At 68.5% G+C, this 54325-nt stretch carries 61 protein-coding genes, 1 tRNA gene and 2 pseudogenes (1 of these 64 cut by a window edge); 38 read left to right on the top strand and 26 right to left on the bottom strand.

Annotation, left to right across the window (positions count from 1 at the left end):
- Positions 1–274: 274 nt before the first annotated feature.
- A complete protein-coding gene (locus ASF52_RS21890) occupies positions 275–1147 on the bottom strand; it encodes a hypothetical protein (protein WP_162241018.1) in 873 nt (290 codons plus the stop codon).
- Between the two features lie 140 nt (positions 1148–1287).
- On the opposite strand from ASF52_RS21890, the gene ASF52_RS05995 reads away from it, so the two are divergent.
- Positions 1288–1875: a hypothetical protein gene (locus ASF52_RS05995; protein ID WP_056169219.1), complete on the top strand. Its 588-nt coding sequence runs from the start codon at positions 1288–1290 to the stop codon at positions 1873–1875.
- A 17-nt stretch (positions 1876–1892) separates the two neighbouring features.
- Here ASF52_RS05995 and ASF52_RS06000 read toward each other — a convergent pair whose 3' ends face one another.
- A complete protein-coding gene (locus tag ASF52_RS06000) occupies positions 1893–2657 on the bottom strand; it encodes a glycosyltransferase family 2 protein (RefSeq protein WP_056169222.1) in 765 nt (254 codons plus the stop codon).
- Between ASF52_RS06000 and ASF52_RS06005 the strand changes: the two genes are divergently transcribed.
- The 13 genes from ASF52_RS06005 (at position 2595) to ASF52_RS21895 (ending at position 12557) form a co-directional block, all read left to right on the top strand.
- Complete coding sequence (locus tag ASF52_RS06005; protein WP_162241019.1) at positions 2595–3275, top strand: hypothetical protein; 681 nt, start codon at positions 2595–2597, stop codon at positions 3273–3275. The two genes, ASF52_RS06000 and ASF52_RS06005, sit on opposite strands and share 63 nt — an antisense overlap.
- Positions 3266–3805: a hypothetical protein gene (locus ASF52_RS06010; protein ID WP_056169227.1), complete on the top strand. Its 540-nt coding sequence runs from the start codon at positions 3266–3268 to the stop codon at positions 3803–3805. Before ASF52_RS06005 ends, ASF52_RS06010 begins: the two co-directional genes overlap by 10 nt.
- A 2-nt stretch (positions 3806–3807) precedes the next feature.
- Positions 3808–4281 (top strand): hypothetical protein, encoded by a 474-nt coding sequence (locus ASF52_RS06015; protein WP_156629979.1) that lies wholly within the window; start codon positions 3808–3810, stop codon positions 4279–4281.
- Between the two features lie 9 nt (positions 4282–4290).
- The gene (locus ASF52_RS06020; protein WP_056169234.1) at positions 4291–4992 is read left to right on the top strand and encodes a hypothetical protein; all 702 of its coding nucleotides are present in this window, start codon (positions 4291–4293) and stop codon (positions 4990–4992) included.
- 4 nt (positions 4993–4996) lie between these two features.
- A complete protein-coding gene (locus ASF52_RS06025) occupies positions 4997–5326 on the top strand; it encodes a hypothetical protein (protein ID WP_056169237.1) in 330 nt (109 codons plus the stop codon).
- A 262-nt stretch (positions 5327–5588) separates the two neighbouring features.
- Complete coding sequence (locus ASF52_RS06030) at positions 5589–6287, top strand: NlpC/P60 family protein (RefSeq protein WP_056169239.1); 699 nt, start codon at positions 5589–5591, stop codon at positions 6285–6287.
- The gene (locus ASF52_RS22445) at positions 6287–6442 is read left to right on the top strand and encodes a hypothetical protein (RefSeq protein ID WP_156629980.1); all 156 of its coding nucleotides are present in this window, start codon (positions 6287–6289) and stop codon (positions 6440–6442) included. The genes ASF52_RS06030 and ASF52_RS22445 overlap by 1 nt, the downstream gene beginning before the upstream one ends.
- A gap of 109 nt (positions 6443–6551) precedes the next feature.
- Entirely contained in the window at positions 6552–6821 is a 270-nt protein-coding gene (locus ASF52_RS06035; RefSeq protein ID WP_056169242.1) for a Pam3-gp28 family putative phage holin, read from the top strand.
- Positions 6821–7042 (top strand): hypothetical protein, encoded by a 222-nt coding sequence (locus ASF52_RS06040; protein WP_056169246.1) that lies wholly within the window; start codon positions 6821–6823, stop codon positions 7040–7042. Before ASF52_RS06035 ends, ASF52_RS06040 begins: the two co-directional genes overlap by 1 nt.
- A complete protein-coding gene (locus tag ASF52_RS06045) occupies positions 7039–7230 on the top strand; it encodes a hypothetical protein (RefSeq protein ID WP_056169249.1) in 192 nt (63 codons plus the stop codon). Before ASF52_RS06040 ends, ASF52_RS06045 begins: the two co-directional genes overlap by 4 nt.
- A 57-nt stretch (positions 7231–7287) precedes the next feature.
- Complete coding sequence (locus ASF52_RS06050) at positions 7288–7626, top strand: hypothetical protein (RefSeq protein ID WP_156629981.1); 339 nt, start codon at positions 7288–7290, stop codon at positions 7624–7626.
- A gap of 26 nt (positions 7627–7652) precedes the next feature.
- A complete protein-coding gene (locus tag ASF52_RS06055) occupies positions 7653–8183 on the top strand; it encodes a hypothetical protein (RefSeq protein WP_056169255.1) in 531 nt (176 codons plus the stop codon).
- Positions 8184–8813: 630 nt separating this feature from the next.
- Positions 8814–12557 (top strand): beta strand repeat-containing protein, encoded by a 3744-nt coding sequence (locus ASF52_RS21895; RefSeq protein ID WP_082515214.1) that lies wholly within the window; start codon positions 8814–8816, stop codon positions 12555–12557.
- A 51-nt stretch (positions 12558–12608) separates the two neighbouring features.
- On the opposite strand, the gene ASF52_RS22450 is transcribed toward ASF52_RS21895, so the two are convergent.
- From ASF52_RS22450 to ASF52_RS06075, 4 genes are all read right to left on the bottom strand, one after another.
- Entirely contained in the window at positions 12609–12962 is a 354-nt protein-coding gene (locus ASF52_RS22450; protein WP_156629982.1) for a hypothetical protein, read from the bottom strand.
- 80 nt (positions 12963–13042) lie between these two features.
- Positions 13043–13804 carry a KilA-N domain-containing protein gene (locus tag ASF52_RS06065; protein WP_056169259.1) on the bottom strand — a complete coding sequence of 254 codons (762 nt, stop codon included), beginning with the start codon at positions 13802–13804 and terminating at the stop codon, positions 13043–13045.
- A 266-nt stretch (positions 13805–14070) separates the two neighbouring features.
- On the bottom strand, positions 14071–14280 hold the full coding sequence (locus ASF52_RS06070; protein ID WP_156629983.1) for a hypothetical protein: 210 nt from the start codon (positions 14278–14280) through the stop codon (positions 14071–14073).
- Positions 14277–14531 (bottom strand): hypothetical protein, encoded by a 255-nt coding sequence (locus ASF52_RS06075; RefSeq protein ID WP_056169393.1) that lies wholly within the window; start codon positions 14529–14531, stop codon positions 14277–14279. The genes ASF52_RS06070 and ASF52_RS06075 overlap by 4 nt, the downstream gene beginning before the upstream one ends.
- 128 nt (positions 14532–14659) lie before the next feature.
- On the opposite strand from ASF52_RS06075, the gene ASF52_RS06080 reads away from it, so the two are divergent.
- Together ASF52_RS06080 and ASF52_RS06085 are read left to right on the top strand one after the other, a co-directional pair.
- On the top strand, positions 14660–15115 hold the full coding sequence (locus tag ASF52_RS06080; RefSeq protein WP_056169396.1) for a LexA family protein: 456 nt from the start codon (positions 14660–14662) through the stop codon (positions 15113–15115).
- The gene (locus ASF52_RS06085) at positions 15112–16404 is read left to right on the top strand and encodes a Y-family DNA polymerase (RefSeq protein ID WP_056169265.1); all 1293 of its coding nucleotides are present in this window, start codon (positions 15112–15114) and stop codon (positions 16402–16404) included. The genes ASF52_RS06080 and ASF52_RS06085 overlap by 4 nt, the downstream gene beginning before the upstream one ends.
- Before the next feature lie 184 nt (positions 16405–16588).
- Here ASF52_RS06085 and ASF52_RS06090 read toward each other — a convergent pair whose 3' ends face one another.
- From ASF52_RS06090 to ASF52_RS06100, 3 genes are all read right to left on the bottom strand, one after another.
- Complete coding sequence (locus tag ASF52_RS06090; RefSeq protein ID WP_056169268.1) at positions 16589–16963, bottom strand: hypothetical protein; 375 nt, start codon at positions 16961–16963, stop codon at positions 16589–16591.
- Between the two features lie 51 nt (positions 16964–17014).
- Positions 17015–17242, bottom strand: coding sequence for a hypothetical protein (locus ASF52_RS06095; RefSeq protein WP_056169270.1), 228 nt, complete (start codon positions 17240–17242; stop codon positions 17015–17017).
- Between the two features lie 97 nt (positions 17243–17339).
- A tRNA-Gln gene (locus tag ASF52_RS06100) sits at positions 17340–17414 on the bottom strand.
- Between the two features lie 99 nt (positions 17415–17513).
- On the opposite strand from ASF52_RS06100, the gene ASF52_RS06105 reads away from it, so the two are divergent.
- Both ASF52_RS06105 and ASF52_RS06110 read left to right on the top strand, forming a co-directional pair.
- Positions 17514–18266, top strand: coding sequence for an SDR family oxidoreductase (locus ASF52_RS06105; RefSeq protein WP_056169273.1), 753 nt, complete (start codon positions 17514–17516; stop codon positions 18264–18266).
- A 116-nt stretch (positions 18267–18382) separates the two neighbouring features.
- Entirely contained in the window at positions 18383–20020 is a 1638-nt protein-coding gene (locus ASF52_RS06110; protein ID WP_056169275.1) for a peptide chain release factor 3, read from the top strand.
- A 34-nt stretch (positions 20021–20054) separates the two neighbouring features.
- On the opposite strand, the gene ASF52_RS23690 is transcribed toward ASF52_RS06110, so the two are convergent.
- From ASF52_RS23690 to ASF52_RS06150, 7 genes and pseudogenes are all read right to left on the bottom strand, one after another.
- Positions 20055–20672, bottom strand: coding sequence for a mechanosensitive ion channel family protein (locus ASF52_RS23690; protein WP_443136658.1), 618 nt, complete (start codon positions 20670–20672; stop codon positions 20055–20057).
- 1183 nt (positions 20673–21855) lie between these two features.
- Positions 21856–22398 (bottom strand): annotated as a pseudogene (locus ASF52_RS23695) (DUF3772 domain-containing protein); the annotation flags it as partial.
- Positions 22399–22431: 33 nt separating this feature from the next.
- The gene (locus ASF52_RS06130; protein WP_056169287.1) at positions 22432–22884 is read right to left on the bottom strand and encodes a response regulator; all 453 of its coding nucleotides are present in this window, start codon (positions 22882–22884) and stop codon (positions 22432–22434) included.
- 50 nt (positions 22885–22934) lie between these two features.
- Complete coding sequence (locus tag ASF52_RS06135) at positions 22935–23402, bottom strand: BLUF domain-containing protein (RefSeq protein WP_056169290.1); 468 nt, start codon at positions 23400–23402, stop codon at positions 22935–22937.
- Between the two features lie 80 nt (positions 23403–23482).
- The gene (locus ASF52_RS06140) at positions 23483–23968 is read right to left on the bottom strand and encodes a hypothetical protein (RefSeq protein ID WP_056169293.1); all 486 of its coding nucleotides are present in this window, start codon (positions 23966–23968) and stop codon (positions 23483–23485) included.
- Positions 23952–24377 carry a rod-binding protein gene (locus ASF52_RS06145; protein WP_056169295.1) on the bottom strand — a complete coding sequence of 142 codons (426 nt, stop codon included), beginning with the start codon at positions 24375–24377 and terminating at the stop codon, positions 23952–23954. Before ASF52_RS06145 ends, ASF52_RS06140 begins: the two co-directional genes overlap by 17 nt.
- Positions 24378–24414: 37 nt before the next feature.
- Positions 24415–25557 carry a flagellar basal body P-ring protein FlgI gene (locus ASF52_RS06150; protein WP_156398854.1) on the bottom strand — a complete coding sequence of 381 codons (1143 nt, stop codon included), beginning with the start codon at positions 25555–25557 and terminating at the stop codon, positions 24415–24417.
- 332 nt (positions 25558–25889) lie between these two features.
- Between ASF52_RS06150 and ASF52_RS06155 the strand changes: the two genes are divergently transcribed.
- The 4 genes from ASF52_RS06155 (at position 25890) to ASF52_RS22925 (ending at position 28870) form a co-directional block, all read left to right on the top strand.
- Positions 25890–26315: a flagellar assembly protein FliX gene (locus ASF52_RS06155; protein ID WP_056169302.1), complete on the top strand. Its 426-nt coding sequence runs from the start codon at positions 25890–25892 to the stop codon at positions 26313–26315.
- Between the two features lie 119 nt (positions 26316–26434).
- A complete protein-coding gene (locus tag ASF52_RS06160) occupies positions 26435–27799 on the top strand; it encodes an MBOAT family O-acyltransferase (protein ID WP_056169304.1) in 1365 nt (454 codons plus the stop codon).
- Between the two features lie 266 nt (positions 27800–28065).
- Positions 28066–28485 (top strand): RNA polymerase-binding protein DksA, encoded by a 420-nt coding sequence (dksA, locus tag ASF52_RS06165; RefSeq protein WP_056169307.1) that lies wholly within the window; start codon positions 28066–28068, stop codon positions 28483–28485.
- Positions 28486–28693: 208 nt separating this feature from the next.
- On the top strand, positions 28694–28870 hold the full coding sequence (locus tag ASF52_RS22925; RefSeq protein ID WP_200918727.1) for a hypothetical protein: 177 nt from the start codon (positions 28694–28696) through the stop codon (positions 28868–28870).
- Positions 28871–28927: 57 nt separating this feature from the next.
- Here the strand turns inward: ASF52_RS22925 and flgH are convergent, their stop codons facing one another.
- Genes flgH through flgF form a run of 4 tightly spaced genes read right to left on the bottom strand, consistent with a single transcriptional unit; the run spans position 28928 to position 32324 of the window.
- Positions 28928–29674: a flagellar basal body L-ring protein FlgH gene (gene flgH, locus ASF52_RS06170; RefSeq protein WP_056169311.1), complete on the bottom strand. Its 747-nt coding sequence runs from the start codon at positions 29672–29674 to the stop codon at positions 28928–28930.
- A gap of 35 nt (positions 29675–29709) precedes the next feature.
- Positions 29710–30762 carry a flagellar basal body P-ring formation chaperone FlgA gene (flgA, locus tag ASF52_RS06175; protein WP_056169400.1) on the bottom strand — a complete coding sequence of 351 codons (1053 nt, stop codon included), beginning with the start codon at positions 30760–30762 and terminating at the stop codon, positions 29710–29712.
- A 17-nt stretch (positions 30763–30779) separates the two neighbouring features.
- The gene (gene flgG / locus ASF52_RS06180; protein ID WP_056169314.1) at positions 30780–31571 is read right to left on the bottom strand and encodes a flagellar basal-body rod protein FlgG; all 792 of its coding nucleotides are present in this window, start codon (positions 31569–31571) and stop codon (positions 30780–30782) included.
- A 12-nt stretch (positions 31572–31583) separates the two neighbouring features.
- Positions 31584–32324 (bottom strand): flagellar basal-body rod protein FlgF, encoded by a 741-nt coding sequence (flgF, locus tag ASF52_RS06185; RefSeq protein WP_056169315.1) that lies wholly within the window; start codon positions 32322–32324, stop codon positions 31584–31586.
- A 273-nt stretch (positions 32325–32597) separates the two neighbouring features.
- Between flgF and fliL the strand changes: the two genes are divergently transcribed.
- The 7 genes from fliL to ASF52_RS06220 all read left to right on the top strand — a co-directional run bounded on the left by fliL (position 32598) and on the right by ASF52_RS06220 (position 40666).
- Complete coding sequence (fliL, locus tag ASF52_RS06190; RefSeq protein WP_056169319.1) at positions 32598–33092, top strand: flagellar basal body-associated protein FliL; 495 nt, start codon at positions 32598–32600, stop codon at positions 33090–33092.
- 36 nt (positions 33093–33128) lie between these two features.
- A complete protein-coding gene (fliM, locus tag ASF52_RS06195) occupies positions 33129–34334 on the top strand; it encodes a flagellar motor switch protein FliM (RefSeq protein ID WP_056169321.1) in 1206 nt (401 codons plus the stop codon).
- A gap of 7 nt (positions 34335–34341) precedes the next feature.
- Positions 34342–34890: a DUF6468 domain-containing protein gene (locus ASF52_RS06200; RefSeq protein ID WP_056169323.1), complete on the top strand. Its 549-nt coding sequence runs from the start codon at positions 34342–34344 to the stop codon at positions 34888–34890.
- The gene (locus ASF52_RS06205; RefSeq protein WP_244473718.1) at positions 34887–35792 is read left to right on the top strand and encodes a MotE family protein; all 906 of its coding nucleotides are present in this window, start codon (positions 34887–34889) and stop codon (positions 35790–35792) included. Before ASF52_RS06200 ends, ASF52_RS06205 begins: the two co-directional genes overlap by 4 nt.
- Before the next feature lie 161 nt (positions 35793–35953).
- Positions 35954–36652, top strand: coding sequence for an invasion associated locus B family protein (locus ASF52_RS06210; protein ID WP_244473719.1), 699 nt, complete (start codon positions 35954–35956; stop codon positions 36650–36652).
- A gap of 122 nt (positions 36653–36774) precedes the next feature.
- A complete protein-coding gene (locus ASF52_RS06215) occupies positions 36775–37185 on the top strand; it encodes a hypothetical protein (RefSeq protein ID WP_056169326.1) in 411 nt (136 codons plus the stop codon).
- Between the two features lie 121 nt (positions 37186–37306).
- Positions 37307–40666 carry a hypothetical protein gene (locus ASF52_RS06220; RefSeq protein ID WP_056169329.1) on the top strand — a complete coding sequence of 1120 codons (3360 nt, stop codon included), beginning with the start codon at positions 37307–37309 and terminating at the stop codon, positions 40664–40666.
- A gap of 63 nt (positions 40667–40729) precedes the next feature.
- Here ASF52_RS06220 and fliP read toward each other — a convergent pair whose 3' ends face one another.
- Both fliP and ASF52_RS06230 read right to left on the bottom strand, forming a co-directional pair.
- Positions 40730–41473: a flagellar type III secretion system pore protein FliP gene (gene fliP / locus ASF52_RS06225; RefSeq protein ID WP_056169332.1), complete on the bottom strand. Its 744-nt coding sequence runs from the start codon at positions 41471–41473 to the stop codon at positions 40730–40732.
- 106 nt (positions 41474–41579) lie between these two features.
- Positions 41580–43016, bottom strand: a complete 1437-nt coding sequence (locus ASF52_RS06230; protein WP_056169335.1) for a hypothetical protein — start codon at positions 43014–43016, stop codon at positions 41580–41582.
- A 233-nt stretch (positions 43017–43249) separates the two neighbouring features.
- Here ASF52_RS06230 and flgB point away from each other — a divergent pair, with 233 nt between their 5' ends.
- From flgB to recA, 8 genes are all read left to right on the top strand, one after another.
- Positions 43250–43681 carry a flagellar basal body rod protein FlgB gene (flgB, locus tag ASF52_RS06235; RefSeq protein WP_056169410.1) on the top strand — a complete coding sequence of 144 codons (432 nt, stop codon included), beginning with the start codon at positions 43250–43252 and terminating at the stop codon, positions 43679–43681.
- A gap of 53 nt (positions 43682–43734) precedes the next feature.
- Positions 43735–44145, top strand: coding sequence for a flagellar basal body rod protein FlgC (gene flgC / locus ASF52_RS06240; RefSeq protein WP_056169338.1), 411 nt, complete (start codon positions 43735–43737; stop codon positions 44143–44145).
- 29 nt (positions 44146–44174) lie between these two features.
- On the top strand, positions 44175–44492 hold the full coding sequence (gene fliE, locus ASF52_RS06245) for a flagellar hook-basal body complex protein FliE (protein WP_056169341.1): 318 nt from the start codon (positions 44175–44177) through the stop codon (positions 44490–44492).
- Between the two features lie 293 nt (positions 44493–44785).
- Positions 44786–45052: a flagellar biosynthesis protein FliQ gene (fliQ, locus tag ASF52_RS06250; RefSeq protein WP_056169344.1), complete on the top strand. Its 267-nt coding sequence runs from the start codon at positions 44786–44788 to the stop codon at positions 45050–45052.
- Between the two features lie 102 nt (positions 45053–45154).
- Positions 45155–45919 carry a flagellar biosynthetic protein FliR gene (gene fliR, locus ASF52_RS06255; protein WP_056169349.1) on the top strand — a complete coding sequence of 255 codons (765 nt, stop codon included), beginning with the start codon at positions 45155–45157 and terminating at the stop codon, positions 45917–45919.
- 32 nt (positions 45920–45951) lie between these two features.
- Positions 45952–47019: a flagellar biosynthesis protein FlhB gene (gene flhB / locus ASF52_RS06260; RefSeq protein ID WP_056169354.1), complete on the top strand. Its 1068-nt coding sequence runs from the start codon at positions 45952–45954 to the stop codon at positions 47017–47019.
- 148 nt (positions 47020–47167) lie between these two features.
- Positions 47168–49876: an ATP-binding protein gene (locus ASF52_RS06265; protein ID WP_056169357.1), complete on the top strand. Its 2709-nt coding sequence runs from the start codon at positions 47168–47170 to the stop codon at positions 49874–49876.
- Between the two features lie 372 nt (positions 49877–50248).
- Positions 50249–51340: a recombinase RecA gene (gene recA / locus ASF52_RS06270; RefSeq protein ID WP_056169360.1), complete on the top strand. Its 1092-nt coding sequence runs from the start codon at positions 50249–50251 to the stop codon at positions 51338–51340.
- Between the two features lie 147 nt (positions 51341–51487).
- Here recA and ASF52_RS23135 read toward each other — a convergent pair.
- The 4 genes and pseudogenes from ASF52_RS23135 to ASF52_RS06285 form a co-directional block, all read right to left on the bottom strand.
- Positions 51488–51717 (bottom strand): annotated as a pseudogene (locus ASF52_RS23135) (methyl-accepting chemotaxis protein); the annotation flags it as partial.
- Between the two features lie 40 nt (positions 51718–51757).
- A complete protein-coding gene (locus tag ASF52_RS06275; RefSeq protein ID WP_056169363.1) occupies positions 51758–52093 on the bottom strand; it encodes a c-type cytochrome in 336 nt (111 codons plus the stop codon).
- 130 nt (positions 52094–52223) lie between these two features.
- Entirely contained in the window at positions 52224–53513 is a 1290-nt protein-coding gene (locus tag ASF52_RS06280) for a PQQ-dependent sugar dehydrogenase (RefSeq protein WP_056169366.1), read from the bottom strand.
- A 121-nt stretch (positions 53514–53634) separates the two neighbouring features.
- Positions 53635–54045, bottom strand: coding sequence for an MAPEG family protein (locus ASF52_RS06285; RefSeq protein WP_056169369.1), 411 nt, complete (start codon positions 54043–54045; stop codon positions 53635–53637).
- Between the two features lie 196 nt (positions 54046–54241).
- On the opposite strand from ASF52_RS06285, the gene alaS reads away from it, so the two are divergent.
- Positions 54242–54325 carry the start of an alanine--tRNA ligase gene (alaS, locus tag ASF52_RS06290; protein WP_056169372.1) on the top strand. It continues 2565 nt past the right edge of the window, so 84 of the gene's 2649 nt are visible here — the first part of the coding sequence; it begins with the start codon at positions 54242–54244; its stop codon lies beyond the right edge, outside the window.

Here is a 54325-nt window from a genome sequence, read left to right on the forward strand (position 1 = left end):
GCGCCTGTCACCCTCCCGGATCTGGCCTTCCGGCTACCCATGGCCGCCACCATGCAGTAGCCTTCCAATTGGCTCGGTCCAAAATACCGGTCAGGTCACGGAGCACCCGACCTCATTATTCGCGGTGGGGACGGAAAGTCCGGCATCTTCGGAGCAGCATTCCCAGGCGGCGGAGGCGGATACTTCAGCGCTTCCGCCTCGCCTACCGGTTCGGGCGCTGGCGGCGTTGCGGTACTCGAGTTCTGGAGCGGCAAGCCATGATGCGCTGCGGACATCAAGTGATACCCATAGCATAGAATATGTCAGGAGACCATTGAACCGGAACGTTTGGCTTTAGAAGTTGATTGAAGTAGTCATCTAGACCCTGCTTAATTTTTGGGGAAACAATTGCTTCATCACCAATCCAATATCCTAAAATATTCAAAAACTTTACTTTTCGATCGGGACCTATCGTTCCCTCAAATTGGATGCGCGGCCTTCTTGGCATATGTTCGATTTCAAGACTCTCGAAAGACATTCCTTTTTCTAGTAATAATGACCACTGATTTATCAAGTGCACGCAGTGCCCTCGTATATCTTGCATCTTCAACAGATCGAAATGATCACGGGTCGATGCGTCGAAGCGATCTCGAATCTTTTTGGCAGGAACGCCGCCATATATTGATCGGGGCTCGCAATCCGAGGTTACCACTGCGCCAGCGGCCACAAGCGTGCCGTCTCCAATTATAGTCCCTCCCAGAACAACCGAAGAAGTCGACAGGATTACATTGTTTCCAATTTCTGATCCTGGGCCATTCGGAGCATATGCCTTACGCTCGTCTTCTGACAAAAACAGAGCATACACATCTCCCAAGCTGCCAAATGTAATGTTACTTGACCTATTATTCGAATGCTCTCCGGAAACCACAATCTGAGCATCGGTCGCAGCTTCGCAAAATGCACCGCACTTGAATATCTGCGCCGTGATCGGCCGTCCAATTACTGTAAGTCGATTTACAATCGGCGTCGAGAATCGGCCGATGTTGATCGTATGCATGTTATCTATCGTGATACTGATTTCATACTGCTTGAAAAGATCAGTAGATTTCAGAGGATCCTCTGGAAACTGCATTCTATACAATGCGTTTGGGTCGAGTTTATTTGCCATTTCACTTTTCCTAACGGCAGCTTCCAGCTCGAAGCGATGCGGCTTTGGCATAGATTCGAGCGTCAACAAATCGCACTGATCGACCGAGTCCGGGCGAGGACGAGGCTTAGCAGCCGTGCCGTTTCCGCTGAAAGGCAACCATGAACTACCGCCTCCTCACCCTCTCCACCCAGACACCCCTAGAGTCTGCCGGCCCGCTCCCGGCATGGCTTGTGGCCGCTAACCCGTCCGAGGATCAGATCGCCGACCTCGGCTGGTCCGGGCGCACGGGGCAGGGCTACTGGCCCGTCATCGTCGCGGACGATCCCCCGTTCGATCCCGACACCCACCGCCTCTCCGATCCCATCGAGGGCAAGCCCGACGCCAAGACCAAGACCATTCCGGCGGTGCGGGAGGTGGTGGCGCTGACGGCGGAGGAGATTGCGGCGCGTAATCCGATCCCCGACAACCCGACGCTCGGCGACTGGCGCGTGGCGCTGGTGCTCTGGGGCCGGCTCGGCGATGTGCTCACCCGGATCAAGGCCCTGGTGGACGCCGGCAACCCACTCGGCGTCGTGGCCCAGGAGCGCGTCGAGTACAGCAACAACGTCCTCCTGGCGCAGCTTCTCCAGCTGAAGGACGTGTTCGGTTTCACCGAGGCCGACGTGATCGAGAGCCTGTGGCGCGCCGACCGGGTGTCGAAGGGCGACCTGTCGGGCGTCTGGCCGCTGCCGGAGGCCGCCGCGTAGCGTTGCACCAGAGGCGGCTAGGGCACCGAAGCGTTCGCCACCTCGGATCGCAACAAAGTCTCCTCCTCAGAGGTGCGCCACGGCGCCCGGTAGAGGGTCAGGTCCTCCTTGATCTCCATGTAGGCGAATTCGTTGGCGGCAAGGCCTTCGGTGTCGCGCAGATCGCCCATGTGGGTCACCCGCAGGTCGCTCTTCAGCAGGAAGAACGCCGGACGCTCTGTCCCCCAATCCGGTCCGTCGTCCCCGCCGTAGCCCGCGCGGATCAGCCGGAAAGAATGCTCGGCATGCTCGAAGCCGTAGCGCTTGAACCGGGTGTCCATGTAGCCCACCGCGTCCATCGCCTCGCGCGAGAAGACGCTGCATTGGGCGGTGGCGGCCCGGCTGTAGAATGGATCGGCTGGCGTGCCGGTCCCTTTCTTGAACCAGAACGAGAACCAATCCCCGGCGAGGTTCGCGTGGCCGTACCGCGCGGCACCCTCGATCCAGTCCCGCTCCCATCCGGCCGAGAGCGGGAAGGTGTCGTCCTCGAGGATGATGATCGGATCGCAGCCGGCCACGGCGTGAAGCCAGTACAGGGCCCGGTTCTTGTTCCAGGCGACGCCCCGGTTCGCGCCCGCGATGTGGGGCACGCCCTCGGCGCGCAGCCATTCGACGGTGCCGTCGTTCGATCCGTCATCTGCAACGATCAGCCGGTAGGGCGCCTCGGTGAAGCGGCGGACATGCTCGACCGTCTCCGCGATCTGCTCGCGCCGATTGAACGTCGTGATCCCGATCCCGAGCATCCTGTCCCCCACCCCCAAGGCGAGGATCTGTATGATGAGCCGAAGCGCCATTGGCAAAGCCGCGCCGGCCGCCGGGGGGCGCGCATGAACGCCACCGCCGTCATCGACACCGCCGATATTCTCCTGGCTCAGCCCATCACGGTTGCGCCCGGGGAGACCATCGACTTCTCCGGCACGGCCCTGACCGTCGACTTCGCCTCAATACGGGGCGGGGCGGTGGTCATGTCGGCCTCAACGGCAGATGGCACGCTGGCTTTCGTCGGTGGGGCCGCACCGTACTTCCGCATCGACCTGCGCGTGGCGGACCGGACGTGGCGCATCGCCCGGCCGACATCGGTGCGTGGCGATATCTTGCGCCGGCCAGATCCGATGAACCCGGCGCAGGTCGAATGGCTCGGCCGCATCGAGTTGCGGGTGCTGCCCGGGTCGATCTCGGACGCGATCATCCTCCCGGCTCAATCACCCGTCCTCATCGACGCCCAGCCCTATGATGGCCGGATCGTCACCGCGCCGATGGTGATGGGTCCGCAGGGCGCGCCGGCCTATCCAGCGTACGATCCGATCCTCGACGAGGGAAAGACGCTGCGCATCGTCGCTGGCGTCCCGACATGGGTTTGACGGTGGTCACTCCGCTCGCCTTTCCCCCGCAGGGCCGGCCCGGCGCGCCTGGCGTCCAGACCGGTTTCGGCCAGGTCACCTACACCGACCGCACTATCGGGGTGGAGGACACGTTCCTGCCGGGCGTCCGCCAGCAGCTCATGTTCGCCCCCGGCGCGCTCCAGACCCAGGACCTGCTGAACCCGCCCTTCGCCGGTCACCACTTCTTCGTCGACAACCGCATCGTGCCCCGCGCCATGGGCGACCTCTACGACATGCGCGTGAACCTCTTGGTGACGGCGGATCAGGCCGGCGCGCAGCTGCGGCTGGACATCGACACGGGCTCCACCCTCGGGCCCCTCCAGTCCGACACCACCAGCCTGTTCGCCGGGGCCGGCATCACCGAGCGCGCCACGTTCTCGTTCAGCGTCCAGGTGCTGGCGACCTTCCTCGCCAACGGCGCGGTGTTCTTCCTCCAGGCCACCAAGCCCGTGACCGTCATCAGCGAGACGCTCTTGTTGATGCCGAAAAGCACCCAGCCGGGACCATGACCATGATCGCCGTCTGGTACGACCCCGACTGCGACGAGATCTGGATCACCGACGAGGACCGGTCCTACGCCCGTCGGTCGCTGGTGTCCTTCATCGATCCCGCCACGGGCAAGATCGGAATCCGCCTGAAGGAGTGGGTCGGCGCTGACATCGTCATGACGGCCTACACCAACCTGATGGATCGGGCCGGGATCGGCTTCCTGTCGGCCGTGGAGGCAAAGGCGTACCTTGATGGGGAGTTCGCCAAGCAGCGGACGGGCGGCGACGCCTACACCGTCGGCATCGATATCGCCGCGCGCGGTCAGACCGTCATCCCGCTCCAGGCACCGCCGGCCCGGCTGTCCAGTGTGCGCCTGGTCGTGAACGGCCTCGAGTACCGCGCGCCGCTGATCGCCGCCTCCGCCGTCGCGGTGACGTGGCTCAACCCCGATTTCCCCCTGGACCCCGCCGACTGGGTCACCGTCGTCTATTCCTGAGGAGCGCCCATGTCCGTCCAAGCCAAGCAGATCAACAAGCTCCTCCAGGGCTGGGTCGGCGTCCTCGGCCTGTCTTCCGCCGGCGGAACGTCGGACACCATCACCACGGCCCTGACCACGGCGCTCAACACGGCCGGCAACGGCGGCGTGTCGGTACCCCTGCAGGTCGGGTCCAACGCGCAGATGGGCGTGAACACGTCCGCTGGCTTCAACACCACGCCGATCTACCAGGGCGGGTCGAAGGACGTGTACCTCGATGCCGCCGGCCAGGAGGTCTACGGCAAGCTGACGAACAGCGGCTCGACGTGGACCCTGAGCTACTTCAGCATCGTGGGCACGACGGAGACCGCCTTCGCGATGCCGGCCTCGGCCTCCATCGACTTCGAGATCCCCTACGTCTTCACCTTCGACGCCCTGCCCATGACGGCGATCACCTCCCTGGTGAACCGCCACATGGCGCCGGACCCGTCCGCCAACGGCCAGCGCTTCCAGCCCGACGCCCTGACGGTGACGGCCACCAACACCCTGTCGGCGCTCAGCCGGGCCTATGCCGGCCCTTACGCGGCGCTCATCGTGAACGGGGTGACCTACACCAACTTCGGCGCTTCGCCGCCCTTCAGCGTGTCCGGCACGGCGGTGACGTGGAACGCAGCCAACGCCGGGTTCGCGCTCGCGACCACGGACGAGGTCAAGGCGATCTACGGGTACTGAGGCGATGCCCAAGCCGCAGAAGAAGCAGCTCGGCGGCCTCTGGGCCAAGGCCGCCGCCATCCCCACCGGCGGCACGGTCTCCGTCACCATCCCGGCCGGTATCTTCGCGGCTCTGCCGGTGATCGCCCATTCGATCCAGAGCGCGGGCACCCGAGACTACGTCCTGCGGATCTCCGGCCTCACCCTCAACGCCGACAAGACCATCACCCTCACGGGCGTCGTTCGGCAATCACGGATGCTCCCCGGAACGCTGCTGGTGTCCGGAGGGAATGAGACCTTCGAGACGCTGGCGAGCGCCGTGACGCTGCATCTGGTGGCGATGGAGAGCGATTGATGCCCTTCGCCATGACCGAAACCGAGCGCGCCTACTGCACCCTCTGCTGGACCGTCTGGATGGCGGGGGTGGAGCTTTGGTTCGAGCGGTGCGGGCTGGCCCCGAGGCCGTAGCCTCTCGCGGACCGAACACAACCGGCGTTGCGTATCAGAAACGGGACTTCGCTTAACACAAGCGCCCGGGCGCCCCCCTTCTTTGCACTTTCTGCACAGAACCCCGCGCCGGCCGGGCAACGCCGCGCGTCCCCCTGGAGACGACCACCATGACAATCGCTGAGATTCAGCGTGCTCTCTTGGCGCGCGGGTATGACCTCGGGCCGGCGGGCGCCGACGGCGATGCCGGGCCCCGCACCATCGCGGCGGTGCAGGCCTTCCAGCGCGCCGCCGGCCTCGTTGCGGACGGCATCGCTGGACCCCTGACGCTGAATGCGCTTGGCACGGTCGACACCTCCGAGAAGCGGGCCGAGCCGGATCAGCCCGGGTGGCTCGTCCTGGCGGCGGCCGAGATCGGCGTGAAGGAAGGGCCAGGCGCCGCGAACAATCCGCGCGTGGTGCAGCTGTTCGCCGATGCCGGGTTCGCCGGGATCAAGCAGGACTCGGTCGCATGGTGCGCGGCAGCTGTCGGCGCCATGCTGAAGCGGGCCGGGCACAAGCCGTCGGGCAGCCTCGCCGCGCGCTCCTACGAGGCGTGGGGCGTTGGCTTGAAGGATCCGGTCCTGGGCTGCGTCGCCACCAAGCGACGGGGCAACTCGACATGGCAGGGCCACGTCGGCTTCGTCGTCGGCGCCAGCAAGGATCAGATCTTCCTGCTGGGCGGCAACCAGGGCGACGCCTGGTCGGTGGCGGCCTTCAAGCGGTCCGAGTTCACGTCGTTCCGCTGGCCGTCCGACGTGCCGATCCCGACGGCCTCGAAGCTGCCGACCACCGTGGCGGGGGCGCGCTCCGGCGTGAGTGAAGCCTGATGCCCCAGGATCGCCCCGTCTTTCCGGCCGCGCCCCGCCGCACCGCCGATCCGCTTCCGCCCCCGAAGCCGCTCGACCCGCCGCGCTATCCCGAGAACCCGTCGCCATGGGCGCGGCTCGGCCAGTGGCTGTTCGACCGTCTCACCCGGCGCTGAAGTCCCCAGTCAACGCCTGAAGGCCCTTACTCAACGCCTTCGGCTTCTCAATGGCCCCTTCCCGAGCCGGCCGGGTCCGCCGCGCAACCCCCACATCGAAAGCACGACCATGAACAGCGAACAGCTGACCTCCCTGCTGCGCACCGTCCTTCAGGTCGGCGGCGCCTTCATCGTCGGCCGGGGCTGGGTCGATGACGCCACCGTTGCCACCGTCGGCGGCGCCTTGGTGACGCTCATCGTCACCGGCTGGAGCCTCTACACCCGCCGCTCGGCCGGCCTCGTCGCATCTGCCGCCGCCGTGCCGTCGGTGCAGAGCATCACCGCTTCGCCGCGCATCGTCGATGCCGTGGCGAGCGACAAGGTCCAGACGGCCCACTGATGTCGTTCTGGGTCAGCACCGGGCTCAGCTTCCTCGTCAAGCTGATCACCGAGTACCTGGCCAACCGTCGAGCCGAGGACGCCCTGCGCGACCTCGGCGCGGCGACGCAGGCCAACGCTTCGCGCGTCGAGGCCGAGCGCCAGGAAGCCATCGCCCGGCGCGCGGGAGAGGCCGCCGCCGACGAGCCCGACGACCCTCGCGATCTCCGGAGAGACCCATGACCTTCACCTGCGCCGCCGCTGGGTTCTTCGTGTTCGCCTGCACCGCGCCTGATCCGGCGCCGGCCGCCGCCCGGTTCTGCGAGACCGCCGCCCTGGTCCGGTACTCGGCTCAGGACTCGCCCGGAACACGGCGCCAGCTGCGGATCGCCAATGCGAAGTTCCGGGCGGTGTGCCCGGATCAGAAGTAGCGGCCGCCGCGCGCGGGGCGCGCTTCAGTGACTGCCCACCATCGAAGGAGGCCCGGCATGTCCAGCGCCGCCTTACCCTGGCCGTCGAATTCCGGAGAGGACATGGCCCCTTTGCCCGACGAAAACGCCGATTCACCACTGCTGTCAGGTCAAGGCGACCTGAAGAGTGACGTGCGCCTGCTCGCTTACCAAGTCGCCCTTCTGGATAAGAAGCTCGACCGCTTCTTCGACGAGGTGAAGAACAATTACGCCACCAAGACCGAGGTCGAGAACCTCAAGGGAGACGTGAAAAAGGTCAACGACAACATCAGCTGGCTCGTGAAGATCATCCTCGGGGCCGTCGTCGCCGCGCTGCTCGGCCTCGTCCTCGTGAAAGGTGGGATGGTCCCGCAATGATCCGTCACAACCCCGTTCCGAACGCTATGAAGCCATCCGACACCGACATCGACCTGTATGCGCGAGCGCTCGCCCTCTCCACCGCCCCGCGTCAAACCCCAGCCCACCAGCAGATCCTGAACGGCCTCTACTGGTGCGGGCTGCTCGCCGTGTTCGGGTGGTTCGCCGCCATGACCTTCGACCGCGAGCCGCCCGTGCGGCAGGTTCTCCGGGAGGTTGTGAATCCCGGCAAGAAGGTCCGCATCGGCGAGCGTCTGCTGGTCCACGGCATCCGCGACCGCAAGCGCCAGTGCGAAGTCACCCGACGCTGGTGGCTCGTGGACGGGGCCGGTCGCCGCCTCGACTATGAGGCCGAACGCTTCGACGCCTACGGTGATCTCGGCCGAGAGGAAGAGACCATCGGCCCGACGATTCCGCTCGACGCCATGCCGGGGAAAGGCGTGCTGCGCGGGGTGGTCGCCTACGACTGCAATCCGCTCCAGCGGGCGCTGGGCTGGTCGATCATCTCCATGCTCCAGCCCCTGGAGTTCGAGATCCTGCCGAAGGCGGCGCCGTGACCTGCCCGCCCGTCGAGCCGCAGGATCTCGGTGCCATCTACGCGTTAATCGCGGGCCTGGTGGGTATGATCGTCGGCAGTTTGTTAACTGACTGGAAGGGACGTGACCGATAGTTGCTTGCGTTGATACTATAAACTGAGACGAGGGGGCGTTCATCCCAAGGATATCTACTTCAGCCGCCCGGCTCTAGCTGGGGCGGTTTATTTGTTTCGAAAGTCCCTCCGAAAGCTGAATACCCCAGGCTGCGAAGTTAATAGAAGATCTTTTGTCGACGATGTCTTGCCTCGGACGATCTATTACAATAGATTAGACTATCAAATTTACAGATATAGATGTGTCCCGAATTTCGCCAGATTGAAAAAGCGAATAAAATTCACGCTGTCAATGCTGTTTAGCATCCTTCAAAAAAATAGTTTGTAGAATTGACATTGTTATCACACCCTAAATTCACACGTTTGTGATCATCGAAAGCTTCTTGCAGCGTAAATTGGGACGCTCAGACAATTTACCGACCTGCCGCGGGAGGTTACCAGCTTCATGAAAATTTTGATCGAGCTACCGATCACGGCGTCCGCTGCGCGGCCACTGTGATAGGACTCAATATGCGCTCAAACAGTCTGGTTGATTTCGATGGCCGATACGATTGCAACAAATCGCACTGATCTCGACAATCAGATAAATGCAGCAAGATTAGTCAGGGGTAATGGATCTGAAAACGATAGTATCACGATTAATCCTGCAATTACTCTCGCGTCAGACCTTAGCATAGAGGGCAGCTCGACGTCTGGTTCACTCGCAATCTCGGGTAATCTCGCTGGCGGGGCAGCCATAAACGTTTCGGGGTTCACGGGTGGCCCCACGCTGACGCTGACGGGCAACAACACCTTCACAGGCGGTCTTTCGGTGACCGCCAGCCGCGTCGTCGAGCTCAATACTGGCAATGCCCTCGGCCGGGGAACGGTAAACATCGGCACAGGCTCGACGGTCGAGCTCGCCGTCAGCGCGAATGGGTCAGTCTTGCAGGCGCCCGGCACGTTCACCGGTACCGGCACGCTTGCCAAGACCGGTACCGGGTCCCTAGTGTTCGGCGGCGGCGGCAATACCTTCATCAGCCTGTCAAAAGGCGGCCTGATCGACGTGCAGCAGGGCGTGCTGGCCGGCAGCGCCGCCGACCAAGGCATCTGGGCCGACAATAAAGCAGGTTTGAACATCGAGACCGGCGCCTCGTTCAATACGGTAGAGGCGGCGGTCTTCGTCGATGCCCTCACGGGCGGCGGAACTTACGCAGGAGGCTTCCAGGGCACGCGTACTACGACGATCGGCGTCGCGGACGGGTCGGGCACGTTCTCCGGCACCCTCGGCGACAACGTCGGCACAGGTGGGCTCCGGATCGTCAAGGCCGGCACCGGCACGCAGATCTTGACGGGCGAAAACACCTATACCGGCGGCACCACGATCTCGGCCGGCATGCTCCAAGTGGGCGCTGGTGGCATGACGGGCTCGATCACTGGCAACGTCGAGGACAACGGCGCGCTGGTATTTAATCGCAGCGACCCCATCAGCTTTGGAGGCGTGGTTTCGGGGACGGGTTCGCTCAGCCAAGCCGGCGCCGGCACCCTGACACTTACGGGTAGCAACAACTATTCTGGCGGCACCTCGATCGTAGCGGGCACGCTCATCGCAGCACCTGTCTCGGTTGGCTCGGGCGCTATCACGATCAACGGCGGTACGTTCAGTAACAATGGCAACGGTGGTGCGGTCCAAAATTTCGGCAACGCTATCGTAATCGGCGCATCCGGAGGTGCGGTCCAAGGGCAAGGGCTGGTCCTTCAACTGGATGGCGCGATCAGCGGTTCGGGTGCGCTCGCCTTTACACAAGGCGATGTGAGGCTTTCTGGCGATAACAGCGGTTTCAATGGCGTAACGACTCTACAGGGCAACGTCACGCTCGGCGCTGAGTCTGGAACTGCATTCTCGTCATCTTCCGCTTTTAGGATCGCGAGTGGATCGACCCTCAACACAGGTTCCTACAATCACACCCTTGGATCGCTGTCGGACGTCGGCGGCTCGGGCGGTGGTACAGTCGCGAATTTGAGTGGCAGTGCCGTTACGCTCAGCGTCGGTAGCGATGGAACATCAACGACTTTCTCGGGCGTTATTCAGAACGGCGTATCTGCACTTGGTCTAACCAAAATCGGCCTGGGCACGCTGACACTGGCCGGTGCCAATACCTACACCGGCGCTACCACGATCACCGGCGGCACACTGCAACTCGGCGCTGGCGGCTCGGCCGGCTCGCTTGCAACGGCAAGCGCGATCACCATCGGGGCTAACGGGACGCTGGCCGTCAACCACACGGACCTTCTGACCGTGGGGAACGCCATTACCGGCAGCGGCGCTCTGCAGCAGAACGGCACTGGCGGCCTCAAGCTCACCGCAGCCAGTACCGGATTCACGGGGCCCGTCGCGCTCAATGCCGGCACGCTCGAACTCGGGCAGATCAATTCGGCCGGCACCGGTGCGATCACTTTCGCGGCTGGGGCGCAAAAGCTGCAGATTGATGTCACCGGAACGCTGGGCAACACGCTCACGACCGTCGGCACAAGCGACCAAATCGACTTCCAGGCCCTTAACTTCACCGGTGCGTTCAAGACCTACGATGCGGCAACACGTACGTTGAGCATTACGAACGGTGCGTCCACGAGCTCTGTGCGCTTTGATGCCGGCTCGACGCTGACCAGCAATCAGCTCGTGCTGTCGGCTGACGCAGACGGGAGCGCGGTCATCACGGTACGCGATGCCCTAACCGCAGCCCCCACCGGAACCCCGGGCGGCGGCCCGGTAACGGTGTTCACTGGTGCGCAGAATGTGACCGTGGCCAAGGCCGACACCCTGGTGCTTGCCGTGGATCCCGGCGCCTTCACAGGCGCGTCTGAGCAGAATGGCAATGTCGTCCTCGCCATCGCCGGCAAGACCGCGACCATAACTGGTGCGCAGCTGACCTCCGATGGCATCCCCGGCGTATCGCTGGCCGGCGGCGACTTCCTCGTCGGCCAAGGCGGCTTCTCGATCACCTCGACGAAGGCCAACTCCATCCTGATCGGCGGGACGGGGGGCGAGATCAACAACGTCGTCGATCCGGGCCAGACCGTCGGCACCCATGTGATCTTCGGTGGTGTTGGCTATGCCGATCCGTCGGACGGGGCCGACACCATCACCTTCGGTGGCAAGGGCGCTTGGGGTGTTTATGGAAACGCTGGTGCCGACGGAATCGTCCAGGGCACCAGCATTTTCGACTCGACCAGCTTCGCTTCCGTCTTCGGCGGCAAGGACGGCGACAGCATTACGCTCGCCAACACCGGCAATCTCAACGCCCACTTCGCCATCTACGGCGGTGAGAATGGCCCTGCCGGCGCAGCCAACGCCGGCATCGACTCGATCACCGTGTACAACACCGGCTCGAACGCTTCGACGATCATCTTCGGTGGCCAGGGTGCGGCTGACCCGACCGACGGGGCCGACACCATCATCTTCAACGGCGGTGGCTCGGTGTCGATCTTTGGCAACGCTGGTGATGACCAGATCACCCTCGGTGCTACCGGCGGGCTCGACTCAACCACGAACGCGGTGGTGCACGGCGGCATAGGCAACGACACCATCGGCTTGACGTTCGCGGCCGGGACTAAGGCTACGACGCAGGTCTACGGCGACGAGGGTGGCGACAGGATCACCGTCACCAATGCCGGAGGCAACACGGTGATCTACGGTGACACCGCCGCAGCGGACCCGGCCGGCGGCGACGACTCCATCGCCTTCTCCGGCCAGGGCCAGACGACGATCTACGCGGCGGGCGGCAACGACACCATCACGCTCAGCGGTCGCGGCACGGCCACGGCCGACTCCACCAGCACCACCACGGTGTTTGGCGGCGGCGGCAACGACAGCGTCAACATCGTTGCCCATACCGACACGATCGGCGCTTACACGCTGACGCTCGGTGCCGGTTCCGACAGCGTCGCTGCAACCTACGCCACGAACGGAACCGTGTTCGGCCAGGCCATCACCATAACCGACTTCGTCACGGGCGGGGGCAACGACGTCCTGAAGCTCACCACACCGGGCACGCAGACACAGGCCAGTGCAGTCAGCGGTGGCTTCCAGGTACTGCAGCAAGCGCTCGACGCGGCCACGGCAAACGGGGCCGGCACGACCACGGCGGCCGGTTCGGTCGGCGTGGTGGCCTTCGGTGGTTCGAGCTACGTGGTGGTCAACGACGGCACGCTCGGCTTCAACGCCGCGACCGATCTGGCGATCAAGATGACGGGCCTGACCGACGTCGCGGGTGTGATCGGATCGATCAGCATCCTGCACTGAGGCTGCACGGCAGAACGAATTTCACCCGCCCGGCTCACGCCGCGGCGGGTTTTATTTTGGCATCAAGGACCAAGCAAATTGCACTATTGGTGTGGCGACTGTTATCAAGTCGGCGCCCAGACCGGCCCAACGCGCCCAAGTCTTAGTCTGTGAAATACCAGCCACCGGGTCGCGGTTTTCTTGGAGAGCAAGTTTGCTCGCCTCTATCAGCTCCAAAACCTCTTCTCTGGTCGCACCCACTGGCGCCGGCACACCGGTCATCATTTGAGTTTGGCGATTAACGATTTCAAACACCGTGCCGACGCGTTCCATTTGCGCGTCTACGATTGATACGTCGATGTTGTCGGGGCCCTTATAAATCGTGCCGACATCTTTGAACGTGCCGCCCGTGATAGATAGAGCCATTTCCGTGTCTTTCTCTTACTAATACTTAACGGCCGACCGCCCGACGGCGGTCGGCTGAATCTGTTGCACGTCTTAGTATGTCAAGCCGCCTTAGGCTTCGGAAGCAGCGCCGGCAGATACTGGAGCGCCTTGGCGTCGCGCTTGCGGAAGTATTCCACCGCGTACTTCGGGATCCAGACCTCGCGAACGTGGCGGCGGAAGTCGGCCAGATGCTCCTCGGGGTAGAGCTTCGCAGGCACCTGGCGCCCGTCCTCGTACAGGTGCCAGTAGGTCGGGAGCGAATCGGTGTTCACCCCCTTCGCGCGGAGCTCCTTGCAGTAGATGCGGCCCGACGAAATGTCCGGCACCATCTCAGGCGGGAGCCGGTAGCCCAGCCGTTCCAGGGGCGCGATGAGCAGGATCGAGAGCTCAGCGAGAACTGAGAAGTAGCCGGCGGGGACCCGCTCGTTGTTCACGAGGTAGCGCTGGAGGTGATACGGAAGGTTCGAGGCGCCCGCCCGGGACTTGCCCGACATCCAGTCGACCACCCATTGGCTGACCTGGACGGCGAACTCTGCCGAGCACCATTGCGCAAGATTGATGGCAACCTGAGGATGAACCCAGGTGCCCTGATGGGACGGGTCGCCGCCGCTAACTGATTGAATCAGTTCCGTTACGGGTTTACCCGTCGCGGACGCAAGAGCCGCCGTGAACGCTAGGGTTGGGCCGATCCGAGTGTAGTCGTGGAACCGCTTACCGGTCGCTTGGCACATCGCCGTGGCGTTGATGTAGCCGTCGTGAACCCGCTGCTGGACGATCTCACGCTCGACGACGTGAGGGATAAGTTCGAGGTGCTGTTGCAAAGCTGTGACCAATTCTGACCGCGTGTTGAAATCGCCGGTCAGGGTCTGGACTCATCCGTACGACCATGGTGTTGATCGCCTGTGCAGAACGGGTCCGGTCCCTGACCGACCTACACCGAAGAAAGCCGTTGCCGATGCGAATCGGTGGCGGCTTTTTCGTTGCAGGACGTTCACCATGGGACCTCGGCCTTTTCTCCGTCCACCAGCGATGCACGCCGCACGGCGTTTGGCTGTGGAAGGCCGCCATTCGTGACCGGGCGGCAACGCTACCCCGCCGCCCCCGCCGCCCGCATCAACCGCCGCCGGACCTCCGCGACCTTCTCCTCGGTGGTGCGCTCCTCGCTGTCCGTCCAGACCGTCAGGGCGACCAGGCGCAGCGTGATCTCGTCGACGCCGAGTCCGGTCGCGAACGGCAGCAGTCGCTCCACAGCGATGTCGACCTCGCCCGTCACTGCCAGCCAGTTGCCTAGCCTCAACCGCCTTGCAGGCCCTCCGCGAAATCCTCCGGCACCTCGCCGAACTGCCCGAGGATGGTCGCGGCCTCGAGCTCACCCGTCTCATCGTCGGCCACCACCCTGATCGCGGCCGTGCCCGGCATCCGACCGGCCATGGCCTCCGCCTTCTTCAGGGCGCCGCTCTCGGTTGCGGATACCTCCCGATCGCCCGGCACCAGGCGCTTGCGCTTGATGGTGAACGTCTGGACCAGGAACGTCGTTTTCATCGCCATCGGACCGCTCTCCATGCACGGGCGCTGAGGGGCGCCTTTCCGCAATCCACAAACGGCATCCGCGAGCTTGACCGTGGAACCGAACGCGCGCTTGTTCTCTTTTCGTTCTAACACGAATGGAGCACGCGGTGGGCCTTTTTCGGGTCGCGGAACTGGTTCGGGAGGGCGAAAATCTCGTCCGCATCCCGATCATGGGGCAGGCGCTGTGCGCCGGCTTCCCGTCGCCGGCCGACGACTTCCTCGAGGGTGCCCTAGAGCTGCCGCGCTGGCTGGCGCCGAACCCGCCCGCGACCTTCGCCTGGAACATCTCAGGCGATTCCATGCGCGCGGCCGGCATCTTCGATCGCGACCTCGCGGTGGTGGATCGGAGTTTGAAGCCGGGCAACGGCAGTGTGGTCGTGGCCGCCATCGACGGCGAGATGTCGATCAAGCGCCTGCGCATCGAGGGCAACGTCGCGCGCCTCGCGTTCGAGAACCCGGACTTGCCGGCCTTCGCCGTTCAGGACGCGTCTGAGGGCGAGATCTGGGGCGTGGTCCGCTTCTCCATCCGCTGGCACATCGCCCGGGCCGGGCTGGTGCGATGAGCCGGGCGATCGCGCTCATCGACGGCAACAGCTTCTACTGCTCGTGCGAACGCGTGTTCGATCCGAAGCTCGCCCGGGTGCCGGTGATCGTGCTGTCAAACAACGACGGCTGTGCCATCGCCCGCACCGCCGAGGCCAAGGCCCTCGGGATCCGGATGGGCGATCCGTACTTCAAGATCCGCGAGCAGTGCCGGCGCGACGGCGTGCGGGTGTTCTCCTCGAACTACACCCTCTACGGCGACATGAGCGCGCGCACGAACGCGGTCTACCGGGACTTCTCCCCGCGGGTGGAGATCTACTCGATCGACGAATCGTTCCTCGACCTGTCGGACGTGCACCCGGACCTGCGCATCGAGCTCGCCCGCGATCTGCGCGCGACGGTGCGGGCCTGGACCGGCATCCCGACTTGCGTCGGCATCGGTGCGACCAAGACCCTGGCGAAGCTCGCCAACCACATCGCCAAGACGCAACCGGACCTCGACGGGGTGTGCGACCTGACCGACCCGGTGGCCTACGACCACTGGCTCTGCCGGATCGCGGCGGCCGAGGTCTGGGGGATCGGGCGCGCCTCGGCGGCGAAGATCGAGGCCATGGGCGTCGACACCGTGGCGGACCTGCGCGACCTCGACCCACGCCCGGTGCGCAAGGCGATGACCGTGGTGGGCGAGCGCATCATCCACGAGCTGCGCGGCCTGTCGTGCCTGCCGCTCGAGCTGGTGCCCGCCCAGCGCAAGGGCTGCGCGGTGACCCGGTCGTTCTCCCGCCGAGTCGAGGATCGCGGAACGGTCGAACAGGCCGTGGCGGCGCACGCGACGCGCCTGGGCGAGAAGCTCCGGCGCGAGGGCTTGGGGACCGACCAGCTGACGGTCTTCTACCACACCTCGACCCACGACCGGGGCGACCCAATGCGGTCGGTGTCCACCACCGTGACGCTGCCGGAGGCGACGAACGACTCCCTGGTGCTGATCCAGGCCGCGCAGCTCGGCGTCGCCCGGACCTGGCGCGAGGCGCCCGGCGACCGGCCGTGGCGCTACAGCAAGGCCGGCGTCATCACCACGGACCTGATGCCGCTGGAGGCCTCGCCCCGCGCACTGATCGGCCGGCTCGATCGCGAGCGCAGCGGCCCGCTCATGGCGGCGATGGACGCGTGCAACGGGCGCTTCGGTCGGGGGACGGTGGTGCCAGCGCGCGCGGGGCTCACCGAGAAGCGGACGTGGGCGACGAAGTTCGAGATGCGCTCGCCCCGCTACACGACGCAGGTGGCGGAGCTGCCGACAGCGCGCGCTTGAGGGGCCCGGGTAACGACCCCGCCGCCCGATCTGATCACGGGCCGGCGGGGTGGGACGCCCATCTCACGCTTGAGCCGGTACGCAACTTGGCTCGACCGCAGCGTGCGGTCGGCGGGTTAGCGTCGGATCAAGGTGCGGGCGCCGGCCATCTCCCGATTCGGGATCGGACGTTCCCCAGCGCGACCTACCGCCCAAACAGCCAGATCGGCACGGCGCCCGTCGGCCGTCCGGGCTTGTCGCGGTAGTAGGCCGTGTTGACGAACGCCATCCGGTTTTCGGTGATGGCCGACACCCGCTCGCCCGACATGACCAGGGCGCCGCAGAAGTCGGCGCGGACCACGCCGGCCTCGGGATGCACCCCGAACAGGTCCAGGGTTGTCCAGCCCAGCACGGCGGCTTCGTCGGCTCGGGCGTCGAGGAAGGCGATGCAGGCCTCATGGACGCCCGCCCAACTCTGCAGGGTCAGGCCCGGGCACGGCACGACGTTCGGCCGGAGGTTCAGGAAGCCTTGGCGCCAGGCGTGAGGGTCGGCGGGGACGATCTTGGGTGCGGCTGACATGGGGTCCGGTGCGTGGTGGCCGGACGGCATAGGTGGGCGGGGAGCGTCGGCCTATGCCTCGGGCGCCACAGGGGCCCCCAACAACTCCGGCAGCCGCGCCATGTTCACCGCGATCCGCCGGGCCTCGTCGCGGGACATCCGGCCGGTGACCGAGGCCCGCTGCTCGCTGTCGGAAAAATAGACGTAGGCGAGGAGAAATCCGGTCGCGTCCACGATCGAAAAGGATTCGGTCTTTTCCTCGACCCGCCAGGGTGCGGGGAAGCGGCGATTGGCGGCCATTCAGATTGTGCCGACTCTTGTGCGTCGGAAAAACACGGTCTGTTCCGGTGTGGCGGATCTGTCCGCATATCCAAGGCACTGATCGCCTTGACAGAATTGGCTGGGGCGCCAGGATTCGAACCTGGGAATGGCGGTACCAAAAACCGCTGCCTTACCACTTGGCGACGCCCCATCGGCGCAAGGCCGGGTGGTGTCTAGACGGAGTGGGGGAGGCTGGCAACAGGGCGACGCCGGCTTTATGAGCGGTTGGGGAGTAGGGAGCACGCGGCGGATGGCGGGACGGATCGCGATGGTGACCGGGGCCGGCTCGGGCATCGGCCGGGCGGTGGCCCTGGGGCTCGCCGAAGCCGGCTACGCCGTGGTGTTGGCCGGGCGGCGGCGGGCGCGGCTCGAGGCTGTCGCCGAGGCGGTGCGGGGGCAGGGGGGCGAGGCCCTGTCCGTCGAGGCCGATGTCGCCGACCCGGATTCCGTCGCGCGGTTGTTCGCGGCGACCCGGGAGGCGTATGGCCGCCTCGACGTGCTGTTCAACAACGCCGGCGTGTTCACCCCGAGCGTGCCCGTGGACGAGGTGGCGCTGGCCGATTGGCGTGCCAGCGTCGACGTGAACCTCACGGGCGCCTTCCTGTGCACGCAAGGGGCGTTCCGGCTGATGAAGGCACAGGACCCGCGCGGCGGGCGCATCATCAACAACGGCTCCATCGCCGCCCAGGTGCCGCGCCCGAACTCGGCGCCCTATGCCGCCACCAAGCACGCCATGACGGGGCTGACCCGCGCCACCTCCCTCGACGGGCGCGCCCACGACATCGCCTGCGGCCAGATCGACGTCGGCAATGCCGAGACCGACATGACGCGGGCCTTTTCGCACGGCGCCCGGCAGGCCGACGGCAGCATCAAGCCGGAGCCGGTGATGGACGCGGCCCACGTGGCGGACGCCGTGGTCTACATGGCGGGGCTTCCGCTCTCGGCCAACGTCCAGTTCATGACCGTGCTCGCGACGAAGATGCCGTATATCGGCCGGGGCTGAGCCCATTCCGGCGGCTTTGCGCTTCCCCCCGGAAACGCCTACACAGCCCGCTCTCTCGGGTCGCCGTCCGGCGGCCATCGTCCGCCCGCCGCGGACCCGGAACACCGTTGCCCGCCATGCTGATGCAGACCGAGACCAAATCCGCCGAACACAAAGCGCCCGACCCGAAGAGCGATCCCGTCGCCCGGCGCCGCACCTTCGCGATCATCTCGCACCCGGATGCCGGCAAGACCACGCTCACGGAGAAGCTGCTGCTGTTCGGCGGCGCCATCCAACTCGCCGGCGAGGTCAAGGCCAAGCGCAACCGCGTCTCCACCCGCTCCGACTGGATGGGCATCGAGAAGGAGCGCGGCATCTCCGTCGTCACCTCGGTGATGACGTTCGAGTACGGCGATTGCGTTTTCAACCTCCTCGACACCCCGGGCCACGAGGACTTCTCGGAGGACACCTACCGCACCCTGACGGCGGTGGATTCGGCCGTGATGGTCATCGACGCGGCCAAGGGCATCGAGGCGCGCACGCGAAAACTGTTCGAGGTCTGCCGCTTGCGCGACATTCCCATCGTCACCTTCATCAACAAGCTCGACCGCGAGGCCCGCGACCCGTTCGAGTTGCTGGACGAGATCGAGAAGGTGCTGGCCCTCGACGTCGCCCCCGTCACATGGCCCATCGGCCGGGGGCGGAGCTTTGCCGGCACCTACGACCTCGGCAACGGCCGGGTGCGCCGCCTCGACGCCGCCGACGATGCCGGCACCGTGCCGGTGACGGGCGTCGACGATCCGCTGTTCGATGGGCTTCTCACGGAGGAAGGCGAGGTCGCCACCTGGCGCGAGGAGGCGGAGCTCGCCGAGTCCGGCCTCAAGCGCTTCGACCTGGAGGCGTTCCGCGAGGGGCACCTCACGCCGGTGTTCTTCGGCTCGGCGCTCCGCAACTTCGGCGTGCGCGACCTCATCGACGGGCTCGCCCGCTTCGCCCCGCCGCCGCGCGGCCAGGACGCCGACAAGCGCCTTGTGGAGCCCACCGAGCCGAAGATGACCGGCTTCGTGTTCAAGATCCAGGCGAACATGGACCCGAACCACCGCGACCGCATCGCCTTCATGCGGGTGTGCTCGGGCCGGCTCAGCCGGGGCATGAAGGCCAAGCTCGTGCGCACGGGCAAACCCATGTCGCTCTCCGCGCCGCAATTCTTCTTCGCCCAGGACCGCGCCATCGCGGACGAAGCCTTCGCCGGCGACGTCGTCGGCATCCCCAACCACGGGACCCTGCGCATCGGCGACACCCTGACGGAGGGCGAGGAGATCGTGTTCCGCGGTGTGCCGAGCTTCGCCCCCGAGATCCTGCGGCGGATCAAGCTCACGGACGCGATGAAGGCCAAGAAGCTGCGCGAGGCCCTGCAGCAGATGGGCGAGGAGGGCGTGGTGCAGGTGTTCCGCCCGCATGACGGCTCCCAGGCCATCGTCGGCGTGGTCGGCGCCCTGCAGCTCGACGTTCTGAAGGAGCGGCTCCAGGCCGAGTACGGCCTGCCCATCGACTACGAACCGACCCGGTTCTCCATCTGCCGCTGGATCGAGGCCGACAAGGAGACCGATCTGGACAACTTCATCGGCAGCCACGGCTCGGCCCTGGCGAGCGACCTCGACGGCGCGCCGGTGTTCATGGCCACCACGGCGTTCTCCCTGCGCTACGAGGAGGAGCGGGCGCCCGCATTGCGGTTCTCCGACATCAAGGATTACCAGAAGCGCGCGGTGGCCTGAGCCGGTTTCGGGTTCGCAGGCTCCGGGCGCGGGCTCACGCGGTCCCGCCCAGCTTGATGCCGGAGCGGCGGAAGAATTCGAGCAGCAGGTGGTTCAGTTCGCTGCGGGTCACGTCGCCCTGCGACACGTCGTGGACGAAGACGCGCGCCTCGACTTCGAGACTCTCGCCGAGCTTCGTCAGGAGCAGCACCGGCGCGGGGTCGGCCGCGACGTTGGGATGACGGGCGGCGACGGCGACGAGGATGTCGCGCGCCAGCGCGAGATCCGTGTCCTGGGCCAGCACCACCGGCAGGCGCAGGCGCTGGGACACGTCCGTCAGGGTCTTGTTGCGGACGATGGACGTGATGATGTCGGTGTTCGGCACGATGAGGTCCGTGCGATCGCCCGTGGCGAGGAGCGTCGAGCGGACGCTGATCTTCTTGACGCGCCCCTCCTCGCCCTTGACCGTCACGAGGTCGCCGACCCGGATCGGGCGTTCGGCCAGGACGATCAGCCCCGAGACGAAATTCGAGACGATGCTCTGCAGGCCGAACCCGACGCCGACGGAGAGCGCGCCGGCGATCACCGTCAGGCTCTGCGGATTCACCCCGAGCTGACCCAGCGCAAGGAGGAGGGTGAGCACGAGGCCGCCATAGCCCACCACTGTGATCACGGAGTAGCGGGCCCCGGCGTCGAGGCGCGTCTGCGGCAGGACTCTGCGGTCTGCGGTCGAGCCAACCCGTCGCGGCCCGCGTCAGGGCCACGCCGACGATGGCGGTCAGGGCGGCGACCCCCGCCGCGCCGACGAGGGTGCGGACATCGCCCGGATGGGTACCGAGGAACGCGTCCCGGAACGGGTTGAGTTCGCCGTAGGCGAGGTTCCAGGGGCCGATGACGACGAAGATCATCGCGGTCACCACGAGGACGTTCAGCACGCCCGAGACCACGGCCGAGCCGAGGGCCAGGGTGTCGGGCGGCACCGCCAAGGCCCGGCTCAGGCGCAGCAGCCGCGGGCTGGTCTCGATGTCGGCCCGGGTCACGAACAGGGCGTCGACGCAGATCAGCACCACCCAGCCCAGGGCGAGGAGCAGGCCCGTGACGATCAGGCGGCCGATGAGGAAGCCGCCGAGGGCCGTGTAGCCGGCGAGCATCGCGGCGAACGAAACCGCGACCACGGCCCAGACGACGGGCGTCAGGATCGTGAGGGAGGCGGCCGACCGCGCCGCCGGCATCGCGTCCGACTCGGCCGGGGCCTCGTCCCGGCTGAGGCGCAGGAGGGCCAGCCCCAGGAGCGCGCAGCACAGGGCGACCATCGCCATGGTGGCGGCCTGACTGATCACGATGCGGAAATGCGCCGCGACGGCGAACTCGGCGAACACCAGATCGGCGGCGTAGACCAGGATCAGGGCGTGGCCCGTACGCGCGACGATCAGGGCCGTCCCGTCGCTGACGGCGAGGAGCCGGTGGGCCGGATCGCGCGGCGCCACCATGGCCCGGAGGATGCCCGCCCCGAGGAGGGCGCCCGCGACGGCGGTGAGCACGCGGAAAATGATCGCGTCGAGGCTGCCGGGCGTGAAATCGATGTCGTCGTTCAGGACGAGGAGCAGCACGACCGCAAGGGGGAACGAGCAGACGGTGAGCGTCATGTCGAGGAGGGCGTGCACGGCGGCGCGTCGCCGGGGGCTGATGCTCGTCCGCGCGGCGAAACGCTGCCAGCGGTCCAGGGCGTACCGGCGCGCCTTCCGGATCGCCGCGTAGAGCAGCAGCAGGCCCGTCAGGACCACCGCGGCGCCGATGGCGATCTCGGCGGCGTCGTCACCCTCCTGGCCGGCCGCCATGGCGGTGCCGAGATCGGACAGCTTGCCGGCGACCTGCGGCAGCGCCCGGTCGACGAGTTCGCTCCAGAATCCGAAGGAGAGCGGGCTTGCGCCGCGGGCGAACAGGCGCGCGGCGAAGAGCCTGCGCCGCGCCTCGGTGATGCGATTGCCGAGGCCGTCGAGGTCGGCCGCGAGGGCCTTGTCCGCCTGGACCCGCTCCTCGGCGGACCGGAGGGCGTCGTCGGCCGCCCGGATGGCGGCGTCGCGCTCTGGTGGCGGTTCGATTCGGCCGGCGTCGAGCCGTGCCGTCCGCGCCCGTTCCAGGGCCGCCGCGTCCCGGGCCTGCACCTCGCGGCTCTCCGCCGCCAGGGCCTCGGCCCGGTCGCGGAGCGCGGAGAGCCCGGCGAAGTCGGCCTGCCGGAGGGGGAGTTCGGCGACGATCTCGGAAAGGGACCGGCGCAGATCCGGGCGCGGGCCGTCCTGCGCCGCCGCGCCGCCGCCGACCACGCCGAAGAGGAGCGCGAGGGTGAGGGACACCCGCTGGGCGAGCCGCCCGGCCGGGCCGGTGGGAGGGGCGATCATCGGGGACGGGCCGGCGCGTCGGAGCGGGTCCGCTCAGAACTTGCCCAGCATGGGGAAATCCACGCTGAGGGCGGATTCGGCGGCCAGCGGCGCCTCGCGCTTGCGCGGCTTGCGGTTGATGACCTGCTTCAGCTTCGATTTCAGCACCGACATGTCGAACGGCTTGAGGATGAAGGCGTCGGCGCCGGCCTGGTGGGCGAGGTTGATGTCTTCGAAGTCGAACGAGGCTTCGGTGAGGATGAAGGGCGTGTTCATCAGGGCGTCGTCGGCGCGGATCTCGCGCAGGAAGGCGAGGCCGTCCATGGGCTCCATGTCGAGGTCGGAGATCACCAGGGCGTATTTGCGCGTCCGCAGGCGCTCCAGGGCCGTCGGCGCATCGTTGACGCCCTCGACATCGGGAAACCCCAGCCGGTTCATGAGCAGGATGACGAGCTTCAGGAGCTTCTCCTGGTCGTCGACGATGAGGATCGGGGGCGTCTCGCTCATGGGTTTCGCGTCTCAAGGCCGGGGGCGGCGACGGGGCGTCCGGATGGGGTTCAGACGAACAGGTGGTCGATGCCCTGCTTCGACATGGATTCGCTCTGCAACTGCATGGCCAGGGCGTGGATGCCCGTGGCCTTCGGGGTGCCGCGCTGGAACATCGGCATGAGGTTGGCCTTCACGAACACGGCGTCGTTGGCCGGTCCGCGCACGCCCGTGGAGAACGAGTTCACGAATTCCCGCTTCACGATCTCGCGCCACTCGACGATCTGCACGTCGCGGTGGCGCGTGTCGTTGCCGATGCGGTTGAAGGTGTCGCTCACCGAGGCGCGTTCGCCCTCGATGATCTGCGCGGCGAAGTTCTGCTCCACGATGAGGAAGCTGGTGATGACGGAGAACTCGTTCTTCTTCTGGGCCTGACGGGTGATCTCGCCGAGCTGCCGGGCGCGCGTCGGCGCATCGGCGGCGAGGTTCAGCCGGGAGAAGTAGATGAGATGGACGAGGCTCGTCCGTTTGGCGCGCATGATCGTGGCCCGTGATGGTCGCGTCCCGAGCCTAGACGCGCCGGCCATAACGGAGCGTAAAGACGCGCCACCCCGGATTCCTACAGGCTGCGCGACAGCACCAGGGGCTGGCTGCCGCCGTGGCCGGCGCGGGCATAGGGGGAGGGGGCGTGCGACGGGCGGCCGTAGATCGTCGGCGCGCGGGCGCGGCCCACCTCCTCGGCCAGGGACTTCACCAGACCCTCCGACACGGAGCGGGCGGTGGCCAGCACCATCTGGTTGGCCTCCACGGCCTTGGTGAAGCGCCGGTGCGCCGCCTTCAAGGCCTCGATCCCCTCCGGCGCGAAGCGCGTCAGCGCGATGGCGTTGGCCTTGATGGTCTCCAACCCCTGCAGATAGGCCGCCGACAGGCCGGTCTTCCGCTCGGTTTCGGCCAGCCCCTCGTGCAGGCGCCCGACGCGGATGTGGTCGCTCTCGCGGGCCAGCACCGCCTCCAGGGCGTCGAGGGTCTCCATGACGCGGGCCACCAGGGCCCCGGCTCCGGCGCGGTCGACGATGCGCAGGGGCCCCTCAGTTGACGGAGCCATTCGCGCCCTCCTGCATCTTCATCATCTCGCGAAACACCTGATCGCCGATGCCGACGCCGCCGCTCTTCACGATCTGGCCGGCATATTCCTTGGTGAGCATCGAGCGGTAGACGCCGCCGCCCGTGCCGTTGTCGCCGAGGGGGCCCTCGGTGCCGTCGGACTGGGTCAGCCGGTCGAGGCTCTGCTCGAGGAACATGGTCTCGAACTCCGAGGCGGCCTTCCGGGCCTTCGCCTCGGCGGCGCTCTTGGTCGTCGCCGCCGCGCCGGTCGCCGGAGCGTTGGCCGCCGCGGCGGTCTTGGAAGCGCCCGCGGCGGCCCTGGTGGCGCCCGTGACGGTCTTGGCGATGTCGCCGACGATGGCTTTTCCGACGCCGATGGCGGCGGTGGTGGCAAGGGGAGCGAACAGCATGGTCAACGCCTCGTGCTGGGGGAGGGGGAAGAGCGCATCACATCACCTCTATGTCGGCCTGCAGGGCCCCGGCGGCCTTGATCGCCTGGAGGATCGAGATGAGGTCGCGGGGGCCGACGCCGAGCGCGTTGAGCCCGTCGACGAGTTCGCGCAGGGTCACGCCCTCCTTGACCAGGGCGAGCTTGTTGCCCTCCCCGGTATCGACCTTCACGCCCGTGCGCGGCACCACCGTGGTCTGGCCGTTGGACAGGGGGGCGGGCTGGCTCACCTGCGGCTGCTCGGTGATGGTCACCGTGAGGTTGCCCTGTGCGATGGCGACGGTGGAGACCCGGACGTCGCGGCCCATGACGATGATGCCCGAGCGCTCGTCGACGATGACCCGCGCCGTCTGGTCGGGCTCGACCTTGAGCTGCTCGATCTCGGTGACGAGGCGGATCATGTTGCCGTTGTACTTCGGCGGGATCTGCAGGGTGACGGTGGCGGGGTCCGTGGGCTCGGCGGTGTCGGCGCCCATGAAGTCGTTGATGGCGGCCGCGATCCGCTTCGAGGTGGTGAAGTCGGGGTTTCGCAGGGACAGGCGCAGGGAGCGCATGTCGTTCATCTTGAACGCCATCTCGCGCTCGATCATCGCCCCGTTGGGCACCCGGCCGTTGGTGGGGACGCCCCGGGTGATCTTGGCGGCGTCGCCCTCGGCCGAGAAGCCCGCGATGGCCACCGACCCCTGGGCCAGGGCGTAGACCTCGCCGTCGGCGCCAAGGAGCGGCGTCACCAGCAGGGTTCCGCCCTGGAGCGACTTCGCATCGCCCAGCGACGACACCGTGATGTCGATGCGGTTGCCCTGCGTGGCGAAGGGCGGAAGGCTCGCCGTCACCATCACGGCCGCGAGATTCTGGGTCCGCATGGTGGCGCCGCGGGTGTTGACGCCGAGGCGCTCCAGCATCGATTGCAGGGATTGCCGGGTGAACGGGATGTTGTTCAGGGTGTCGCCGGTCCCGTTGAGGCCGACCACGATTCCGTAACCCACGAGTTGGTTCTGGCGCACGCCCTCGATGCTCGCCATGTCCTTCACCCGCGACAGGGCGAAGGCCCGGTCCGGGGCCGCCGTCAGCCCGGCGCAGGCCAGCGCCAGGAGGCAGCGAGCGATGGAGCGCCAGGCGAAGCGGAACGTCGAGCGGGGCATCTGAATGCGCATGGTGCGTTTCGATGGAGGGCGCGGTCTTGGGAGCCAATCTGCCAGGAGCGTGCCAAACCGACCGTTCCGGCAAACCCCTGTTTTTGAACGAATTTTTCTGAGGAGGTCCGGCGCCGGGACGGACGCGGCCACCGTCCTTCGTGCCGACCCGGCAGGATCTGCCGGGGGCTTTACCCGCGGTTAACCAATCCGGCCGGATTCTGCCGCCTCGTACCGATCCCGGGGCCGCGCGAGCGGGGGCCCGAATCGGCCGTCCCCCGGCGCCGCGCGGCTAGGGAGCGGATGGAACCGGCCGCGCGGATACGGAACGGTCGTCCCCCATGCGCATCGACCCCCGATTCGCCGCCGCCGCCGCGGGGGGCGCCACCGCACCGCGCCGGACCGAGGCAGGCCCGGCCTTCGCCCTCGGGCAGGCGCCGGCGACAGCGACCAGCGCCGCGGCGACGCCAGCTTCGTCCCTCGCCGGCCTCGATGCGATCCTCACCCTCCAGACCAATTCCGATACGCCGGAGGAGCGCCGCCGCCGCGCGACCCGGCGCGGCCACGACCTCCTCGACGGCCTCGACCGCCTGAAGGCCTCCCTCATCATGGGCCGGGTCTCGACCCGCGATCTCCAGGCCATCGCGGGTCGCCTCGCCCAGCGCTCGGGCGAGAGCGGCGACCCCCGCCTCGACGGCCTCATCGCCGACATCGAATTGCGGGCGGCGGTGGAACTGGCCAAGCTTCAGGCGCGCGAAGCGGCCTGATCCGGTCCTGAACGCGCCCCGACATTGACGCCCCCGCCACGATCCCCGACAAGCCGAGCCGTTCCCGGCCCCGGACACGCGGACGGGTCGCGATCCGTCGCACCCGTGACCCGGCGCGCATGCTGTTCAACTCGACGATCTTCCTGCTCGGCTTCCTGCCCGTCGCCCTCGCGCTCCACGGCCTCGTGCTGCGGTGGCGCCCGTCCCTGCGGCCCGACTGCCTGCTCCTGCTCTCGTTCGTGTTCTACGGCTGGTGGGACCCGCGCTTCGTGCCGCTCATCGCCGTGTCCATCGGAGCCAACTGGCTGGTGGCCCGGGCGTATCTCCGCGGCCGCCCGCGCGGGCTGATCCCGATCGCCATCGCGGCGAACCTCGCGGCGCTGGCGGTGTTCAAGTACCTCGATTTTCTCGCCGGACTCGTCGCCTGGGTGCCGGGCCTCGCGCTTCCCCCCGTCGGCCTCGCCCTGCCCCTCGGCATCTCGTTCTTCACCTTCCACCACTGCATGTATCTCGCCGACCTCCGGGCCGGCCGGGCGCCCGCCTACGGCCTTCGCGACTACGCCCTCTACATCGCGTTCTTCCCGCAGGTGCTGGCCGGGCCCCTCGTGCGCTGGCGCGAGGTGATGCCTCAGTTCGCCGAGCGTGGACCGGTGGCGCCGGAGCGCTTCGGACAGGGGGTGATGCTGCTCTGCATCGGCCTCGCCAAGAAGGTCTATTTCGGCGACCCCCTGGCCCAGGTCGTCAATCCGGTCTTCGAACTGGCGGCGGGCGGCGCCGGCGTGACGGTGGCGCAGGCGTGGCAGGCGACCCTGGGCTTCACCTTCCAGATCTACTTCGACTTCTCCGGCTACACCGACATGGCGCTCGGCCTCGGCCTGATGTTCGGCGTGATCCTGCCTCAGAATTTCGACGCGCCCTACCGGGCGACGTCCCTGCAGGATTTCTGGCGGCGGTGGCACATGACCCTGTCGCGCTTCCTGCGCGACTACCTCTACGTTCCGCTCGGCGGAAACCGGCACGGCCTCGCCCGCCAGATTCTCGCGCTCCTCGCCACCATGACCCTGGGCGGCCTCTGGCACGGCGCCGGCCTCACCTTCGTGGCCTGGGGCCTCGCGCACGGGATCGGCCTCGCCCTTGGCCTGCTGTGGCGGCGTGGCGGCCTGCCCATGCCGGTGCCGCTCGGCCGGCTCCTCACCTTCGGCTTCGTCGCGGCGACCTGGGTCCTGTTCCGCGCGCCCGATTTCCCGAGCGCCGTGCACATCTTCGACGGCCTCGTCGGGCACGCGCCCCTCGGCACCGGCCTGCCGTGGCGCACCCTGGCGCCGGCCGCCGCCATCGCCTGCCTCGGCCCCACGGCCTGGAGCGTCGTCCAGCGCACGCCGCCGACCCGGTTCGCGGCGCTCGGCTTCGGCCTGCTGTTCGTCGCCCTGCTCCTGCGGATCGGCGAGGACGCGAACTACGCCTTCATCTACTTCCAGTTCTGAGCACTTCGGGACCGGCGCCGGTCGGCCGTTCTGCGGGGAATTTCGTAAGGCGGCGCCCGCGAAACGCGGGTATCCCGGTCGGTCGGGCAGCGGGCCCGGGTGCATCGGCACGCCGTACATCCGTTGCGTGTTTGCCGCAGGGCGCGGATGCCTGTTACGAACCGGCCCGCCTGTGGTATCGGCGCGTTGTCGTGGACCGATCCCTGCATTATAGCGACGCAAAATATCGCCGCAAACTGGCCGCGACAGACTTGCGAGGGGCGCGAATGGCGAAGATCACACTCGAGGACGGCTACGTACCCAGTGAGAGCGAGCCGTTCATGAACGATCGGCAGCGTGAATATTTCCGGCGTAAGCTTCTCGGCTGGAAATCCGACATCATGCGCGAGGCCCAGGACACCCTCGTCGCCCTCCAGAGCGAGAACGAGAACCATCCAGACCTCGCCGACCGGGCCTCGTCGGAGACCGACCGGGCCATCGAGCTGCGGGCCCGGGACCGCCAGCGCAAGCTCACGGGCAAGATCGACGCCGCCCTTGCTCGCATCGAGGACCGCTCCTACGGCTATTGCGAGGAGACCGGCGAACCGATCTCCCTGAAGCGCCTCGACGCCCGCCCCATCGCCACCCTATCCCTGGAAGCCCAGGAGCGCCACGAGCGGCGCGAGCGGGTCTACCGGGACGATTGAGGTCGCCGGGCACAAGATCGGGACGAAGGCCGCGGCCGAACCCGATCCGGTGCGGGCCGGCGCCGTTCGGCGCCAATTCGGATGAGCGGCGGCGGCCTCGGCGTCGAAGACTGGCGTCGACTTGGTCGGATGCCGGGCGCCGTTCGCGGAACCTTGGGACCACGGTTCGGCTTCCCCACGATAACACTATCGTCAGGGAGCCAACGCCGTGAACAATGAAGTTCTCATCCTCGTCCTCGCCCTCGCGACCCTCGGCATCGTCATCGGTGTCGCCCTGTGGCAGCGCGCCCGCGTCGCCGCCAAGAAGAACGACCCGGAACGCTCCGCCTTCACGAAGACCCACGGCGAGGCGCCGCGCCCGAACCGGCCCGGCACGGAGCACTAGATTTCCCCGGGGACGATCGTCCCCGGGCGAGGGTTCGCGGTGCCGTCCGGGACCGCGTCAGAACGGCAGCAGCACGTCGACGATCTGCTGGCCGTAGCGGGGCTGCTGCACGTCGGTGATCTGGCCGCGGCCGCCATAGGCGATGCGCGCCTGGGCGATCTTGGTCGACTCGATGGTGTTGTCGGATTCGATGTCTTCCGGGCGGACCACGCCGGCGATGATGAGTTCGCGCACCTCGAAGTTGATGCGGATCTCCTGCTTGCCCTCCACCACGAGATTGCCGTTCGGCAGGATCTGCGTGACGATGGCGGCAATGCTGGTGGTGACGGTCTCGTTGCGCTGAACCGAGCCGGTTCCGTCGCTCGACGTGGTCGAGGTCGCGTCGAGGAGCTTGTCGGCGGCGATGCCGGCGGCCGCCACCGCGGGGTTCTTCTCCAGGCCGAAGGCGTTGGGCAGGCCGAACCCCTCCGCGTTGGAGCGCGAGCGCTTGGTCTCGTTGTTCAGGTTGGCCCGGTCGGTGACGTTGACCTTCACGGTCACGAGGTCGCCGATGCGGGCCGCGCGCTGATCCTTGAAGAACGCCCGCGATCCCGTGCGCCACAGGGAGTTCGGCGCGTAGGAGACCGGCTGGACCTCCGGCATCGGCAACCGCACGGGCTTGTAGCCGGCCTGCGCCGTCGGGTCCTCGATGGCCGACAGGGCCGGGGTGGCGCCGATCTGCGACAGCCGATCGGCGGTGTTGCAGGCGGTCAGACCCGTGCACAGGAGCGCGACGGCGAGGGCGGGGCGAACGCGGTGGGTCATCGGGACCGTGCCTGAGGCGATTCGAAGGGGGAGGATCAACGGGTGCCGTCGAGGGCGGCGTTGGCCTGGCGCTGGATCGGCGCCGGCGCCGGGCCGACGGAGACGCGCCCCGGCCCGATCACGGTGGCGGGCAGCACCTTCTTGGAGACCGGGTTGGTCACGGTGATCGCGGCACCGAGGCGGCCGCTCTCGTTGGCCTGGCCCCGGAGGGACAGGGCGAGGCCCGGCGCGTCGAACACGATGGTGACGGCTTCGCCGCGTGCGACGAGGTCGGGCGGCGCGACATCGCCGCCGCGCAGGATCGCGCCCGCGCTCAAGCCCCGCTGCGCCACCTGTCCGGGCAGGTCCGTCGCGCCCGTCCGGGCGTCCGTCGGCACCGCTTCCTTCGGCCGCCGCTCGACGGTGAAGTCGGCCGGCGTGACGGCCTCGCCCCGGTTGAGCTGGCGCCCGATGACCACCACCTCGCGAATCTCCATGACGAGGCCGGTGACCCGGAGCGAAGCCTGGCGGTCGCCGAGCGTCACCAGGGCGGCGAGGCGCCGGGACCGCGGATCGTAGGTGAGATCGACGGCCGAGGCCTGTCCGTCGAGGTCGACGGGGGCGAGCAGCACCGGCGCGTCGCCATCGAGACGGATCGCCACGGTGCGGCCGTCGAGGCCGTAAGCGGTCTCGAGGGACCGCTTCAGGGCGGCCTCGATCTCCGGTTGGGCGACGCGCCGGGCGGCGCGCTGGACCGCGACCTGGACGCGCCCGCCCGTCTCGATCTCGCCGAGCCCGAGGGCCGCGACGGCCTCGGCGATGCGCCGGGCCTGGATGGTGCCGTGCCCCCCGAGGGACGGCGCACGGAACAGCGGGCGCACCGAAAGATCGGCGCTCGCCCCCTCCACGAGATCGCCCAGCGTCAGCACGTCGCCGCGCGCCGTGACGTCGCCGCGCAGGCGAAGGCGCTGCGCCGGGCCCTCCGCCAGAACCGGGAGGGTGAGCAGTCCGAATGCCAGGAGCGCGAACAGGGCGCGGGCCACCATCGCCGGATTGACCGGCGAGACGCGGGGCCGAAGGGTCGGGGAAACGTATCTCAGGGCGTACATCTTGATGGCGCTCCCGATCAACCGCGGAACATCTGCGAGGTGGTGGACATCATCTGGTCGGCGGCGGTCACGACCTTGGAGTTCATCTCGTAGGCCCGCTGCGCCGCGATCAGGGACGAGATCTCCGTCACCGCGTTGACGTTGGCTTCCTCGAGGTAGCTCTGCTGGAGATTGCCGAAGCCTTCCGCGCCCGGCGCAGCCGCGATGGCCGGGCCCGACGCCGCGGTCTCGATGAACAGGTTGTCGCCGATGGATTCGAGGCCGACCTTGTTGACGAACCGCGCCAGCTGAAACTGCCCGAGCGCCTGCGGCGCCGTCTGGCCCGGCACCGTCGCCTGCACCGCCCCCTGGGCGCTGATGGTCACGGAGGTGGCGTTGTTCGGCACCGTGATGCCGGGATCGACGAGATAGCCGTCGCGGGTGACGAGCTGGCCCTGCGCCGAGAGGTCGAACGAGCCGTCGCGGGTGTAGGCGGTGCGCCCGTCCGGCATGGTGACGCGGAACATGCCCTCGCCCCGGATGGCGACGTCGTAGTCCTTCTGCGTCGAGGTCAGGGTGCCCTGCGACATCACCCGGGCCGTCGAGGTGGTCTTCACGCCCGAGCCGATGGCGAGGCCCGCCGGCAGTTGGGTGTTCTGGTCCGACGTCGAGGAACCGGCCCGGCGCAGGTTCTGGTACAGCAGATCCTGGAAATGCGGCTGCTGACGCTTGTAGCCGGTGGTCCGAAGGTTGGCGATATTGTTGGAGATGACCTGGACGTTGAGTTCCTGGGCCGCCATGCCGGTGGCGGCAGCGTAGAGCGCGCGCATGTGTGCTGATCCTCAGGCGACTTCGGCGAGGCGGCGGATCGCCGTGCCGCGCAGTTCATCGAGGCGCGAGATCACGCCCGACACCATGGAGTAGGTCCGGTTGACGTCCATCAGCCGCGTCATCTCGATGACCGGCTTGACGTTGGAGCGCTCCAGGGCCCCCGACTCGACGCGGCCGGCGAGCCCTGCGGCCGTCGGCGCGGCCGTGGAGGCGTAGAGGTTCGCGCCTTCGTTGGTCAGCGCCTGCGGGTTCGCGAACGTCACGAGGCGCACCCGCCCGCGGATGCCGAGGTTGGTCGAGACCGTTCCGTCGGGGCCGATGGCGAGGCCGGTTTCCTGGGGGCCGATCTGGATCGGCCCGCCATCGCCCTGCACGGGATAGCCGTCGCTGGTCACGAGGTTGCCCTGGGGGTCGGTCTCGAAGGCGCCGTTGCGGGTGAAGCGGTCGCCGGCCGGCGTCCGCACGACGAGGAAGGCTTCGCCCCGGACGGCGACGTGGAGGGGGTTTCCGGTCTGCTCGATGGGGCCCTGACCGAGATCGAGGGCCGTGCCCTGGTCGATGACGTAGGACACGCGCCGATCCGGCTTCGGGAACGAGTCCGCGCTCGCCACCGGCATCAGGTATTCCTGGAACCGCGAGTTGCGGGCCTTGAAGCCGTTGGTCGAGACGTTGGCCATGTTGTTGGCGATCACCTCCAGCTCGCGCTGAAGCGCGACCTGGCTCGAGACCCCCACGAACATTGCGTTCTGCATGACACGATCCAACTGCGACGAGCGGTATTGATCGAACCAGTCCGCACGCGGCGTGCCAGCCGGCGCTACCATTTTTTGCCGAACGAAAACAAAGAGTTGTCCGATATGCCCGACCGGGCCGGTCGAGCCGTCCCCCGTCCTCGCGGCAAGTCCGACCCGGCAGCTTTTGCCGCCTTAACGACCCGTTAACCCTGCGGGCCGATATCTCGACACCAGGAGTTTCACGTTGACGCGGGACTCGAGGACGGCGGCGTTCCAGTCAGGGCAGGATCGATGGCGAAGAAGCCGACAAAGGCCGCCGTGGACGGTGAGGAGGGCGCGCCTCCGGCCGGTTCGAAGAAGAAGCTCATCATCATCGGCGCGGTGGCGCTGCTCGCCCTCGGCGGCGGCGGCGTCTTCGTCATGAAGAAGAAGGCCGGCGACGCGCACGCGGCGACCGCGGTAGAGGTCAAGGCCCCGATCGTCTTCCTCGACGTGCGGGAGATGATGGTCAACCTGTCGAGCGAGGCCGGTCAGGACAAGGCGCGCTTTGCCAAGATCAAGATCTCCATCGAGCTCAAGGACGCCAAGGTCGAGCAGGAAGTGAAGCCGCTGATGCCGCGCATCGAGGACGCCTTCCAGGTCTACATGCGCGAGTTGCGCGCGAGCGACCTCGCCGGTTCGGCCGGCCTGTACCGCCTGCGCGAGGAATTGCTGCGGCGGGTCAACGTGGCGATCCATCCGGCACGGGCCGAGGCGGTGCTCTTCAAGGACGTGATCGTCCAGTAGTTTCGGCCTCCTTCCACCACCGCATTCGGGACTCCCATGGCCGACGCCGACGAGGACGACTGGGCCGCAGCCCTCATTGCCCAAAACGAGGCCGGGGGCGATACGTCCCTGGCCGACGAGTGGGGCGCGGCGCTGGCCGAGCAGGGCACCACGACGCATGCGAGCGACGTCGCCGCCGAATGGGCGACGATGATCGAGGACGGGGAGACCGACAATCTTCCCGAACTCGCCGGCAACGACCGCATCCTGAACCAGGATGAGATCGACGGCGTCCTAGGGTTCTCCCTGCGCGAGCTGTCGGCCTCGGGCGCCGGCGGCGTGCGCGCCATCGTGGATTCGGGTGTCGTCCAGTACGAACGCCTGCCGATGCTGGAGATCGTCTTCGACCGGATGATCCGGTTGCTGTCGACGAGCCTGCGCAATTTCTTCCAGGACAACGTCGAGGTGACCCTCGACAACATCACCTCGGTGCGCTTCGGCGATTACCTCAACGCCATCCCCCTCCCGACGCTTCTGGGCGTGTTCCGGGCCGACGCGTGGGAGAATTCCGGCCTCGTCACCGTCGAATCGAACCTCGCCTACTCGACGATGGACCTGCTGCTGGGCGGCAAGCGCGGCGGCACCTCGACGCGCCTCGACGGCAGGCCCTTCACCACCATCGAGATGCAGCTCGTCCGCCGCCTCGTGGAGATCATCCTCAGCGACCTCGAACTCTCGTTCCAGCCGCTCTCCCCCGTGCGCTTCGCCATCGACCGGATCGAGACCAACCCGCGCTTCGCCACCATCACCCGCCCGGCCAACGCCGCGATCCTGATCAGCCTCAAGCTCGACATGGACGGGCGCGGCGGCCTGCTTCAGATCCTGTTCCCCTACGCCACCATCGAGCCGATCCGTGAACTGCTCATGCAGAGCTTCATGGGCGAGAAGCTCGGCCGCGACCACGTCTGGGAAAGCCATCTCGCCACGGAGATCTGGCAGGCGGACGCGACCATGGAGGCGGTGCTGCACGAAACGATGCTGCCCCTGAAGAAGGTGCTGTCCCTCAAGGTCGGCGACACCCTGATGTTCGACACCAAGCCCTCCGACCTCATCTCCGTGCGCTGCGGGGACTGGGCCCTGACGCAGGGCCGCATCGGCAGGGTCGACGACAGTATCGCCGTGCAGTTGACCCGGCCGCTGCGCCGGTCACGCACCACGTTCCAGGCCTTCGAAGCCTCCATGAACAACCGCAACGACGGGTGAGCCCACCATGAGTCTCCTCGTCACCCTGACGGCCGACGTTCTCGTGGCCATCCTGCTCGTCGCGACCATCGTGTCCTGTATCCGCCTCAGCCGACGCATCGCGCGCATGAAGGCCGACGAGGCCGGCATGCGGCAGACCATCGGCGAACTGATGGTCGCCAGCACCACCGCCGAGCGTGCCGTCGCGGGCTTGCGGGCGACCCTCGACGAATGCGATCGGACCCTGGCCGACCGCCTCGCCACCGCCGAGCGTTACGCCGCCGACCTGTCGACCCACGTCGCGGCCGGCGAAGCGGTCATCGGCCGGATCTCGGCCATCGTCGCCCAAGCCGGGGGAGGGCAAACCGGCGCGGGTCGAACCCAGGCGAGCACCCTCAGGGCACCGCCCATGGCCGACACGGCCGTCCGGCCCCATCCGCAGATCGTCCCGCCGCAAACCCGTACGCCCGCGGAAGTTCCGGCGAGCCCCAACGGTGAACGCCTCGGCGCCGCCGCCGCCGCCGCCCTCGCCATGTCGGAGCGGGCCCTCGGCCGCCTGCGGAGCAAGGCCGCATGACGACGCCGGTGCCGACCCGGATTCCCAGTCAGGCCAAGCAGCCCGGTCCGGCCAAGAAGCCCGGTCCGGCCAAGCAGCCTGGATCGGCCAAGAAGCCCGGTTCGGCGGGGAAGCCGAGCCTGCGGCTTCGCTTTCCGCAGCCGCGCCCGATCAGGCTTCGGCTCGTCGATGCCGTCACCCTCGCGGCCGTCGGCCTTCTGGTGCTGAAGCTCGCCGCGCTGACGGTCGAGGATGCGAAGCCGGTGCCGGGTGCGCCCCTGCCGGACTTCGCCCGTGTTCTCTCCAAGGCACGCACGGGGTACGAGCCGTCGGATCCGGCCACCACCGGCTCCGTGACGCCCAAGGAACCGGAAAAGCCGGCCGCCGAGCCCACGAAGGCACCGACCCGGCCCCCACCGCCTCCGGAAGCGATGCCGGAATCCGAGCGCGCGATCCTCGAACGCCTGTCGACGCGCCGTGAGACGCTCAAGCAGCGCAGCGATGCCCTCGATCTGCGCGAGCAGCTGATCGGCACGGCCGAGCGCAAGCTCGAAACCGGCATCGATGCCCTGAAACAGGGTGAAGGCAGCGCGGAGGGCGGCGCGACCCAGCGGGCGGAGGCGGAGAAGGCGGCGCTGAAGAACATCGTCACCATGTACGAGACGATGAAGCCCAAGGACGCCGCCCGGGTGTTCGACCGTCTCACCCTGGAGGTGCTGGTGCCCATCGTGCTGGCGATGAACCCGCGCAAGATGGCGGAGGTTCTCGCCCTGATGCAGTCGGAGCCGGCGGAGAAACTCACCGTCGCCCTCGCCAACCGCGCCCGCGGCATGGCGCCGGCACAGGCCCCGGTGGTCGCCGGCCTCGGCCCCAACGAGCTGCAGGCCATCGAGCCTTCCGGCCGGGTGGAACCGAAGCGCTGACGCTTGGGTCTCAGACCATCCTTATGGTTGCGCGCGCCGGGCGTCGGGGTTAGGCGGCAGGCTCGGATGCCACCATACGGCACCGCCCGCCGTCAATCGGAGGGCGGGCTTTCGCGGGAGTGGCGTCGCACACGCTCGAGACGCATCCCTGGAGGCCCAGCTTGTCGCCGCTCTATCCGTTCCGCCCGCAGACCGCCGCGCTGTTCGGCCTGTCCCTGTCGCTCGCACTCCTGCCCTTCCTGACCACGCAGACCTTCGCTCAGGACGAGGGCGAGCCGGAGGCGCCCGCCGTGACGGCGCCGAAAGCAAAGCCGAAACCGAAGCCCGCCCCGGCGGCCAAGCCCGCGCCTGCGGCCAAACCGGCTCCCGCCACGACGGCGCCCGCCACGACGGCGTCCACGGCCGTCTGGCCGGCCGGCGCGAGTTCGGTCAGCGAGGTCTACGGCGACTGGACCGTCGTCTGCGCCCGGGAAGGCGCCGGGCCGTCGACCTGCACGCTGATGCAGGCCCAAGGGTCGAAGACGGATGGACGCCGCTCCTTCGCCATCGAACTGCGCTCGCCCGCCGAGGGCCGTGCCGCCGGACTGATTCTGATGCCGCTCGGGGTCAACATCGAGGGCGGCGTCCAGTTCAAGCTCGACGAGGCGGTTCTCGGACAGGGTGCGCCCTATCTGAGCTGCAGTCAGGAAGGCTGCATCGTCCCCGTCAGCTTCCCGACCCTCGCGACGGACACGATGAAAACGGCCAAGGCCCTGACGGTCACGGCCACGCGGCCGGACGCCAAGGAACCGGTGGTCATCACCGTGCCCCTCGGGGGCTTCGGTCCCGCCCTGGCCCGCGCCGCCGCGTTGGCGGGCTGACACCGATGCGGTGGTGATCCGGCGCGCGCCGGCACCGCCGACGAACCGACCGAGAGCCAAGCGCAACAAAAATCCGCGCCCGACGAGACCATCGGCTCGGTCACACTCACGAGGAAACGCCCATGAAGTCCGTTCTGACCGCCTGCGTGTTCGCCGCCCTGGCGACCGCGCCCGCCCTCGCCCAGACGACACCGGACGCCCCGCCACCCGATGCCGCCGCACCGGAGAACAGGCCTCCGGAAACGAAGGCCGAACGCCAGCGCAACAGCGCCGCCAAACTCTCCGGGCTCCTGTACTTCGTGCAGAATGCGTGTCCGGACCTGCAGCCCGACTACGCCCGCTTCAAGACCGTGGTCTCTAGCCTCGGGGTGACCCTGGAAGACCTCTCGGCCGGCGACCTCCTGTTGCGGTCGCGCACCTACACCGAGGTCTACACCAAGGACACGCCCGCGAACTGCACCCGGGCCGAGGCCAATTTCGGTCCGGCCGGGACGACGATCCCCGGGCTCGTCGTCAAGCGGGCGGCACAGTAGCGCCGCGCCCGGCTTTTAAGCCCACGTTAGCCCTGGCCTGAGAGAGTACCAGGACGGTGTGGCGTATGGCGCCCGTCTCGCGGTGCGAGTCGGGTGCCCCTCGGGTTTGGCGAATTCTGCGATGGGTCTGGGTGCCGGTATCGCGACTCGACGGCGTCGGCCCCTGGCCGGCCTCGCCGCGGCGTCGATCCTCGCCGGTCTGGTCCTGTGCGGACCCGCCGATGCAGGGCGCCTGACATCGGCTGCCGGCACGCAGGCCGAGCGCTACGGCCGTATCGCCCTGAGCTTCGACACCGCCGTCACGGTCAAGGCCCGGATTTCGGGGGCGGTTCTCGTCATCACCTTCTCGGAGCGCAGTCCCGCCTTCGCGGAACGCCTCGCCGCGCAGATGCCGGACTACGTGTCCGTGGTCCGGCGGGATCCCGACGGGGCCGGCCTGCGGCTCGCCCTGCAACGGCCCTATCGCGTCAACGTGCAGAGCGCGGGCGAGACGACGTTCATCGATCTCCTGCCCCTCGACTGGGCCGGTCTGCCGCCCCCCCTGCCGCCCGAGATCGTGGCCGAGCTGTTCGCCCGGACCCAGGCCGCCGAGGCCGCCCTGCGCGCTGCCCGTCCGAAGCCGCCCGAGCCCGTCCGGCTGCCCCTGGAACTGGCCCTTCGCCCCAACTTCATGCGCCTCAGCCTGCGTCTGCCCGAATCCGCGACGGCGCGGTTCGAGCGCGACGGCGCGGCCACGCGCCTCGACCTGCCCGGCGCATGGCGGATCGACGACACCGCGACGCGCGGACGTCTGAAGCCCGCGGTGGCGGCCCTGTCCGTGGAGGGGGATACGGCGGGCGCCCGTCTGCTGGTGACTCCCGCGGACGGGTACGAGGTCACCCATACGCGCGACGCCGACGGCGTCACCCTCGATCTGATCCCCAAGGCCCGGGAGACGAAGCCGTCCGAGGCCCGCGCGGCGGACCCCACGGCCGACGTCAAGACCGCGGCGGTTGAGCCCAACCCGTCCTCCGGCGCGCCCGCGACCGCTCCGGTGCAGCCGGTCGCAGGCGCGTCGGCAAAGCCGCCGGCCGCCGTGGCGCGAGCGGCCGTGATCCGTCCCGCCGGCCCCGGGTTGGTGTTCCCCTTCGAGCGGATGCCGGCCGCGGCCCTGTTCGAGCGGGCGGGCATCGCCACCCTCGTGTTCGAGACGCCGGCCCCCGTGAGCGTTCCATCGGGCGATCCGATCCTGACGCCCCTGGGGCCGCCCGTGCGAACGGGTGGTTTCGTCACCCTGCGGTTCCCCGTCCCGCGCGAGCGTCTGCTCGACCTCGTTCCGGTCGGCCCCACCGAGGCTCCGACGGGCTGGGAACTCGTGGCGGGCACGGATCTCGCGGCGAGCGAATCCCTATCGGCGGTTCGGAATGCGGGGGCGAACGGGCGCCTCGGCGTCGGGGTGAAGCTGCCCAGCCCCGGCGGTGCCACCTGGCTCGACCTCGACGGAGAACGCATCGGCGTCGTCACCGGTCACGGTCCGAAGCCCGCCGGCATCGCGAAGCGTCAGGCCTTCGTCGATTTCGAGTTGCTGCCGAGCCGGCAGGGCATCGCCGTCCTGGCGCAGGCGGACGATCTGCTGGTCAGGCCGGACCTCGACGGTGTCTCCATCGGCCGGGATTCCGGCCTGGCCGTGTCGGGCGTCGCGCGGGCCACCGATGCACCGCTGGCGGCCGTCGCCGATCTCGCCGTCGATCGCGGCCCCTGGGAGGCCTCGCGCCGGGGTGACGTTCGGGAGCTCCTGCGCCACCAGCTCGAAGCGGTGACGGAGGCGTCCCGCGTCGCCCGCGGCCCCCTGCGCCTGACCCTGGCCAGGAGTTTCCTCGCGAACGGCCTCTCGATCGAGGCTTACGGCGTCCTCAAGGTCGCGGTGGCGGAGGATCCGGTGCTGGCCGGCCAGCGCGATGTCTCGCTTCTCATCGCCATCGCGGCCGCCCGCATGGGCCACACGGGCGAGGCACGGCGCATTCTGGAGAGCGACGGCCTGAAATCCGATCCGGAAGTGCGCCTGTGGCAGGGCTACCTCGACGCCCTCGCGGGCCAGTGGGCCAAGGCCGACGGGGCGTTCCGGGAGACCGCCGGCATCCTCGAACGGTACCCCGACGATCTGCAGATCCTCCTGCGCAGCGCGGCCGCCGAAGCGGCCATCGAGGCGGGCGACTGGGACTCGGCGAGCCGCCACATCACCCTGGCGGGGGCGCGCTTTCCGGAGCGGCCGCTGCGCGATCGGCTCGCACTCCTGCGCGCCCGCATCGACGAGGTCACGGGCCGCACCACCGTCGCCCTGGAGAGCTACCGCCGCCTCGCGGAAGCGGGGGACGGCCCCGTCGCGGCGGATGCCGCGTTGCGCGCCGCCATCCTGGCCCATGCCTCGGCCAAGCTGCCGCTCACCGAGGCCATCGACCGGATCGAGACCCTGTCGCTCACCTGGCACGGCGACGAGATCGAAACCCGGGCGATCGCGGCCCTCGCCAATCTCTACAAGGAGGCCGGGCGCTGGCGTCAGGCCTTCACGGCCGCGCGCCGGGCCGACGCCCTGCGCGGCCAGTCGCCCATCGCCCGCGCCCTGCACGATTCGGCCCTGGCCCTCTTCGACGAGCTCTATCTGGGCGAGCGCGGCGCGAACCTGTCCGGCGTCGAGGCCCTGGCGCTGTACTTCGACTTCAAGGACTACGCCCCGATCGGTCGGCGGGGCGACGAGATCGTGCGCCGCCTCTCGGATCGCCTGGTGGAACTCGACCTCCTCGACTCCGCCGGGGACCTGCTGCAGCATCAGGTGGACCACCGCCTCGCCGGTCCGGCCCGCGCCGAGGTGGCCGCGCGGCTCGCCACCATCCGGCTCATGGACGAAAAGCCGCTGGCCGCGCTCCAGGTCCTCGACGCGACCTATCTGCCCGAACTGCCGGAGGATCTGCGCCGGGCCCGCGCGCTCCTCCGGGCACGCGCCCTGTCCGACCTGTCGCGGACGGACCTCGCCCTGGAGACCATCGAGGGCGAGCCGGGGGCCGATGCGGCGCGCCTGCGGGCCGACATCCTGTGGACCGGACGGCGCTGGCGCGAGGCCGGCGAGGCGCACGAGACCCTGGTGAGCGAGGCCTGGCGCCAACGGGCCCCCCTGGACGACAAGGAGCGGACCGACGTCCTACGCGCCGCCATCGCGTACGGGCTGGCCGGCGAAACCCTGAGCCTGGAACGCCTGCGGGCGAAGTTCGCCGACCCGATGGCGGACAGCATCGACGCGCGCACCTTCGCCCTGCTGACCCAGCCCAATGCCGTGCGCACGGCGGGTTTCCGCGAGATCGCCCAGAAGGCCACGAGTGCCGAGACCCTGCGATCCTTCCTCACGGAATACCGCAAGCGCTATCCCGACGCCGCCGTGCCCGAGCGGGGCAAGCGCGAGGGCGAGGCCCGCGCCGATGCGCAGGGACCGGCAACCCCGCCCGGCTGATCGGGACCGCCGGGCTGACCGGCGCCGAGCCGCGAGGCAAGTCTTCTCCGTCGCGCGGCTTTTTCAGGTGCCGTAGCTCTGCACCAGGGACCCGGCCACCAGGGTCCAGCCGTCGACGAGGACGAAGAAGATCAGCTTGAACGGCAGGGCCACCGTGGCGGGCGGCACCATCATCATGCCCACCGCCATGAGGATCGACGCCACCACGAGATCGATGATCAGGAACGGGATGAACAGGAGAAAGCCGATCTCGAAGGCCCGCCGGAGCTCCGAGATCATGAAGGCCGGGGTGACGATCTCGAGGCCGATGGCCTCCGGGCCGGACGGGACCGGCACCTTCGCCATGTCGAGGAACAGCTTGAGATCCTTCTCCCGGACGTTCTTCAGCATGAACGCCTTGAACGGCGCCGAGGCGCGCTCGAACGCGACGCTCTGGGTGATCTGACCGGCGATGAGGGGCTCGATCCCGGTGCGGTAGGCTTCCCGCCCGACGGGGGCCATGACGAAGGCCGTGAGGAAAAGCGCGAGGCTCGTGACCACGGCGTTGGGCGGCGCGCTCTGGGTGCCCAGCGCCGAGCGCAGGATCGAGAACACCACCACGATCCGGGTGAACGAGGTCGCCATCACGAGGACCGAGGGCGCAAGCGCCAGGACCGTGATGAGGGCGACGAGCTGCAGCGCGCGCTCGGTGACGCCGCCGGCGCCGAGATCCACGGAGAGGCTCTGTGCCGTGGCCGCGCCCGCCACCAGGGTCAGGCCGAGCGCCGTCGCGGCGAGCGCGACGGCGCGGCGATTGGATCGGATCATCTTGGTTCCGCAGGGATCTGGCGGGGCGCCGCGCGATGCGATTCCCCGGAACGTCGCGTCCTCCACCGCAAACCTGTCGGTGTCATGACCGAAGCGGGCCCGGCGGTCAGCTCTTCTTGTCGAGGGGGCGGCCGAGCAGCCGGGCGAATTCGGCCTCGATCTCCTCGACGGAGAACGGGTTCGGTGCCGGAGCGGCCTTCGTCGGCGTAGGCTTGACCGGATCGGGCTTGACCGGCTCGGGCGTCGGCGGCGGGGGCTCCGGCGCGAGGGGTGGCGCCACCGGTCCGTCGGGGGGCGGCGCGGAACGGTCCATGTCGAGTCCAGAACGGTCTAGTCCGGAACGGTCCGGCTCGGTCACGGGGGCGGCGGGTCGGGGGGCTTCGAACAGGTCGTCGGCCTGCCCCGCATCGGGCTCGGGCGCCTCGGCGGTCGCGGCCATGGCGGCGGCGATCGGGTCGACGGCGTCGGGCTCGGCCGGCCGGGGCTCCGCGAAGGTGGGGGCGGCGGCCGGTTCGGCGACGGCGGCGACGGGGGTGAACACCGCCTCGGGTTGCGCCCGAGGCTCCGCCATCATCACGGGCGCGGGCGCGGGGATCGGAGCCGGCTCCGGGGCGACCACGAAGGTCGGCGCGGGCGGCGCCGGCACGGGTTCGCGGTTCGGCTCGGGCAGGCGCGGGGGCGCCGCGGCGGGAGACGGGCGGCGCACGGCCTGTTCGAGCTGGCGGGCCATGTCGGAGAGGATGGCCGCGTCGAAGCTGCGCTGCGGCACCGGCGCCTCGGGGCGAACTTCAGGAATCGGCTCGGGATCGGGGCGGGACGCCTCCTCGGCGGCCTGGGCACGCTTGGCCGCGCCGGGCACGAGGTTGGCGAGGGAGGGCGGCAGGCGACGGGCCGGGCGCGACGCGGGGGGGTCGGTGCGGGGCGCCGGCTCGGTGGCCGGTTCGCGGATGCGAGCCGTCTCGGCGGCAAAACTCGGTTCTGGGGAACGGGTCGGCTCGGGCGCGCGCGGCGCCTCCGGCACGAAGATGTCCGCCGTGTCGGGCGCAGAGAGGTCGAGGGGGCGGCCGACGCTCGCCGGGCGGGTGGTCGAGCCGGGCAGGGGCGGGGCCACCACCACCGGCATCTCGAACGCCGGTTCGAAGGCCGGCTGGAACCGGGGCGGCTCGAGGGAGGCGGCGGGCTCCGCCTCGGATTCCAGCTCGGGCTCCCGGCGGGCCGCCTCGTCGGTGCCGAGCCGCGCGCCGACGCCGCGCGAGATGTTGCGCTCGATCACCACGTCGTTGGGGCCGCCCACGAGGAGCAGGTGCTCGACGTTGTCCCGCCGCAGCAGGATGAGCTGACGCTGCCGGTCGAGTTCGTAGATGTCGACGATGCCGAGGCGCGGCTGGCGTCCCCGCGCACCGAGTTTCGTCGAGAGGGCGTGGCCCCGGCCGGTCAGGCGGCGGAAGGCGAACACCACGGCGGCCAGCACCGCGAAGATCACGATGAAGATGATCGCGAACTGGATCGTCGAGGAGCCGTCTGAACTGAAGAACGAAGACAAGACCGGGGTCTCTCGCTTTTTAGGGGCCACCGGCCCGACGCAACGCTGGTGGAAGCACTATCACGCCCGCGCCGAGCCGGGGCAACAACGTTAAGACTTCGTTAACAGGCTGTTGATGCGGCGGCCGACTGTTCCGCCGGCGCAGGATCTTAACGCGGCGTTAACCATGGGCACGGCAGATTTTGCCCATCGCCCGGCAATTCCAACCGGGCGCGGTCGCTGGAGATCGCACCGTGTCCGTCACCGACCTGCCCACCCTCGGCATGCTGCGCACCCGGATGCAGTGGCACCAGACCCGCCAGAAGATCCTGGCCGAGAACGTCGCCAACGCCGACATGCCGGGGTTCAAGCCGCGTGATCTGGCGAACCCCGATCTCGGTCGCGGCACTGGCGGCGGTACCCTGGCGATGACCCAACCCGTGGGCGCGTCGGGGGGCAGCCTCGCGGTGACGAGCCCGGCGCATATCGCCCTCGCCGGGATGGGGGAGGGGCCAGGCGCCGATCCGCGCCGGGTCCGGGGCTTCGAGATCAGGCCGAGCGGAAACGGTGTGAATCTCGAGGAGGAGATGATCAAGGCCGCCGACAACCAGGGCAGCTACGGCTTGGCCTCGTCCATGTACCAGAAGAGCCTCGAGACACTGAAGATCGCCATCGGCAAGCGCTGACCGACCCGCCGATCCTCCGCCCGCTGAACGCCCCTCGACGACGGTAGAGCGCCATGGACTTCCTCAAATCCCTCACCACCTCGGCCTCCGGCCTCAAGGCCCAGTCGAGCCGCATGCGGGTCATCGCCGAGAACATCGCCAACGCCGAATCGGCCCCCACCACGCCCGGCGGCGAGCCCTATCGGCGCAAGATCCCGACCTTCACCCAGCAGGTCGACCGCGAGACCGGGGCGAGCCTCGTCGAGACCGGGCGCGTGCGCCGCGACTCAGCCCCGTTCCGGGTCAAGCACGATCCGGGCAATCCGGCCGCCAACGCGAAGGGCGACGTGAGCCTGCCCAACGTCAACGGGCTCATCGAGAACATGGACATGCGCGAGGCCCAGCGCTCGTACGAGGCCAATCTCAACATGGTCACCGCCACCCGTCGGATGATGGCCAAGACCCTCGAGATCCTCAAAGCCTGATCCGCACTCCCTCGCGCGAAAGACACCCCATGGCCACCAACGCCTTCGCCGCCGGAGCCTACGCCGCGGTCCAGAACATCGGCGCCAAGGGCGCGATGGCCAAGGCCGCGCCGGTCGCCAGCCCGCAGGGCATGAACTTCGGCGCGATGCTGTCCTCGACCCTGGATTCCGTGGGCGAGGCCGGCCGCCGGGCCGACACCCAGGCCCTGGCGGTGGCCGGCGGCAAGGCCAACGTCGTCGACGTGGTCACGGCGGTGGCCGAGAGCGAGACCGCCCTCCAGACCATGGTCGCCGTGCGCGACCGCATGATCTCGGCCTACGAAGAGATCATGCGGATGCAGATCTAGGGGTAAGACCCACGTCCGCTCCTCCCTGCGCGAGGGCGGGACGATCCGAGGTGAACCGCACCGTCTTTCCGGGGCGCCGAAGGCGAAGCCGGAACCCAGAGCCGCCGACAGCGGAAGACCTTGCAAAACGTGAGTTTCTTGATCCCGGGTTCCGCTGAGCGGTCCCGGGATGACAAGGCCCCGGGATGCCACGGCCCCGGGATGACACGGGGCCGGAGATTTCCGAAGGCCCGAGCCGTCGAACGCGTTCAACTTTTCCACCTGCTCCTCAGAATCCGAAACGAAGCACCCCCATGACCGGCCTCGCCATCATCGACGTCGCGCGCGACGGCATCTTCGTCTTCCTGAAGGTCGCGGGGCCGACCATGCTGGTCGCCCTCGTGGTCGGCCTCGTGATCTCCCTGCTGCAGGCCCTGACCCAGATCCAGGAACAGACCCTGATCTACGTGCCCAAGATCGTCGCCGTGTTCGCCACCCTGCTGTTCATGCTGCCCTTCATGGGCGACGCCATGGGTGGCTACATGACCCGCATCGCCGCCCGCATCGTCTCCGGGGGGTGACGCCTACCATGACGGGCCGCGAACCTGCCGTGACGGGCCGCGAACCTGCCATGACGGGCCGCGAACCTGCCATGACGGGCCGCGAACCTGCTATGACGGGCCATGAACCTGCTTCTGCCCGGCATCGCGGCGGCCTTCCTCCTCACCTTCGCGCGGGTCGGCACCCTGGTGATGCTGCTGCCGGGGGTCGGCGAGCAGCTCGTGTCGCCGCGCCTCCGCCTGGCCTTCGCGCTGCTGCTCACCCTCGTGCTGTTCCCGACCGTGCGGCCGCTCCTGCCGATGCAGGGCGAGGCCATCGCCGGGCCGGGGCTCATCGCCCTGCTGTTCGGCGAGGTGCTGGTCGGGCTGGTGCTCGGCCTCAGCGTGCGGATGGTGCTCGCCGCCCTGCAGGTCGCCGGCGTGGTGATGTCGCAGCAGCTCGGCCTGTCCTACGCCATGACCGTCGATCCGACGCAGGGCGGCCAGCAGACGGCGCTGGGCAATTTCCTGGCGCTCCTCGGCGTCACCCTCATCGTGGCCACCGACCTGCATCACATCGCCCTCGCGGCCATCGGCCGGAGCTACGTGCTGCTGCCGCCGGACGGCGTACCGGGGTTCGGCGAGGCGGCGGCCCTGGCCCTGAAGGCCATCGCGCGGGGCTTTGCGCTGGGCGTGCAGATCTCGGCGCCGTTCATCGCCTTCGGCATCCTGTTCAACGTCGGGCTCGGCGTGCTCGCCCGGCTGATGCCGCAGATGCAGGTGTTCTTCGTGGCCGTGCCGGCCTCGGTGCTCATCGGCATGCTGGTGCTGCTCGGGAGTCTGGGCGTGATGATGGGGGTGTTCCTGGACGATATCGGGCGTTACCTCGCGGACCTCGCCGGGCGATGAGCCGCGCTTCCGGCAGCACGGGGGCCTGACCCATGTCCGACGATGCGGATCCGGAAGACAAGACCGAAGACCCGACTCCGCGGCGCATCGAGAAGGCCATCGAGCAGGGCAACGTCCCCAACTCCGTCGAGATCAACACGCTCTTCATCCTGGCGGCCTTCACCTTGGCCCTGGTGATGGCGTCGGGCTCCATCGCGCGCGAACTCGTGGCCGGCATGCGCGGCTTCCTCATGAACGCCCACGCGGTGCCCTCCGACCCGCACGTCTATGCCGCCATGGGCCTGCGCACGATGCTGATCTACGCCCAGGCGCTCGCCATCCCGGTGGGGCTGGTGGTGGTGGCGGGGCTGGCCGCGGGCCTGCTCCAGCACCCCCTGGTGTTCTCCGTCGAAGCCATCGGGCTGAAATGGGAGCGGCTCTCGCCCATGGCCGGCGCCAAGCGCATCTTCGGCAAGGAGGCGATGTTCCAGTTCGTGAAGGGGCTGGCCAAGCTCGCCATGGTGGGCATCGTCGGCGGCACCATCCTGTGGGGCGAGCGCGACCGCCTCGACGCGTTCGTGCGCCTCGACCTCACCGCCACCCTGGCGGCGATCCTGGCCATCTGCCTCAAGCTCATGGGCGGCATGCTGGCGGTGTTCGTCGTCATCGCCATGGGCGACGCCCTGTACCAGCGCTTCCAGTGGCGGCAGAAGCTGCGCATGTCCAAGGAGGAGATGAAGCAGGAGCACAAGGAGAGCGACGGCAACCCCGAGGTGAAGGGCCGGATGAAGCAGATCCGCGCCCAGCGGGTGAAGAAGCGCATGATGGCGGCCGTGCCCACCGCCACCGTCATCGTCACCAACCCGACCCACTACGCCGTGGCCCTGCGCTACGAGGCCGGCATGCAGGCGCCGATCTGCGTCGCCAAGGGCGTCGACAGCCTGGCGCTCCGCATCCGGGCGCTCGCCAAGGAACACGGCGTGCCGGTGCTGGAGAACCCGCCGCTGGCCCGCGCGCTGCACGCCACCGTGGACATCGACGAGGAGATCCCGGCCGAGCATTACCGGGCCGTCGCTGAGGTCATCGGCTTCGTCATGCGCCTGCGGCGCCGGGCGGCGTGAGCCTTTCGGCGCGTGCGAGATCGGCCAAGCACCACGGTTTGTGCACCTTTTTCCCCGCAATTTAACGGAAGCCGTGGCGGGATGACCCTTGCCGCGCGTGCGGACCGGGCGCTAACCGGTAGGCGCAAGAAAGGTGGATCGACCCGGGATGGCTGAGTTCAGCGGACCAACCAAGGCCGCGTCGAACGCGATCGACCGGTCCGAGCGGCCGGGCCGCGTCGGATTGCTCCTGGTCCTGGCGGGGCTGCTGGTGGGGGCGGCCGTCGGCCTGTCCTTCGTTGCCAACGAGCAGGCCCAGCCGCTCATCCTCGGCCTCCTGGCGCTGCTCGCCATGGCGGGCGTGTTCTGCCTGTTCGCGCTCGCCATCGGCGCGCTCCAGCTCGCCGGGCAGACGGGGCGGGACGACATCACCAAGGCCATCGTCGACGCCTCGCCCGAGGGCACCATCGTGGTGGAGGAGGGCGGTCGGCTCATCTACGCCAACGAGGCCTACCTCACCATCGCGGGCGGTGAGAGCTTCGCCAACCTGCGGGCCGTGGAACGGGTCTTCGTCGGCTCGCCCGAGGTGTCGGAGGCGGTCTACCGCCTGGCCCAGGCCGCCCGCGAGGGCCTCGGCCACGGCGAGGAGATCCGCATGGCGCCGCCGCCCGACGGGGCCGGCGACCGCGCCTTCGCGTGGTACCGCATCGCCGTGCGGCCCATCGACCGGCCGCGCCGGCCCGCCGCCCTGTGGACCGTGAGCGACATCACCCACGAGCGCGAGCGCCAGGAGAACGTCTTCCAGGAGCTCCAGCACGCCATCGACTACCTCGACCACGCCCCCGCCGGTTTCCTCTCCATCGATCCGGCCGGGTCCGTCGTCTACATGAACGCCACCCTGGCGACCTGGCTCGGCTACGACCTCGCCACCGTGGGCTCGGGCGGCCTGCGCCTGCCCGAGATCGCGCCGGGCGCCGACGTGCTCACTGCCACGGGGGGACAGCCCGGCGAGGTCAGGACCGACCGGTTCGACCTCGATCTGCGCCGCCGCAACGGCCACCCCCTGCCGGCCCGGCTCTACCACCGCGTCGCCTTCGGGCAGGACGGCAAGCCCGGGTCCTCGCGCACCATCGTGCTCAACCGCTCCGCCGGCGCCGAGACCGACGAGCCCCAGCGCGCGGCGGAAGTGCGCCTCGCGCGCTTCCTCAACAACAGCCCCATCGCCATCGCGACGGTCGACCACGCCGGCCACATCGCCCGCGCCAACGCCTCGTTCGCGCGCCTGTTCGGCGGCACCCCGCGCCAGGCGATGCCGGACGGGCACGGCAGCCTCAACGCCGAGCCGACCATCTGGGACGCCCTGGTGGAGCGCGACCGCGCCGCCCTGGAGACGGCCCTGACCAAGGCGTCCGGCGGGCTCGCCGCCATCGAGCCCATCGAGGTGATGCTGACGGGCGCCGGCAACCGCTCGGCCCGGGTCTGGCTCAGCCCCGCCGGCGTCGAGGGCGCCGCGGAAGGGGCTCCGGCCCCAGGTACGCCCGCTCAAGGCACGCCCGCTCAAGGTACTTCCGGTCAAGGCACCAAGGCCGACGAATCCGGCGACCGCGAACGGGTGATCCTCTACGCCCTGGACACCACCGCCCAGCGCCAGCTCGAACAGCAGGTCGCCCAGGCCCAGAAGATGGACACCGTAGGCCAGCTCGCCGGCGGCATCGCGCACGACTTCAACAACGTCCTGCAGGCGATCATCGGCTACTCGGACCTGCTGCTCGCGAGCCACCGGCCCACCGACCCGGCGTTCCAGGACATCATGCAGATCAAGCAGAACGCCAACCGGGCCGCCAGCCTGGTGCGTCAGCTGCTGGCCTTCTCCCGCCGCCAGACCCTGCGGCCCGAGGTGATGAGCGTCGGCGAGGCCCTGTCCGACCTCACCCTGCTGCTGAAGCGCCTGCTCGGCGAGCGGGTCGACCTCGACCTCAAGCACGGGCGCGAGATCTGGCCGATCAAGGCCGACGTGAACCAGTTCGAGCAGGTCATCGTCAACCTCGCGGTCAACGCCCGCGACGCCATGCCTGAGGGCGGGCGTCTGCTCATCCGCACCGCCAACGTGGTGCACGATTCCACCCCCGAGGAGGCGCGCCTCGGCATGCCGGCGGGCGACCACGTCCTCATCGAGGTCATCGACACCGGCCAGGGCATCCCGCCCGACGTCATGGAGAAGATCTTCGAGCCGTTCTTCACCACCAAGGAGATCGGCAAAGGCACCGGCCTCGGTCTCTCGACGGTGTTCGGCATCGTCAAGCAGAGCGGTGGCACCATCGACGTGCGCTCGACGGTGGGGGAGGGCACCACCTTCCGCATCTACTTCCCCCGCCACGAGCCCGTGGCCGAGCCGGAGCCGGCGCCCCTGCCGGCCACGAGCACCACGGGCGAGATCGCCGCCCACCGCCTCAAGGGCACCCCCGAACTCGCCGCCCCGTCGCCGAGGAAGCCTGCGCCCGACCATACCGGCCAGGGCGTGATCCTGCTGGTGGAGGATGAGGATCCCGTGCGCGCCGTCAACAGCCGCGCCCTGTCGGCCCGCGGCTACACGGTGCTGGAGGCCGCCTCCGGCCTCGACGCCCTCAAGATCATCGAGGACAAGAGCCAGACCATCGACCTCGTCGTGTCCGACGTGGTGATGCCCGAGATGGACGGCCCGACCCTGCTGCGGGAGCTGCGCAAGCACCACCCCGACCTCAAGGTGATCTTCGTGTCCGGCTACGCCGAGGACGCGTTCCGCAAGAACCTGCCCGAGGGCGAGGACTTCAACTTCCTGCCCAAGCCCTTCAGCCTGAAGCAGCTCGTCGAGACGGTGAAGGAAACCATCGCGCGCTGATTTTTGCGGGGGCAACGAACCGTGCGACTCGGGGCTTCGAACCTGACGTCAGATAAGTTGGCCGGAGGCCGATGATCTCCACGCCGTCATTCCGGGGCCGCGGAGCGGAACCCGGAATCCAGAGCCGCGACGCGCGTTCGACATGGCCCTTCCTGTGTTTCCAAGTTCCGGGTTCGCCTGCGGCGACCCGGAATGAGTGCGCGGGTGTCGTGACCGACCACGCAATCCGGCGAGCGGTCCGCCATCGTTTTGAAGCCGTCGCTCCGAAACCACGTCTGCCAGCCTTGCGGAATGAGAACAAAACGAGTACATCAATCGTCATCCGAGGCGCATTGAGCCTTGCTCCCACCCCATGCATAAGGATGCCGACGAATGGCCCAGCCAGCGCTGAAAGTTGTGGACGCTCCCATGGTGGACAAGGACAAGGCGAAGGCGATCGACGCCGCACTGTCGCAGATCGAGCGCGCCTTCGGGAAGGGCTCGATCATGCGCCTGGGCAAGAACGCCCAGGTGGCCGAGGTGGAGGTGGTTTCCACCGGCTCCCTCGGGCTCGACATCGCGCTCGGCGTCGGCGGCCTGCCGCGCGGGCGCGTAATCGAAATCTACGGCCCGGAATCCTCGGGTAAGACCACGCTGGCGCTTCACACCATCGCCGAGGCCCAGAAGAAGGGCGGCGTCTGCGCCTTCGTCGACGCCGAGCACGCCCTGGACCCGATCTACGCCCGCAAGCTCGGCGTGCAGCTCGACGACCTGCTGATCTCGCAGCCCGACACCGGCGAGCAGGCCCTCGAGATCACCGACACCCTGGTGCGCTCGGGCGCCATCGACGTCCTCGTGGTCGATTCCGTGGCGGCGCTGACGCCCCGCGCCGAGATCGAGGGCGAGATGGGCGACAGCCAGCCCGGCCTCCAGGCCCGGCTCATGAGTCAGGCCCTGCGCAAGCTCACAGGCTCGATCTCGCGCTCGAAGTGCATGGTGATCTTCATCAACCAGATCCGCATGAAGATCGGCGTGATGTACGGTAGCCCCGAGACCACCACGGGCGGCAACGCCCTGAAGTTCTACGCCTCAGTCCGCCTCGACATCCGCCGCGTCTCGACCCTGAAGGATCGCGACGAGGCCATCGGCAACCAGGTCCGCGTGAAGGTGGTGAAGAACAAGGTCGCCCCGCCGTTCAAGCAGGTCGAGTTCGACATCATGTTCGGCGAGGGCGTCTCCAAGGTCGGCGAGCTCATCGACCTCGGGGTCAAGGCCGGCATCGTCGAGAAGTCGGGCGCCTGGTTCTCCTACAACAGCCAGCGCCTCGGCCAGGGCCGCGAGAACTCGAAGGGTTTCCTGCGGGACAACCCCGACATCGCCGCGAAGATCGAGGCGGCGATCCGCCAGAATTCCGGCATCCTCGCCGACAAGATCCTGGATACGGCCAAACCCACCGAAGAGGATCTGGACGAAGGCGAAGCCTGAGTTCCGGCCCCGTCACCCGACATGAGAAGGCCGCCGGGCCCCGTGCCCGGCGGCTTTCTCATGGTGCCTAGCTATTCACGCCGCCCGCGCCGCCGCGAAGAGGCGGACGATTTTGGCGGGCAAATGCCCCGAATGACACGAGTGTGCCGAGGCGGCCTCGGCGACGTCACGGACGATGTCCTGGGTCGTCGGACCCTGCTGCTCGCGGGAGGCCGCGATGGTGGAGGCGACGCCGTTGATTTCGCGATCTCGCGGATACGTGCCGTGATGGCGGCGATCGCCGAGACTGCCTGACTCGTGGCGGACTGGATCTCGGCGATCTGGCAGGAAATCTCCTGGGTGGCCTGCGCCGTCTGCCTCGCGAGCCTCTGCACTTCCACGGGCGCCTGGATTAGGCCGCGGCGCGTCCTCCGACCATCAGCCCGGCGGTAGCACCTCGATGGCGATGCCGGCATAGAACGCCGCGAGGTCGGCGATCTCGGCATCCGACAGGCCCTTGGCGACGACATTCATGATCGCGTTGCTCCGGCGCCCGTCGCGGTACTCGGTGAGCGCCTTGACGAGGTACGGCTCGACCTGTCCCGCGAGGTTCGGGGCTTCCGGCAGCTTCGACAGCCCGTCCATGCCGTGGCAGGTCTGGCAGGCGGTGGCGGCCTTGCGGCCCGCCTTGGCATCGCCGGCCCGCGCCGGACCGATGGCGAGCCCGCTCAGGAGCGTGGCGGCGAGGAACAGGGCGGCGGTGGGATGGGTCATGCGGACTCCGGGTTCTGGGGCGATCGAGATATCCGCGCGCAGGCCGTCGAACCAGAAGCCGCAGGGCCATGGGGCAGACGCGACCTGCGGCCGGCGAGCCGGGCGGGCGCGCGGCCCGCCCCCCAAAAGGTCACTTCCCCTCGTACGAGATCCGGTAGATTGCCCCGGCCGTGTCGTCGGCGACGAGCAGCGAGCCGTCGAGGAACACGGCCACGTCCGCCGGGCGGCCGAGATACTCGCCGTCGCCCGTGAGCCAGCCCTCGGCGAACGGCACCGGCGCGCCCGCCTTGCCGTCCTTCTCCACCGGCACGAACATGATCCGGGCGCCGATGGGCGTGGTGCGGTTCCAGGAGCCGTGCTCGGCGATGAAGATCCCGCCGCGATAGGCGGCCGGGAACTGCTTGCCGGTGTAGAACGCCATGCCGAGATCGGCCGCATGCGGCGGCAACTCGGCCTGCGGGAACACCGCCCCCTTCGGAGGCTCCTCGTCCTTGTACTCGACGGTGCGGACGGCGCCGCCGCCGAACCACGGGAAGCCGAAGAATTCCCCGGCCTTCGTGGCGCGGTTGAGTTCGCCCGGCGGGGTGTCGTCGCCCATGCCGTCGACCTGGTTGTCGGTGAACCACAGGGACTTGTCGGCGGGGCTGAAATCCATGCCGACGGAATTGCGGATGCCCGTGGCGAACACCTCGCGGTTCTTCCCGTCGGCATCCATCCGGACGATGCCGCCGATGCCGGTTCTGGCGTAGAGGTCGCGCTTCTCCGCCGGCGGCACGTTGTAGGGCTGGCCGAGGGACACGTAGGTCTTGCCGTCGGGGCCGATGCGGCAGATCCGGGCGGTGTGGTTGTAGCTCTCCTCCGCGGCCGGGATCAGCGCGCCCTGCTTGACCAGCACGCCGGCGGCGACGTCGGGGCTCTCGTAGAAGAACTCCGCCGCCGGGAACGACAGCACCCGGTTCTGTTCGGCGATGGTGAGCACGCCGTCCTTCGAGAAGCAGACGCCGTTGGGGATCTTGAAGTCGATGCCGGGCGCGAAGGCCCGGACCTCGTCGGCGACCCGGTCCTTGTCCCGGTCGGTCACCGTGTAGACCTTGGTCTTGCGGGTGCCGACGAACAGCACGCCGGCGTTGGGCCCGACCGCGATGGAGCGGGCATCGGGCACCACGGCGTAGAGGTCGATCCGGAAGCCCTCGGGCAGCTTGATCTTGCCCAGCGTCCGGCGGAGCGCATCGGCGCGGCGCCCGGTCTGGGGGATCTCGGGCGCCTCGGCCGTGCCCGTGCTCTGCATGCCCTGGAGCTTCTCCAAGGCGTCGGCCTTGGCCTTCGTCTCGGCGGGGGCGGCCCCCTGCGCCTGCGCCCCGAGGGGGGCCGAACCGAGGGTGACGCCGGCCAGAAGCGTCGCGACGAGGACGGATCGCATGGGGTACTCTCCCGGCTCCGCCCGCATGATCGGGGCGGTTGCCGGACGGACGTTACGGGCTTGCCGGTGGTCTCCACAAGGGGAGGGCCGTCCCCCGCGGGGGACGGCCCTCCCCGGGATGTCAGTACGGCAGGATCTTGACGAACAGGCCCCACAGCACGAGCAGGATGCCGACCACCGAGACGCCCCAGATGATGGAGCGGATCTTCGGCACGCCTAAGCCGTAGACCGGCAGGTAGGCGAGGCGCCCGAAGAAGTAGAGGTAGGCGCCCAGCACCACGGCGGTGTTGTGGCGCCCCGTGGCGACGCAGGCGAGCACCAGGGCGGCGAAGATCGGGAACGTCTCGAAGAAGTTCTTCGAGGCCTTCTCCAGGCGGGCGGCCGCGCCCGTCACCTCCGGCGTCCGGCCCTCGCGGTTGCCGGCGGCCCAGGTGAAGCCGCCGCGCTGCTGCAGGCCGCTGTAGGAGGCGGCGATGATGTGGACGAGGCCGAGGAAGCAGGACCAGGCAAGGAGGCGGATTTCGACGGGCATGGGCGCGGTGTGTCCTTGGTCGGTGGTGATCCCCGTACCTAGACCATCGCGCGGGCGAGGGGCACCCGCCGGTGCGAAACGTGAAACCGCCCGTGACTTGAGCCGGAACCCTCCGTATGAGACGCCTGCGCGCGGACTAGCCGTCATGGCCGTCAGCACCGACCCGGCAGGGCCCACCGACAGAGTCTTTACAGCGATGAGCGGCGTCAACGAGATCCGGTCGACCTTCCTCGACTACTTCGCAAAGGCGGGCCACGAGGTTCTGCCGTCCTCGTCGCTG

Origin of the sequence: Methylobacterium sp. Leaf112, assembly GCF_001423295.1 — a bacterium.
GTDB lineage: Bacteria > Pseudomonadota > Alphaproteobacteria > Rhizobiales > Beijerinckiaceae > Methylobacterium.

Coding starts and splice junctions, on each gene's coding strand:
- ASF52_RS21890 (WP_162241018.1), bottom strand. CDS start 1,147: ATGGCAAATAAACTCGACCCAAACGCATTGTATAGAATGCAGTTTCCA.
- ASF52_RS05995 (WP_056169219.1), top strand. CDS start 1,288: ATGAACTACCGCCTCCTCACCCTCTCCACCCAGACACCCCTAGAGTCT.
- ASF52_RS06005 (WP_162241019.1), top strand. CDS start 2,595: ATGCTCGACCGTCTCCGCGATCTGCTCGCGCCGATTGAACGTCGTGAT.
- ASF52_RS06000 (WP_056169222.1), bottom strand. CDS start 2,657: ATGCTCGGGATCGGGATCACGACGTTCAATCGGCGCGAGCAGATCGCG.
- ASF52_RS06010 (WP_056169227.1), top strand. CDS start 3,266: ATGGGTTTGACGGTGGTCACTCCGCTCGCCTTTCCCCCGCAGGGCCGG.
- ASF52_RS06015 (WP_156629979.1), top strand. CDS start 3,808: ATGATCGCCGTCTGGTACGACCCCGACTGCGACGAGATCTGGATCACC.
- ASF52_RS06020 (WP_056169234.1), top strand. CDS start 4,291: ATGTCCGTCCAAGCCAAGCAGATCAACAAGCTCCTCCAGGGCTGGGTC.
- ASF52_RS06025 (WP_056169237.1), top strand. CDS start 4,997: ATGCCCAAGCCGCAGAAGAAGCAGCTCGGCGGCCTCTGGGCCAAGGCC.
- ASF52_RS06030 (WP_056169239.1), top strand. CDS start 5,589: ATGACAATCGCTGAGATTCAGCGTGCTCTCTTGGCGCGCGGGTATGAC.
- ASF52_RS22445 (WP_156629980.1), top strand. CDS start 6,287: ATGCCCCAGGATCGCCCCGTCTTTCCGGCCGCGCCCCGCCGCACCGCC.
- ASF52_RS06035 (WP_056169242.1), top strand. CDS start 6,552: ATGAACAGCGAACAGCTGACCTCCCTGCTGCGCACCGTCCTTCAGGTC.
- ASF52_RS06040 (WP_056169246.1), top strand. CDS start 6,821: ATGTCGTTCTGGGTCAGCACCGGGCTCAGCTTCCTCGTCAAGCTGATC.
- ASF52_RS06045 (WP_056169249.1), top strand. CDS start 7,039: ATGACCTTCACCTGCGCCGCCGCTGGGTTCTTCGTGTTCGCCTGCACC.
- ASF52_RS06050 (WP_156629981.1), top strand. CDS start 7,288: ATGTCCAGCGCCGCCTTACCCTGGCCGTCGAATTCCGGAGAGGACATG.
- ASF52_RS06055 (WP_056169255.1), top strand. CDS start 7,653: ATGAAGCCATCCGACACCGACATCGACCTGTATGCGCGAGCGCTCGCC.
- ASF52_RS21895 (WP_082515214.1), top strand. CDS start 8,814: ATGGCCGATACGATTGCAACAAATCGCACTGATCTCGACAATCAGATA.
- ASF52_RS22450 (WP_156629982.1), bottom strand. CDS start 12,962: ATGGCTCTATCTATCACGGGCGGCACGTTCAAAGATGTCGGCACGATT.
- ASF52_RS06075 (WP_056169393.1), bottom strand. CDS start 14,531: ATGGCGATGAAAACGACGTTCCTGGTCCAGACGTTCACCATCAAGCGC.
- ASF52_RS06085 (WP_056169265.1), top strand. CDS start 15,112: ATGAGCCGGGCGATCGCGCTCATCGACGGCAACAGCTTCTACTGCTCG.
- ASF52_RS06090 (WP_056169268.1), bottom strand. CDS start 16,963: ATGTCAGCCGCACCCAAGATCGTCCCCGCCGACCCTCACGCCTGGCGC.
- ASF52_RS06095 (WP_056169270.1), bottom strand. CDS start 17,242: ATGGCCGCCAATCGCCGCTTCCCCGCACCCTGGCGGGTCGAGGAAAAG.
- ASF52_RS06105 (WP_056169273.1), top strand. CDS start 17,514: ATGGCGGGACGGATCGCGATGGTGACCGGGGCCGGCTCGGGCATCGGC.
- ASF52_RS06110 (WP_056169275.1), top strand. CDS start 18,383: ATGCTGATGCAGACCGAGACCAAATCCGCCGAACACAAAGCGCCCGAC.
- ASF52_RS06130 (WP_056169287.1), bottom strand. CDS start 22,884: ATGAGCGAGACGCCCCCGATCCTCATCGTCGACGACCAGGAGAAGCTC.
- ASF52_RS06135 (WP_056169290.1), bottom strand. CDS start 23,402: ATGCGCGCCAAACGGACGAGCCTCGTCCATCTCATCTACTTCTCCCGG.
- ASF52_RS06140 (WP_056169293.1), bottom strand. CDS start 23,968: ATGGCTCCGTCAACTGAGGGGCCCCTGCGCATCGTCGACCGCGCCGGA.
- ASF52_RS06145 (WP_056169295.1), bottom strand. CDS start 24,377: ATGCTGTTCGCTCCCCTTGCCACCACCGCCGCCATCGGCGTCGGAAAA.
- ASF52_RS06150 (WP_156398854.1), bottom strand. CDS start 25,557: ATGCCCCGCTCGACGTTCCGCTTCGCCTGGCGCTCCATCGCTCGCTGC.
- ASF52_RS06155 (WP_056169302.1), top strand. CDS start 25,890: ATGCGCATCGACCCCCGATTCGCCGCCGCCGCCGCGGGGGGCGCCACC.
- ASF52_RS06160 (WP_056169304.1), top strand. CDS start 26,435: ATGCTGTTCAACTCGACGATCTTCCTGCTCGGCTTCCTGCCCGTCGCC.
- dksA (WP_056169307.1), top strand. CDS start 28,066: ATGGCGAAGATCACACTCGAGGACGGCTACGTACCCAGTGAGAGCGAG.
- flgH (WP_056169311.1), bottom strand. CDS start 29,674: ATGACCCACCGCGTTCGCCCCGCCCTCGCCGTCGCGCTCCTGTGCACG.
- flgA (WP_056169400.1), bottom strand. CDS start 30,762: ATGTACGCCCTGAGATACGTTTCCCCGACCCTTCGGCCCCGCGTCTCG.
- flgG (WP_056169314.1), bottom strand. CDS start 31,571: ATGCGCGCGCTCTACGCTGCCGCCACCGGCATGGCGGCCCAGGAACTC.
- flgF (WP_056169315.1), bottom strand. CDS start 32,324: ATGCAGAACGCAATGTTCGTGGGGGTCTCGAGCCAGGTCGCGCTTCAG.
- fliL (WP_056169319.1), top strand. CDS start 32,598: ATGGCGAAGAAGCCGACAAAGGCCGCCGTGGACGGTGAGGAGGGCGCG.
- fliM (WP_056169321.1), top strand. CDS start 33,129: ATGGCCGACGCCGACGAGGACGACTGGGCCGCAGCCCTCATTGCCCAA.
- ASF52_RS06200 (WP_056169323.1), top strand. CDS start 34,342: ATGAGTCTCCTCGTCACCCTGACGGCCGACGTTCTCGTGGCCATCCTG.
- ASF52_RS06205 (WP_244473718.1), top strand. CDS start 34,887: ATGACGACGCCGGTGCCGACCCGGATTCCCAGTCAGGCCAAGCAGCCC.
- ASF52_RS06215 (WP_056169326.1), top strand. CDS start 36,775: ATGAAGTCCGTTCTGACCGCCTGCGTGTTCGCCGCCCTGGCGACCGCG.
- ASF52_RS06220 (WP_056169329.1), top strand. CDS start 37,307: ATGGGTCTGGGTGCCGGTATCGCGACTCGACGGCGTCGGCCCCTGGCC.
- fliP (WP_056169332.1), bottom strand. CDS start 41,473: ATGATCCGATCCAATCGCCGCGCCGTCGCGCTCGCCGCGACGGCGCTC.
- flgC (WP_056169338.1), top strand. CDS start 43,735: ATGGACTTCCTCAAATCCCTCACCACCTCGGCCTCCGGCCTCAAGGCC.
- fliE (WP_056169341.1), top strand. CDS start 44,175: ATGGCCACCAACGCCTTCGCCGCCGGAGCCTACGCCGCGGTCCAGAAC.
- fliQ (WP_056169344.1), top strand. CDS start 44,786: ATGACCGGCCTCGCCATCATCGACGTCGCGCGCGACGGCATCTTCGTC.
- fliR (WP_056169349.1), top strand. CDS start 45,155: ATGAACCTGCTTCTGCCCGGCATCGCGGCGGCCTTCCTCCTCACCTTC.
- flhB (WP_056169354.1), top strand. CDS start 45,952: ATGTCCGACGATGCGGATCCGGAAGACAAGACCGAAGACCCGACTCCG.
- ASF52_RS06265 (WP_056169357.1), top strand. CDS start 47,168: ATGGCTGAGTTCAGCGGACCAACCAAGGCCGCGTCGAACGCGATCGAC.
- recA (WP_056169360.1), top strand. CDS start 50,249: ATGGCCCAGCCAGCGCTGAAAGTTGTGGACGCTCCCATGGTGGACAAG.
- ASF52_RS06275 (WP_056169363.1), bottom strand. CDS start 52,093: ATGACCCATCCCACCGCCGCCCTGTTCCTCGCCGCCACGCTCCTGAGC.
- ASF52_RS06280 (WP_056169366.1), bottom strand. CDS start 53,513: ATGCGATCCGTCCTCGTCGCGACGCTTCTGGCCGGCGTCACCCTCGGT.
- ASF52_RS06285 (WP_056169369.1), bottom strand. CDS start 54,045: ATGCCCGTCGAAATCCGCCTCCTTGCCTGGTCCTGCTTCCTCGGCCTC.